We start from the raw sequence: 56398 nt of genomic DNA on the forward strand, positions 1-56398 counted from the left end.
GCCTGGCGATCGCCGCGGTGCTCGCCTGCATGCTCTTCGCCGCGCTGTCCGGCTCGTCTCCGGCAACGGTGGCGGCGGTGGGCTCGATCGCCATCGCCGGCATGGTCCGCTCGGGTTACCCACAGGCGTTCGGCGCCGGCATCGTCTGCAACGCCGGCACCCTCGGCATCCTCATTCCGCCATCGATCGTGATGGTGGTCTACGCCGCCGCCACCGAGACCTCTGTGGGCAAGCTGTTCATCGCCGGCGTGGTTCCGGGGCTGCTGCTGGGACTGATCCTGATGGTGGTGATCTACATCGTCGCCCGGGTCAAGAAGCTGCCCGCCATGCCAAGGGTCAGTCTGCGCGAATGGCTGGCCAGCGCGCGCAAGGCGCTGTGGGGGCTGCTGCTGATGGTGATCATCCTCGGCGGCATCTATTCCGGCGCCTTCACCCCTACCGAGGCTGCCGCCGTCGCCGCGGTGTACTCGGCCTTCGTCGCACTGTTCGTCTACCGCGACATGCGCCTGAGCGAATGCCCGAAGGTGCTGCTGGAGTCCGGCAAGCTGACCATCATGCTGATGTTCATCATCGCCAACGCCATGCTCTTCGCTCACGTACTGACCACCGAGCAGATACCGCAGAGCATCGCCAGCTGGGTCACGGAACTGGGACTTTCGCCATGGATGTTCCTGCTGGTGGTGAACATCGTGCTGCTGATCGCCGGCAACTTCATGGAGCCTTCGGCGATCATCCTGATCCTGGCGCCAATCTTCTTCCCCATCGCCATGGAGCTGGGCATCGATCCGATCCACCTCGGCATCATCATGGTGGTGAACATGGAGATCGGCCTCATCACGCCGCCGGTCGGGCTCAACCTGTTCGTCACCTCGGCGGTCACCGGCATGCCGCTGGGCGCGACCATCCGCGCAGCGCTGCCGTGGCTGATGATCCTGCTGGTGTTCCTGATCATCGTGACCTACATCCCGGCGGTATCCATGGCATTGCCGAACTGGCTGGGGATGAGCTGACGGAACGGTAACGACGGCGGAAAACCCCGCCCTGCGCTCGGGCCTTCGGCAAAAATCCGCTCATGCCGAGGGCCCATGCCCCGCCGCTGAAGGGCTGGGCCACCTGTCGATGGCTGGCACGCCGCTTGCTCAATCGCTCGTAGTGCCCCTGGCACCGGCTTTCGGTTCGCCCCGGCGAACCGCGCCCTTCGGCCACGAACCGGATGGCGGCCCCTTCCCCCTGTGCCGACGTGCGCCAGCACGCGCGGCGGGTGGGCGGCGATCCCGTCCCCCCAGCGGTCTTCATACCCTGAAGTCCAAATGAAGAAGCCCGGCGTTCGCCGGGCTTCTTCATTTCTTCCCTTGTGCTTTTTCGTTCTTTGATAAGAGCGGAAAATTATTTTTACTTATAAATAAAAAAATACTTCTCTCGAAATACTGCAACACTTCCCCGGCAAGTCGCGGCGGTTTTTCGGCGGACCGTCAACAAGCCGGCGACCACCCACCTGAAAGTCAGAATACCGTCTCGCGAAATTCATTGATCGGCATCAACGATCCGGCTTGATCCGCGGCTTATAGCCCGATTTCGAGCAATTTCAAGCTTTCCCCGTAGCGGATGGCAACACCTCCCCTATTACATGAAAAAACCGCCCTATTCCGGGCAGCTCCTAGATTCCTCTTCTATCTTTGGCACTCGCGACTTACAGGAATGCGTCATCTAATTACTTTGAGTAGGAAGCTATTGACGTGGATCAGCATTCAACAATAGCCGCTGCCGCCTAATGGCTTCACTCTCAATTCCTATAGGGAGATTCCGAAAATGTCCCAAGAATCCAGCCAAAAACTCCGACTAGGAGCGCTAACGGCTCTGGTTGTCGGCTCGATGATCGGAGGGGGCATCTTCTCCCTCCCGCAAAACATGGCAGCCAGCGCCGACGTCGGCGCCGTCCTGATCGGATGGGCGATCACCGCCGTCGGCATGCTCACCCTCGCTTTCGTCTTCCAGACCCTAGCCAACCGCAAGCCCGAACTCGACGGCGGCGTGTACGCCTACGCCAAGGCCGGCTTCGGCGACTACATGGGTTTCTCCTCGGCCTGGGGCTACTGGATCAGCGCCTGGCTGGGCAACGTCGGCTACTTCGTCCTGTTGTTCAGCACCCTCGGCTACTTCTTCCCGATCTTCGGCAAGGGCGACACCGTCGCGGCGATCGTCTGCGCCTCGGTCCTGCTCTGGGCCCTGCACTTCCTGGTGCTGCGCGGGATCAAGGAGGCGGCGTTCATCAACACCGTCACCACCGTGGCCAAGGTCGTGCCGCTGTTCCTGTTCATTCTGATCTGCCTGTTCGCCTTCAAGCTGGACATCTTCACCGCCGACATCTGGGGCAAGAGCAACCCGGACCTGGGCAGCGTGATGAACCAGGTGCGCAACATGATGCTGGTCACCGTCTGGGTGTTCATCGGCATCGAGGGCGCGAGCATCTTCTCCTCCCGCGCGGAAAAACGTTCCGACGTCGGCAAGGCCACCGTGATCGGCTTCATCACCGTCCTGCTCCTGCTGGTGCTGGTCAACGTGCTGTCCATGGGCGTGATGACCCAGCCGGAACTGGCCAAGCTGCAGAACCCGTCGATGGCGCTGGTACTCGAGCATGTGGTCGGCCACTGGGGCGCCGTGCTGATCAGCGTCGGCCTGCTGATCTCGCTGCTGGGCGCGCTGCTCTCCTGGGTGCTGCTGTGCGCCGAGATCATGTTCGCCGCCGCCAAGGACCACACCATGCCGGAGTTCCTGCGCCGCGAGAACGCCAACCAGGTGCCGGCCAACGCCCTGTGGCTGACCAACATCTGCGTACAGGTGTTCCTGGTGGTGGTGTTCTTCACCTCGGGCGACCCGGACGGCATGGACCCGTACACCAAGATGCTGCTCCTGGCCACCTCGATGATCCTGATCCCGTACTTCTGGTCCGCCGCCTATGGCCTGCTGCTGACCCTGAAGGGCGAGACCTACGAGAACGATGCCCGCGAACGCAGCAAGGACCTGGTCATCGCCGGCATCGCCGTGGCCTACGCGGTCTGGCTGCTCTACGCCGGGGGCCTGAAGTACCTGCTGCTGTCCGCCCTGCTGTATGCGCCCGGCGCGATCCTCTTCGCCAAGGCCAAGCACGAGGTCGGCCAGCCGATCTTCACCGGAATCGAAAAACTGATCTTCGCCGCAGTCGTCATTGGCGCCCTGGTGGCTGCCTACGGCCTCTACGACGGTTTCCTCACCCTCTGATTACTCCACTGGAGACGTGAAATGAGCACGGAAAAAACCAAACTTGGCGTCCACTCCGAAGCCGGCAAACTGCGCAAAGTGATGGTCTGCTCGCCCGGACTCGCCCACCAGCGCCTGACCCCGAGCAACTGCGACGAGTTGCTGTTCGACGACGTGATCTGGGTGAACCAGGCCAAGCGCGACCACTTCGACTTCGTCACCAAGATGCGCGAGCGCGGCATCGACGTCCTCGAGATGCACAACCTGCTGACCGAGACAATCCAGAACCCGGAAGCGCTGAAGTGGATCCTCGATCGCAAGATCACCGCCGACAGCGTCGGCCTGGGCCTGACCAGCGAGCTGCGCTCCTGGCTGGAAAGCCTGGAGCCGCGCAAGCTGGCCGAGTACCTGATCGGCGGCGTCGCCGCTGACGACCTGCCCGCCAGCGAAGGCGCCGACATCCTCAAGATGTACCGCGAGTACCTGGGCCATTCCAGCTTCCTGCTGCCGCCGTTGCCGAATACCCAGTTCACCCGCGACACCACTTGCTGGATCTACGGCGGCGTGACCCTGAACCCGATGTACTGGCCGGCGCGACGACAGGAAACCCTGCTGACCACCGCCATCTACAAGTTCCATCCCGAGTTCGCCAACGCCGAATTCGAGATCTGGTACGGCGACCCGGACAAGGACCACGGCTCCTCGACCCTGGAAGGCGGCGACGTGATGCCGATCGGCAACGGCGTGGTCCTGATCGGCATGGGCGAGCGCTCCTCGCGCCAGGCCATCGGTCAGGTCGCCCAGTCGCTGTTCGCCAAGGGCGCCGCCGAGCGGGTGATCGTCGCCGGCCTGCCGAAGTCCCGCGCCGCGATGCACCTGGACACCGTGTTCAGCTTCTGCGACCGCGACCTGGTCACGGTCTTCCCGGAAGTGGTCAAGGAAATCGTGCCCTTCAGCCTGCGCCCCGATCCGAGCAGCCCCTACGGCATGAGCATCCGTCGCGAGGAGAAAACCTTCCTCGAAGTGGTCGCCGAATCCCTCGGCCTGAAGAAACTGCGCGTGGTCGAGACCGGCGGCAACAGCTTCGCCGCCGAGCGCGAGCAATGGGACGACGGTAACAACGTGGTCTGCCTGGAACCGGGCGTGGTGGTCGGCTACGACCGCAACACCTACACCAACACCCTGCTGCGCAAGGCCGGCGTCGAGGTCATCACCATCAGCGCCAGCGAACTGGGTCGCGGTCGCGGCGGCGGCCACTGCATGACCTGCCCGATCATCCGCGACCCGATCGACTACTGACAGACAACCCTCTCTCGAGCTGAACGGCGGCGTCCCCAGGAGGGGCGCCGCCCACCGACTTCCCACAAGGAGATCAATCATGGCTTTCAACATGCACAACCGTAACCTGCTCAGCCTGATGCACCACAGCACCCGCGAGCTGCGTTACCTGCTCGACCTGTCCCGCGACCTCAAGCGCGCCAAGTACACCGGCACCGAGCAGCAGCACCTGAAGCGTAAGAACATCGCCCTGATCTTCGAGAAAACCTCCACTCGCACCCGCTGCGCCTTCGAAGTCGCCGCCTACGACCAGGGTGCCAACGTCACCTACATCGACCCGAACTCCTCGCAGATCGGCCACAAGGAGAGCATGAAGGACACCGCGCGGGTCCTCGGCCGGATGTACGACGCCATCGAGTACCGCGGCTTCAAGCAGGAAATCGTCGAGGAACTCGCGAAGTTCGCCGGCGTTCCGGTGTTCAACGGCCTGACCGACGAATACCACCCGACCCAGATGCTCGCCGACGTGCTGACCATGCGCGAGCACAGCGACAAGCCGCTGCACGACATCAGCTACGCCTACCTGGGCGACGCGCGCAACAACATGGGCAACTCCCTGCTGCTGATCGGCGCCAAGCTCGGCATGGACGTACGCATCGCCGCGCCGAAGGCGCTCTGGCCGCACGACGAGTTCGTCGCCCAGTGCAAGAAGTTCGCCGAGGAAAGCGGCGCCAAGCTGACCCTCACCGAGGATCCGAAGGAAGCCGTGAAGGGCGTGGACTTCGTCCACACCGACGTCTGGGTGTCGATGGGCGAGCCGGTGGAAGCCTGGGGCGAGCGGATCAAGGAACTGCTGCCCTACCAGGTCAACATGGAGATCATGAAGGCCACCGGTAACCCGAGGGCCAAGTTCATGCACTGCCTGCCGGCGTTCCACAACAGCGAGACCAAGGTCGGCAAGCAGATCGCCGAGCAGTATCCGAACCTGGCCAACGGCATCGAGGTGACCGAGGACGTCTTCGAGTCGCCCTACAACATCGCCTTCGAGCAGGCCGAGAACCGCATGCACACCATCAAGGCGATCCTCGTCTCGACCCTCGCCGACATCTGACCGCGCTCCTGCGCCCCGGCCCACGCGGCCGGGCGCAGCCGCCTTCCGGAGGTAACCGATATGCGTATCGTCGTCGCATTGGGCGGTAATGCCCTGCTACGCCGTGGCGAACCCATGACCGCGGACAACCAGCGGGAAAACGTGCGGATCGCCGCCGAACAGATCGCCAAGGTGGCGCCCGGCAACGAGCTGGTGATTGCCCACGGCAACGGCCCCCAGGTCGGCCTGCTGGCCCTCCAGGGTGCCGCCTACGACCAGGTCTCGCCCTACCCGCTGGACGTCCTCGGCGCGGAAACCGAGGGCATGATCGGCTACATGATCGAACAGGAAATGGGCAACCTGCTGCCGTTCGAAGTGCCGTTCGCCACCATCCTCACCCAGGTCGAGGTGGACGGTAAGGACCCGGCGTTCCAGAACCCGACCAAGCCGATCGGCCCGGTCTACTCCAGGGAAGAAGCCGAGCGCCTGGCCGCCGAGAAGGGCTGGAGCATCGCCCCGGACGGCGACAAGTTCCGCCGCGTGGTGCCCAGCCCGCGGCCGAAGCGGATCTTCGAGATCCGCCCGGTGAAGTGGCTGCTGGAGAAAGGCACCATCGTCATCTGCGCTGGCGGCGGCGGTATCCCGACCATGTACGACGAGGCCGGGAAGAAGCTCAGCGGCGTCGAGGCGGTGATCGACAAGGACCTCTGCTCCTCGCTGCTGGCCCAGGAGCTGGTGGCCGACATCCTGATCATCGCCACCGACGTCGACGCAGCCTACGTCGACTGGGGCAAGCCGACCCAGAAGGCCATCGCCCAGGCCCACCCGGACGAACTGGAGCGCCTCGGCTTCGCCGCCGGCTCCATGGGACCGAAGGTCCAGGCCGCCATCGAGTTCGCCCGCGCCACCGGCAAGGACGCGGTGATCGGTTCGCTCGCGGACATCGTCGCGATCACCGAGGGCAAGGCGGGAACACGAGTCAGCACGCGCAAGGCGGGCATCGACTACCGCTGATATACCACCCCCAGGGCCGCTTCGCGGCCCTTCTTCATTCTCCCCTGCCGGCATCGGGCGAACCACACGTCATCCGCAGCCTCCGCGGACGCCCCGGCGCCGCGCCTCTGCGCGCGGACTTTCAAGCAAGTCCCGCAACACTCGCCCACGCCCCACCTCTGCCAACAGCCCGGCCATGGGCGCCAATCCCCCCACGGCAGACCGCCAGCACTTGTGGAAAGCCCACGCAACGCGGTATTCAGTAGGAAAATACGTGACTCGATAGTCATGATTCACGTCAGCATAGTCACCCTGATCATTTCAACGGCCACTGGCTCGTGCCCGGGTCAGTGAAGCTCGCCTCGCCGACGGGAAAGGCCGCCATCGCCGCCACGCGCTTCCCGCTCCGGACCAGGCAGCAGCCCGGCACGCGAACGACTATTCGAAGGAGTTTCTGAGTGATGTCTCGACTACCGGTCATTGTTGGTTTCGGTGGCTACAACGCAGCAGGCCGTAGTTCCTTCCACCACGGCTTCCGCCGCATGGTCATCGAATCGATGGACCCGCAGGCGCGCCAGGAAACCCTAGCCGGCCTGGCGGTCATGATGAAACTGGTCAAGGCCGAAGGCGGCCGCTACCTGGCCGAAGACGGCACGCCGCTGTCCCCGGAGGACATCGAGCGGCGCTACGCCGAACGCATCTTCGCCTCTACCCTGGTGCGGCGCATCGAACCGCAGTACCTCGACCCGGATGCCGTCCACTGGCACAAGGTCCTCGAGCTGTCCCCTGCCGAAGGCCAGACGCTGACCTTCAAGGCCTCGCCCAAGCAATTGCCCGAGCCGCTGCCGGCCAACTGGTCGATCGCTCCCGCGGAGGACGGCGAGGTGCTGGTGAGCATCCACGAGCGCTGCGAGTTCAAGGTCGACAGCTACCGTGCGCTGACAGTGAAGTCCGCTGGCCAGTTGCCCACCGGTTTCGAACCGGGCGAGCTGTACAACTCGCGCTTCCACCCGCGCGGCCTGCAGATGTCGGTGGTCGCCGCGACCGACGCGATCCGCTCCACCGGCATCGACTGGAAGACCATCGTCGACAACGTCCAGCCCGACGAGATCGCGGTATTCTCCGGCAGCATCATGAGCCAGCTCGACGACAACGGTTTCGGCGGCCTGATGCAATCCCGCCTGAAGGGCCACCGGGTCTCGGCCAAGCAACTGCCGCTGGGCTTCAACAGCATGCCCACCGATTTCATCAATGCCTACGTGCTCGGCAGCGTCGGCATGACCGGCAGCATCACAGGCGCCTGCGCCACCTTCCTCTACAACCTGCAGAAGGGTATCGACGTCATCACCAGCGGCCAGGCCCGGGTGGTCATCGTCGGCAACAGCGAGGCGCCGATCCTGCCGGAGTGCATCGAGGGCTACAGTGCCATGGGCGCACTGGCCACCGAAGAAGGCCTGCGCCTGATCGAAGGCCGCGACGACGTGGACTTCCGCCGCGCCAGCCGGCCGTTCGGCGAGAACTGCGGCTTCACCCTGGCCGAGTCCAGCCAATACGTAGTGCTGATGGACGACGAACTGGCCCTGCGCCTGGGCGCGGATATCCACGGCGCGGTGACCGACGTGTTCATCAACGCCGACGGTTTCAAGAAGTCCATCTCCGCCCCCGGCCCGGGCAACTACCTGACGGTAGCCAAGGCGGTGGCCAGCGCGGTGCAGATCGTCGGCCTGGACACCGTGCGCCACGCCAGCTTCGTCCATGCCCACGGCTCCAGCACGCCGGCCAACCGGGTCACCGAATCGGAAATCCTCGACCGCGTGGCCAGCGCCTTCGGCATCGACGGCTGGCCGGTCACCGCGGTGAAGGCCTACGTCGGCCACTCCCTGGCCACCGCCAGCGCCGATCAACTGATCTCCGCCCTGGGCACTTTCAAGTACGGCATCCTCCCGGGGATCAAGACCATCGACAAGGTCGCCGACGACGTCCACCAGCAGCGCCTGAGCATCTCCAATCGCGACATGCGCCAGGACAAGCCGCTGGAGGTATGCTTCATCAACTCCAAGGGCTTCGGCGGCAACAACGCCAGCGGCGTGGTGCTGTCGCCGCGAATCGCCGAGAAGATGCTGCGCAAGCGCCATGGCGAAGCGGCCTTCGCCACCTACGTCGAGAAGCGCGAGCAGACCCGCGCCGCCGCCCGCGCCTACGACCAGCGCGCGCTGCAGGGCGACCTGGAGATCATCTACAACTTCGGCCAGGACCTGATCGACGAGCACGCCATCGAGGTCAGCGCCGAACAGGTGACGGTGCCCGGCTTCAGCCAACCGCTGGTATACAAGAAGGACGCGCGTTTCAGCGACATGCTCGACTGAGCGCCACCACAACGGAAAAGGCCCGGCTAGACCGGGCCTTTTCGTTTCAGTGCAGCGCGCGCGCCAGTTGGATCAGCTCGCTGCGCCACTCGGCGGCGCGCGGCAGGGCCAGGAAGGAGCCGTTGAGGTAGTCCTCGCGCGGCTCGTAGGTGAATGGCGCGCCATGCAGGTCGAGCACCTCGCCGCCGGCGCCCTCCAGCACACCCTGGGCGGCGGCCGTGTCCCATTGCGAGGTTGGCGTCAGGCGCGGATAGCAGTCGGCAGCGCCCTCGGCCAGCAGGCAGAACTTCAGCGAACTGCCGATGCTGGCTCGCCGCAGGTCGCCGAAGCGCTCGCTCAAGCCATCCAGCAGGCGCTCCTGGGCCGGGCTGCCGTGGCGCTTGCTGGCCACCACGGTGAAGGCCTCCTCGGGCTCCAGGCGCACACTGATCGGTTGCGCGCGGCCATCGGCCTCCTCGCGCCAGGCGCCGAGACCGGCGCCACCGTAGTAGCAGCGGCCGCTCACCGGCACGCCGACCAGGCCGAACAGCACCCGACCATCCTCGACCAGGGCCACGTTGACGGTGAACTCCTCGCTACCGGAGATGAACTCCTTGGTGCCGTCCAGCGGGTCCACCAGCCACCAGCGCCGCCAGTGGCCGCGCTCGCTCAGCGGTATCTCGCAATCCTCTTCGGAAAGCACCGGAATGTCCGGCGCCAGCGCCCGCAATCCCGCCTCCAATATATGGTGCGCGGCAAGGTCGGCGGCGGTCACCGGCGATTCGTCGGCCTTCGAGCGCACCGCCACGTCGGCGCGCCAGTGCGGCAGGATCGCCTCGCCGGCGCGCCGCACCAGCGCCACCAATTCGCCCCAGGGCACCGGCCTCATGCCTGGTACTCGCCGCGCTGGGTGAGCAGGTCGCGCACCAGGTACAGCGCGGCCAGGGCGCGGCCTTCGCTGAACTGGGCGTGCTGGGCCAGGCTCGACAGTTCGCGCAGGCTGATGCGATCGACGCCCATCGGCTCCGGCTCGTCGCCCGGCAGGCGCTCCTCGTAGAGGTCGCGCGCCAGCACCACCTGGATGCGCTGGCTCATGTAGCCCGGCGACAGCGACAGTTCGGTGATGTGCTCCAGTTGCCGGGCACCGTAGCCCGCTTCCTCCTTGAGCTCGCGGTTGGCCGCCGCGAGGATGTCCTCGCCCGGCTCGACCAGGCCCTTGGGCAGTGACAACTGGTATTCGTCGACCCCGGCGCAATATTCCTCCACCAGCACCGCGTGCTCGGCATCGAGCATGGCCACCACCATCACCGCACCGTAGCCCTGGCCCTTGCCGACCAGACGCTCGTAGGTGCGCTCGACGCCATTGCTGAAGCGCAGTTGCAACTCCTCGACAGCGAACAGTCGGCTCTTCGCGACGATTTCGCTGGCGAGTACGGTGGGTTTCTGACGCATTGGATAACTCCTTGGCGAAGCCGGCGGGTTATCATACCCCGGCTTTTCCGATTATCCCTGTCGGAGATTGATGGGAAGCGACAGATTTCCGCATCGATCGCGACGAACCGCGACAAGAGCCGCCATGCCCACCCTGCCCTGGTCCGCCATCGACACCGTGCTGCTCGACATGGACGGTACCCTGCTCGACCTGCACTTCGACAACCACTTCTGGCTGGAACATCTGCCCCAGCGCTATGCCGAACGCAACGGCCTGAGTCGCGCCGAAGCCGAAGCCGACGCCGTGCTCGAGCCGCTGTTCCGCGAACACGCCGGCCAGCTCAACTGGTACTGCCTGGATTTCTGGAGCCGGGAACTGGACCTGTCGATCCGCGAACTCAAGCACGAGGTGGCGCACCTGATCTCGCTGCGTCCGCACGCCGATACCTTCCTCGCCGCCCTGCGCCAGGCCGGCAAGCGCGTGGCGCTGATCACCAACGCGCACCGCGACTCGCTGTCGCTGAAGCTGGAACGGATCGAACTGGCGCCCTATTTCGACCGACTGATCAGCTCCCACGACTATGGCTACCCGAAGGAGGACGCGCGCTTCTGGAGCGCCCTGCAAGCCGATTTCGGCTTCGACCCGCAGCGCAGCCTGTTCATCGACGACAGCCTGCCGATCCTGCGCAGCGCCCGCGCCTACGGTGTCGCCCACCTGTTGGCGGTACGCCACCCGGACAGCCGTGGCCAGGTCCGGGACACCGAGGAGTTCGCCGCCCAGGAGGACTACCGGCGGCTGCTCGAAGGACTGCCGTAGCCGCGGTTGTCCGCCTGCTCGCCATAACGATGGCGGCTACTGCCCGAAACGCGGTTCGCCGTGGGGAGCGAAGCCGGACAGCAATGCCCAACGGACCCTCGCGCAACGGAAACGAAAACCCCGCCACGCGGGCGGGGTTGGAGAAACGCCGGGGTCACTCGGGAATGCGCAGGACCTGGCCGGGGTAGATCTTGTCCGGATGGCTGAGCATCGGCTTGTTGGCCTCGAAGATCTTCATGTAGGCGTTGGCATTGCCGTATTCGGCCTTGGCGATGGCGCTCAGGGTGTCGCCTTTCTTCACGGTGACGAAGCGCGCCTCCGGAGCGGCCTGGGCCACGGTGATCTTGTCTTCCACCGAGGAGACGCCGGCGACGTTGCCCAGCGCCAGCAGGATCTTCTCTTTCTCCTCCTGGCTGGCCACCTCGCCCGAGGCGATGACCTTGTCGCCTTCCACCGAAACCTGGATGTTCGGGTTGCCCAGGCCGACCTTGGCGACGTGCTCCTTCAGCGACTCGGCCGCCTGTGCCTCATGCCCCGTCAGCGTATCCCACAGCTTTTCACCGGCTTCCTTCACGAACGCGAAAATACCCATCTTTGGTTCTCCCTTTACGGTTACGGTTGCAAGCGGCCGGCGCAATCCCGATCCGCGACTAGCCAAGTCTAGACTGCAAAAACCGGCGAAATATCCCCAGGCTCGTTCGCCACCCCATAACACTGCGCCCATTCGCGTTAAGATTCGGCGACACCCCCGCCACGGAAGCGCCGATGGACATCAAGCAGCTGAAATTCCTCTGCGCCCTCGACGAGACCCGCCACTTCGGCCAGGCCGCCGCGCGTTGCCACGTCACCCAACCGACCCTGTCCATGCGTCTGCGCAGCCTGGAGGAAGAACTCGGCCTGGAACTGGTGCGACGCAGCCAGCGTTTCGAAGGCTTCACCGAGGCAGGCGAGCGCGTACTGGCCTGGGCGCGCAGCCTGCTGGCGGCCCAGGAAGGGCTGTACGCGGAAGCCGCCGCCTGTCGCGGGCAACTGGTCGGGACCCTGCGCCTGGGCGTGGTGCCGTTGGCCAGCTTCGACCCGATGCGCCTGGTCCAGCACATGGCCGGACGCCACCCGGAGTTGCGTTTCCAGCTCTATTCCCTGAGTTCGGAACAGGTACTCGAAGGCCTGGCGCGCAACCAGTTCGATCTCGGCGTCTCTTATCTGGACCGTCTGGACCGCAGCCATTTCGAGGGCATCGAACTGGCGGAGACCCGCATGGGCCTGCTCCATCACCCCAGCCATTTCCCGCTCGACGCCGCGCTGCTGAACTGGGATGCGCTGGCTGGCCTGCCGCTGGGTCTGCTCTCGGCGGGCATGCACTTCCGCCAATCCATCGACCACAACTTCCGCAGCCGCGGGCTGAGCCCCATCGCGCGCCTGGAAACCGACTCGGTGCAGCAGCTGCTGCAGGCGGTGCAGCGCGGCTTGTGCTGCGCGATCATGCCGCTGGGCAGCGAAGTCGACGGCGAGCTGCGCCTGATCCCCATCGAGGACGCCCATACCCTGGCACCGCTCGGCCTGATCATCCGCAGCGGACAGCCGCGCTCAGCGTTGGCCGAAGCCTGTTTCGAGGAAGCCCGGAACTGGTTGGCGCCGCAGTCGTGATAGATCACGTCGATCACTGCATCGGCACAACCGATTAGACGCTGCCCCGCGTCAGGCCTAGGCTGGTGCCACACCTAGAACGATAGGGCCCAGCCCATGCCTTGCCAGCCTGCATGCCCGGTATCCGCGGATACCTGGGCGCCTTCCGCCGTTCCCGACGATTACCGCTACGCCGACCTGCACCTGCCGCATCAGGTCGGCCAGGCCTCCCTTGCCGCCGAGTGTGCCGTGGCGATCAGCTACAACGGACTGAACCAGGCGGTGATGATGGCCTCGCCCGAGGACATCGAGGATTTCGTCCGCGGTTTCAGCCTCAGCAGCGGCTTCGTGGAGTCCATCGACGACATCTATGAAATCCGCGTCCGCGGCCAGGGCGAATCCCTCCACGCCGAGGTCGAAATCAGCAGTCGCGCGTTCTGGAACCTCAAGCGCCAACGCCGGCAACTGGCCGGCGCATCCGGCTGCGGCCTGTGCGGCGTCGAAGCCCTGGAGCAGGCCCTGCCGCAACTGCCGGAACGGTCGCCGCAGGCCCTGCCTCCCGCCGCCCATCTCGTCGCCCTGCGCCAGCGCATCGGGCAAGCCCAGAGGCTCGCGCGCCATAGCGGCGCCCTGCATGCCGCGCTGTATTTCGACGAGCATGGCGAATTGCGCCTGTGTCGCGAGGACATCGGTCGCCACAACGCCCTCGACAAGCTGATCGGCGCCCTGCACCGCCAGGGCCTTGACGCCGCGCGCGGTTTCGCCGTGGTCACCAGCCGCTGCAGCCTGGAGCTTATCCACAAGGCCGTACGTGCCGGGATCGGCACCCTGGTCAGCCTCTCCGCACCCACCGCCCTGACCGTGCAATGGGCGCGCCGCCACCAACTGAACCTGATCCACCAGCCCCATCACAACGCCCCGCGGGTCTACAGCCCGGCGCCGGCCGCAACCGAGTGAGTCCCTCATGAGCCTGCAACCTCTCCAACCCCGCTACAAGCCCTATGCCGGCGCCGCCGCCGGCTGGGGCGCGCTGCGCAGCGTGGCGCATTTCTGGCTGGACAGCAAACAGCCGTTCAAGAACCTCCGCGCCCTGCTCAAGACCAACCAGAACGGCGGTTTCGACTGCCCCGGCTGTGCCTGGGGCGACTCGCCGGAAGACGGCCGGGTGAAGTTCTGCGAGAACGGTGCCAAGGCAGTCAACTGGGAAGCCACCAAGCGCCGCGTCGACGCGGCGTTCTTCGCCCGCTACAGCGTCAGCGCCCTGCGCGAACAGAGCGACTACTGGCTGGAATACCAGGGCCGCCTCACCGGACCGATGCGCTACGACCCGCTCAGCGACCACTACCAGCCGATCACCTGGGACGCCGCCTTCGCCCTGGTCGCCGAGCACCTGCGACGCCTGGATAGCCCCGACCAGGCGGAGTTCTATACCTCCGGGCGGGCCAGCAACGAGGCGGCCTACCTCTACCAGTTGTTCGTCCGCGCGTTCGGCACCAACAACTTCCCCGACTGCTCGAACATGTGCCACGAAGCCAGCGGCGTGGCACTGGGCCACAGCGTCGGGGTCGGCAAGGGCAGCGTGACCTTCGAAGACTTCGAACACGCCGACGCGATCTTCATCCTTGGGCAGAACCCCGGCACCAACCACCCGCGCATGCTCGAGCCGCTGCGCGAGGCAGTGAAGCGCGGTGCCCAGGTGGTCTGCTTCAACCCTCTCAAGGAGCGCGGCCTGGAGCGCTTCCAGCATCCACAGAATGCGCTGGAAATGCTGACCAACGGGTCCTCGCCGCTGAACACCGCGTTCTTCCGTCCGGCACTGGGCGGCGACATGGCGGCGATCCGCGGGATCGCCAAGTTCCTCCTCGCCTGGGAACGCGAAGCCCAGACCGAGGGTAGCGAGCCGGTATTCGACCACGCCTTCATCGCCGAGCACACCGACGGCCTCGAGGCCTACCTGGCCGAACTGGATGCCACTCCCTGGGAACACCTGGAGCGCCAGTCCGGGCTGAGCCTGGCGGAAATCGAGCAGGCTGCGCGGATGTACCGGCGGGCGAACAGGGTCATCGTCTGCTGGGCGATGGGCATCACCCAGCACCACCATTCGGTGGCGATCATCCAGGAAATCGTCAACCTGCAACTCCTGCGCGGCAACCTGGGCCGCCCGGGTGCCGGTCTCTGCCCGGTCCGCGGCCATAGCAACGTGCAGGGCGACCGCACCATGGGCATCGACGAGCGGCCGCCGGCGGCGCTGCTCGACGCACTGGAACGGCGCTTCGGTTTCGAAGTGCCACGCCACAACGGGCACAACGCCGTCGAGGCGATCGCCGCGATGCTCGCCGGCAAGTCGAAGGTCTTCATCGGCCTGGGCGGCAATTTCGCCCAGGCCACCCCGGACAGTCCGCGCACCCACGCCGCCCTGGCGTCATGCGAACTGACCGTGCACATCAGCACCAAACTCAACCGCAGCCACCTGACCACCGGCCGCGACGCATTGATCCTGCCCTGCCTGGGGCGCACCGACATCGACCGCCAGGCCGAAGGCCCGCAGGCGGTCACGGTGGAAGACTCGTTCAGCATGATCCACGCATCCTACGGGCAACTGGAGCCGCTCTCGCAGCAGATGCGTTCGGAGCCGGCGATCATCGCCGGCATCGCCAAGGCAACCCTGGGCAACCATCCGGTGGACTGGGACGCGCTGATCGCCAACTACGAGCGCATCCGCGAGCTGATCGCCGACACCATCCCCGGTTTCGCCGACTTCAACCGCCGCGTCCGGAATCCCGGTGGCTTCTACCTCGGCAACTCCGCCGGCGAACGGCGCTGGAACACCGCCAGCGGCAAGGCCAACTTCGTTGCCAACCCGCTGCCCCGCGACCTGTTGCCGGCACAGGTGCGCGACAGCGGCCTCGAACCCGACCTGATCCTGCAGACCCTGCGTTCCCATGACCAGTACAACACCACCATCTACGGCCTGGACGATCGCTATCGCGGAGTGAAGGGCCAGCGCGAAGTGGTATTCGCCAACGAGGCGGATATCCGCCGCCTGGGCTACCAGCCGGGCGACAAGGTCGACCTGGTCTCGCTGTGGAGCGATGGCATCGAACGCCGGGTACGCCGCTTCACCCTGCTCGCCTTCGATATCCCCGCCGGCCAGGCAGCCGCCTACTACCCGGAAACCAATCCCCTGGTGCCGCTGGAGAGCGTCGGCGTCGGCAGCCATACGCCGACTTCGAAGTTCATCGCGGTGCGCCTGGAAAGGGCTGCGAGCGACAGTCGCATTATCTGAATGCCCACGAAAAACGCCGCCTCCTGCAACAGGAGGCGGCGTCTTAAGGAGAAAGTCGATGAAAGGCCTTGAAGACAGGCCGCTCGTCGGCGTTAGAATGGCCAGCATCCCGCCAGCAAAAATACCGATTTCGACCCTGAAATCGCGTTTCGCATTCGGTTTAAGACCGCCTCCGCCGAAGAAAGTTCCCCATACAAAACAAGTACTTGGAATATTTCGAGTTTGTTCTACCAATCGTCGGCTGGCGCTTGTCAGCGGTTTGGGCCAACCCCAGCATCGCAGCCGTCATCCCCACAGAGAGAAACTCTCTATGAAGTATTCCTCGATACTCCTGTTGTCCCTGAGTCTGGTCGGTGGCACCGCCTTCGCAGGCGACGACACCCGCGCGGCCATCGGCGGCGCCTTGGGCGGGGTGTTGGGTTCGGTCGTCGGCGATGCGGTCGGCGGCAGCACTGGGGCCGCGATCGGTAGCGGCATCGGTGGCGCAGCGGGCGGTGCCGTCGGCGCCGGACGCGGCAACAAGACCGAAGCGGCGATCGGCGGCGGCCTCGGTGCCGCAGGCGGCAACGTCATCGGCCGGCAGATCGGTGGCAGCACGGGTGGCCTGATCGGCGCGGCCCTCGGCGGCGCCGGCGGCGGCGCGCTGGGCAACCATTATGGCGACGGCAACCGCCGCTACGACGACGATGACGACTACCGCGACCGTCGCTACTACCGCCGCGCCGGCTATCGCGATGGCTATTACCGGCATGACAACGGCCATCACTATGGCCAGTACAAGAAGTGGAAGCGCCACAAGCATCATCGTCGCTACTACGACGACTGAACCCGCCGCTCCCTACGAGGCAAAGGCCGGGCCCGATGGTCCGGCCTTTGTGCGAACGACCGTATTTCCCTCCTGATTGAAACGATGAGGCACGCACGATGCGTAAATCTCTCCTGGTAATCGCGTTCGGCCTGCTGAGCGCACAAGTCGCGCTCGCCGGCGATTCCACCAAGACCGCGGTGGGCGGCGGCGTAGGCGGTGCCCTGGGCAACGTCGTGGGCGGCGCCATCGGCGGTAGCACCGGTGCGGCCATAGGCGCCGGCCTGGGTGGCGCGGCCGGCGGCGCGATGACCGCCAAGGACGGGCGCAAGACCGAAGCCGCCCTGGGTGGCGGGCTCGGCGCGGCCGGCGGTTCAGTGATCGGCAACAAGCTGGGCGGCAGCACCGGCGCGACCATAGGTGCAGGCCTCGGCGGCGCGGCGGGTGGCGCGGTCGGTAACAACCTGGGCAAGGACAACGACAGCGGTCACCGCGGCAAGAAACACCGCAAGCACAAGCATCGTTGATCGGCATACTTGCCGAAGCCGATGTGTAAAAGCCCCGCGACCGCGGGGCTTTTACTTTCTACCGTTCGTCAGCCTTCGGTGCCGTCTTCAACTCGTCGCGAACGATCAGGACGCCACGCGGTGCCTCGATCCCGACTCGGGCCTGGTTGCCGATGATATCGGTGACCAGGATCCGGATGCCGCCTTCGCGCAATTGCCGAATCAGTTCCTCCGCCGGGTAGTCGGCCTTGAGGGACAGGGTGATGCCTTCGCCTTCTCGGCGGGAGAGTATCAGGAAACCCATGTTCCGCGTCCTTGCCAGTCATAGCAGGGGCAAACCGGCCCCTTTGGTGAATGAAATGGTGTGGAGGGATGGTCACAGAACATTGCTCCAGCGTCGAGACTGCAAACGTTCAATCAGAAATGTCCCATCCAGCGCTTCCTGTTCGCCTCACGCCATGTCATGGATTGTCGCACCGGGCTCGCTTTGCTAGCGTGCCGGACATCAATTCCATCCGAGATTTCCAGATGCGCCCGTCGTTCGCCAGTTGGGGTCTGCTTGCCCTCCTGCTCCTGCAAGGCCCGCTGCTCCAGGCCCAGCCGCTGTCGCCGGCTCTCCAGCAACTGTTGAGCCTGAGCAGCCAGCGTTTGCAACTAGCCGATCAGGTAGCCCAGAGCAAGGCCCAGACGGACAAGGCGGTACAGGACAGCCCGCGGGAAGAACAACAGTTGCAGATGCTCGCCGGACAAGCCGGGAGCCACGGGGTCGGCGCCGAGCAGGTGCGCCTGCTGTTCGCCGCGCAGATCGAGGCGAACAAGCTGGTCCAATACCGCCTGCTCAGCCGGCCGCTACCGGACGCTGGCCGGGCGGTCGACCTGGAGCGCATCCGCAACCGCCTCAATCAGCTCAACCTGGAGCTGCTGCGCGGCTACGCCCCGGCGCTCGCCGAACTGCGCGTCGACGACTGCCGGCCGAGACTCAACCAGGCGCTGCAATGGCAGGTACGCAACGATCGCCTGGACGAGCTGCACGCCATCGCCCTGTCACGGGCGGCGGGCGATCTCTGTCACTGGGCCGCGCTCTGAAGCGCGGCCAGCGCATCGCGTAGTTCCTGCGGAATGGCCACCGGGCGGTTGCTTCGGCGCTCCACGAAGACATGCACGAAACGCCCGGCCGCGCTGGCCTCCCGCTCCCCTTCGAGGAACAAGGCCAGTTCGTACTGCACCGAGCTGTTGCCCAGGCGCGCCACCCGCAGGCCCATCTCGATCCGCTGGGGGAAGGCCACCGGCGCGAAATAGTCGCAACTGGAACTGACCACCAGGCCGATCACTTCGCCACCTTGGATATCCAGGCCGCCGCGCTCGATCAGGTAGGTATTCACCGCCGTGTCGAAGAACGCATAGTAGGTCACGTTGTTCACGTGTCCGTAGATGTCGTTGTCGTGCCAGCGCGTGGTGATCGGCTGGAAATGAAGGTACTGCTCGCGCAGCGGTCGCGGGGCGGTCGCCATGCCCGGTCCTCGTAGAAGGGATTCAGTATGCCGCGCGATAGATCGCCAGGGCATCCGCCTCGCCGACCTCGCGCGGGTTGTTGACCAGCAGACGCTGCTGGAGCATCGCGTCGGCGGCCAGGCGCGGCAGCATCGCCTCGTCCACCCCGGCGTCGCGCAAGCGGCTCGGCAGGCCGTTGCGCGGACTGAGCTGGGCCAGCTCGTCGATCAGCTGGGCGGTCAGCGCGTCGCGATTGCCCGGACGCAAGCGGTCGCCCAGCAGCAGCGGCGCCAGCTCGGCATAGAGTCCAGTGGCAGCGGGAGCGTTGAAACGGATCACCTCCGGTAGCACCAGCGCATTGCTCAGGCCGTGGGGAATGTGGAAATGCCCTCCCAGCGGATAGGCCAGGGCATGCACCGCCGCCACCGGCGCATTGGCGAAGGCCTGCCCGGCCAGGCAGGCACCCAGCAGCATGGCCTGGCGCGCCTCGCGGTCGCCGCCGTCGCTTACCGCGCGTTCCAGGTTGGCCGCCAGCAGGCGCAACGCCTCCCGCGCCAGCAGGTCGGACAGCGGGTTCTTCTTCAGCTTGCTGGTATAGCTCTCGATCGCATGCACCATCGCGTCGATACCGGTCGCCGCGGTGACCGCCGGCGGCAGGCCGAGGGTCAGGTCGGCATCGAGCAGCGCCAGGTCGGGCAGCAGGTAGGGCGAGACCACGCCCATCTTGGTGGTCTCGCCGGTGGTGACGATGGCGATCGGCGTCACCTCGGAGCCGGTCCCGGCGGTGGTCGGCACCTGGATCAGCGGCAGGCGCGGCCCGCGTGCGTTGCCGACCCCGAAGACCTCGCCGAGCCCCTGCCCTGCCTCTGGATGGGCGAGCAGCGCGACCAGCTTGGCTACGTCCATGGAGCTGCCGCCGCCGAAACCGACCACCAGCTCGGCAGCCATGCCCCGCGCCCGCCCGAGCGCGGCCTCGACCACCGACTCGGGCGGATCGGCGAGCACCTGGTCGTACACCTCGACGGCCAGGCCCAGGCGCGGGAAGCCGGGCAGGATCGCATCCAGCAAGCCGAGCCGGGTGATCCCCGGGTCGGTCACGATCAACACGCGGCGCGCCCTTCGCTCGCGGCAGAGTTCCGCCAGGCGGATGGCGGAGCCGGCCTCGCAGAGGATCTGCGCGGTAGTGGCGAAACTGAAAGCTTGCATATCGGTCTCCCTGGGCGAGACGCCCGTCAGAACGAGAAATGCTCCTCGGGCAGGGCCATCAGGCAGTCGGCGCCGCCGAGCAAGGCTTCGCGGTGCATGCTCGCCCGCGGCAGGATGCGCCGCAGGTAGAAATCGGCGCTGCGCAGCTTGGCCCGATAGAAATCGCCCTCGCCGGAGCCGCCATCCAGCGCTTCCTGGGCCCGCGCCGCGGCCTGCAACCAGAGGGCCGCGAGCAATACGTAGGCGCTGTACTGGAGGAAGTCCACCGAAGTGGCGCCGATCTCCTGGGGATCGCGGGCGCAGGCCTCGAGTACCTGACCGGTAAGCTGCCGCCACTCCTCCAGGCGTTGCAGCACCGGCTCGGCCAGCGGCGCCAGCGCAGCACGCCCTTGCAGCGCCTCGCTGGCCGCCGCCAGTTCGCCTTGCAGCGCCAACAGTTCGCCGCCCTGGTCGCCGAGCAGCTTGCGGCGGACCAGATCGAGCGCCTGGATGCCATTGGTGCCTTCGTAGATCTGGGTGATGCGACTGTCGCGCATCAATTGCTCCATGCCCCATTCGCGGATGAAGCCGTGACCGCCATAGACCTGTACGCCAAGGCTGGCGACTTCCTGGCCGACATCGGTAAGGAAGGCCTTGACGATGGGGATCAGCAGCGCTGCACGGCGCGTCGCCGCGCGCCGGCCGTCAGCATCCGGATGGCCGTGCTCCAGGTCGAGCTGGCGTGCGCAGCAGGCCGCCAGCATGCGGCAGCCTTCGACCAGGGTCTTCTGGGTCAGCAGCATGCGCCGTACGTCGGGGTGCACGATGATCGGGTCGGCGGCCTTGTCCGGTGCCTGCGGGCCGACCAGGGCGCGCGACTGCAGGCGCTCGCGGGCGTAGCCGAGGGCGCCCTGGAAGGCCCGTTCGGCGATACCCAGGCCCTGCAGCCCGACCTGGAAGCGCGCGTCGTTCATCATCGTGAACATGCAGGCCAGGCCCTGGTTCGCCTGGCCCAGCAGCCAGCCCCTGGCGCCGTCGAAGTTCATCACGCAGGTGGAGGCGCCCTTGATCCCCATCTTGTGCTCGATGGCGCCGCACCCCAGGCTGTTGCGCTCGCCCAGGGAGCCATCGGGCTTGGCGACGAACTTCGGCACCAGGAACAGACTGATGCCCTTCACCCCGGCCGGCGCGTCCGCCAGGCGCGCCAGCACCAGGTGGACGATGTTCTCGGTGAGGTCCTGCTCGCCACCGCTGATGAAGATCTTGCTGCCGCTGATCGCGTAGCTGCCGTCGGCCTGCGCCTCGGCGCGGGTGCGCAGGAGAGCCAGGTCGGTGCCGGCCTGGGGTTCGGTCAGGCACATGGTGCCGGCCCACTCGCCGCTCACCAGCTTGCCCAGGTAGTCGCGCCGCAACGCCTCGTCGCCATGCTTGTACAGCGCCAGCACGGCGCCCTCGGTCAGCCCCGAGTAGACGCGGAAGGACAGGCTGGCGGCCATCAGCATCTCGTGGAAGCACGCGGAGACCATCTGCGGGAAGCCCTGGCCGCCGTACTCGGTGGGGCCGGTCATACTCGCCCAGCCGTTCTCGCTGTACTGCCGGTAGGCTTCGCGAAAGCCGGTGGGAGTGGTCACCACGCCGTCCTTCAGCTTCGCGCCCTCCTCGTCGCTGTTGCGGTTGAGCGGCGCCACCACCTGGCTGGTGTAGCGCGCACCCTCCTCGAGCACGCCATCGATCAGTTCGCGATCGATGCCGTTGCCCAGCAGTTCGCAATGCGCGCCGACATCGAACAGTTCGTGGAGAACGAAGCGCATGTCGCGCAAGGGAGCCTGGTAATCCATCTCAGCGCTCCTCCTGCAGGTCGGCGAAGGCTCCGCCCTCGGCGGCCAGGCGCTCGACCAGGGACGCCGGCTTCCAGCGCGCGCCGTGGCGCTGTTCGAGGAAACGCAGGCGTTGCAGCAGCTCGGCCGCGCCGAGGCGGTCGGCCCAGGCCATGGGACCGCCCTCCGCGGCGGGGAAGCCGTAGCCGTTCAGGTAGACAGTATCGATGTCGGCGCTACGGGCGGCGATACCCTCGTCGAGGATCTTCGCCCCCTCGTTGACCAGCGCCAGCAGGCAACGCTCGAGGATTTCCTCGTCGGCGAAATCGCGCCGCGAGTAACCCAGCGTCTCGGCAACCCGGAGCACCAGGGCATCCACCTCGGTATCGTGCTCCGCCTGGCGGCTGCCCGGCGCGTAGCGGTAGTAACCGGCACCGCTCTTCTGGCCGAAGCGGCCCAGCTCGCAAAGGCGGTTGTCCACCTGCACGGCCGGCTGGTCCTGGCCGACCCCGGCCAACTCGCGGGCGCGCCACTCCAGGTCGATACCGACCACGTCGTACATGCGGAACGGCCCCATCGCGAAACCGAACGCCTGGAGAGCCCGGTCCACCTGGTACGGCAGGGCGCCTTCCAGCAGCATCAGGCGGGCCTCGGTGGCGTAGGGTTCGAGCATGCGGTTGCCGATGAAGCCGTGGCAGTTGCCGGCCACCACGCTGACCTTGCCCATCCGCTCGCCCAGCGCCAGGGCCGCCTCCAGCACCGCCGGCGCGGTCTGCGCGCCGCGCACGATCTCCAGCAGCCGCATGATGTGCGCCGGGCTGAAGAAGTGCAGGCCGAGCACCTGACCCGGACGCGCGGTGACCGCGGCAATGGCGTCGATGTCCAGGTAGGAGGTGTTGCTGGCCAGCACCGCGGAGGGCTTCAGCGCCGCGTCCAGCTCGCGGAAGATCGATTGCTTGAGTTCCAGGTTCTCGTAGACCGCCTCGATCACCAGGTCCGCCTCGCGCATCGCGGCGAGGTGCTGGACCGGCGTGATGCAGGCGCGGCGCGCGGCCGCTTCCTCTTCGCCGATGCGCCCCTGGCGCACGTTGTGCGCGTAGGTGTCGGCCACGGCGCCGAGCGCCTGGTTGAGCATCTGCGGGTTGCTGTCCAGCCACTGCACGTCGAGACCGGCGTTGGCCAGGCACATGACGATACCGCGGCCCATGGTGCCGGCGCCGATCACCGCGGCCTGGCGGAAGGAAAAGTTCTGGCTCATGGTCTTGTCCTCGTTGTAGCGAGCGCAGAAGGAACGGCGGACGAAACCTGCGGCAGTCCGACCGCACAAAAAGCGACCACTACCTTAGGGGAAGGTCGTACTATTTTTGAAATTTAGTCTTGTGATAGCTGGAATTCAGACAGTGAATATCCAAACCTTCGACCTCAACCTGCTACGCGTCCTTGACGCCCTGCTGCGCGAACGCAACGTCTCGCGCGCGGCGGAGCGCCTGGCGCTGAGCCAGCCGGCAGTGAGCAATGCGCTGAACCGCCTGCGCGAGCTGCTCGACGACCCGCTGCTGGTCCGCGCCGGTCGTACAATGCAGCCGACGCCCCGGGCGCTGGCGCTGGAAGCGCCGATTCGCGCGGCGCTGCGGCAGATCGAACAGAGCCTGGGCGACGGCGAGGGCTTCGATCCGGGGCGCAGCCGGCAGCGCTTCACCGTAGCGGTGACCGACTACGTCGAACTGATCTGCATGCCCGCCCTGATGCGCCGCCTGAGTGAGCGGGCGCCGGGAGTTTCCATCGCCATCCAGCACCTGACCCCGACCTTGCCGGCCGAGGCGCTGGACAAAGGCGAACTGGACCTGGTGCTAGGCCGCTTCGAAAACATCCCGGCGCGCTTCCAGCGCCGCCATTGGGCCAGCGAAACACTGCAACTGGTCGCCCGGCGGCACCACCCGCTGCTGGCGCAGGCTCCCGACCTGGCCACCTTTCTGGAGCTACAGCACCTGTGGGTGCACGGCGGGCAGACCAAGGGGATGGTCGACCAATGGCTGGGCAGCCAGGGGCTCAAGCGGCAAGTTGCCTACACCACGCCGAACTACCTGCAGGCAGCGCACATCGCCGCGTACAGCGACCTGGTGGGCGTCCTGCCGCGACAACTGGCGCACTACTTCGAACGATTGCTGCCCCTGCAATCGTTCGACCTGCCGTTCGACCTCGGCCCCTTCCACCTGGAACTGGTGTTCCTGGCCCAGCGCGAACGCGACATCGCCCTGCAATGGCTGGTCGAACAGATCCGCCAGGTCGGGGCCGCCGGACCGGACTAGGGGATTCCGGGCAGTCAGAAGCGGTCGCGAATGACCAGTTCTTCCCGCGGCAGCTTGCCGCTGCGCGGCCAGGGTTCCACGGCCTTTTTCCCGACCGCGACCATCAGGCCGATCACATGGTTGTCCGGCAGGTTGATCAGCCGGGCCACGGCATCGAAGTCGAAACCATCCATCGGACACGAATCCAGGCCCTGGCCGCGGGCGACCAGCATCAGGGTCTGCGCCAGCAGGCCGCAGCTGCGCATGGCTTCGTCGCGCTGTACCTGGGGCTTGCCGCGGTAGTAGGTGTCGATGGCGCCTGTCATGAACGCCTGTACCGCCTCGGGAGCACCGTTCCAGACCCGCTGCGCGTTGCGCTCCCAACTGTCGAGCTGGGCGCATACCACCACCAGCATCGCCGCGTCGGTGACCTGCGCCTGGTCCCAGGCCACTTCACGCAACTGCGCGCGCAATTGCGGATCGCTGACCTCGACCAGCCGCACGTGTTGCAGGTTGAAGGCGGAAGGCGCATGCAGCGCCAGGTCCAGGAGATGGTCCTTCTCTTCGCGAGTCAGGCTGAAGGATGAGTCGTAGCCCTTGATGGCCCGGCGGCTACGCACGGCTTCTTCGATCTGCATGGGAAACATCCACTGCGGGGAAATAAAGGATCGCCACTCTAGGACATTTACGATTCAATCGGCTATCCCACCAATAATCCGACACAACCCCACAGCGAGTGCTTACAGATTTAATCCTAAGATAATTCCTAGGAAGGAATTTTCTTTAGGAATTGTCCTATATTCCACTCCGATGCGAGCACTTGGGAGAGGGCCCCTCCCGGGATGCGCAGACGTAGAAAAATAAAGGATGTAGCTACCCAGGAGTACGGTCATGAACACATTGGGCCGACTGGCTTTGTTCAGTCTTCTTGTAGGAATTTCCAGTCATCTTTCCGCTGGCACCATCAGCGGTGTCATTCGCTTCACCGGTGCCATCGTCGAACCACCCTGCTCGATGAACGCATCGCAGCAAGATGAGTCGAGGAGAGGTTTCCGCCTGAGCGGCTGCCCGATGCATGCGCGCACCGCCGAGGTCAGCATCCGCTCCATGCGGACCGGTGAAGTCCGCAAACTGCAACCCAACGATCTGAGCCTGGGTACCCGGGACTTCTCGGCACGCTATGACCTCGCCAAGAACTTTCGCCGCCCCGGCAGCTACCTGGTGACCGTCAGCTACCCCTGAGCAGCGGCCATGAAAAAACCGCCCGAAGGCGGTTTCTTCATGACGCCGAAACGCGGCTTTACAGCTGCGGGCCGGCGGCCTTGATCGCGTCGGAAACTTCGAATTTCTTGAAGTTCTCGATGAACTGCTTGGCCAGGCCCTTCGCCGCCTCGTCGTAGGCAGCCTTGTCGACCCAGGTATTACGCGGGTTGAGCAGATTGGTCTCGACGCCCGGAACGGCCTTCGGCACGTCCAGGTTGATGATGTCCAGGTGCTCGGTTTCCGCGCCGATCAGCGCGCCGCTCTGGATCGCCGCGATCACGCCGCGGGTGGTCGGGATGTTGAAGCGCTTGCCGACGCCGTAGCCACCGCCGGTCCAGCCGGTGTTGACCAGGTAGACCTTGGAGCCGAAGGCCTTGATGCGCTTGATCAGCAGCTCGGCATAGACGCCGGCCGGACGCGGGAAGAAAGGAGCCCCGAAGCAGGTGGAGAAGGTCGACTTGATACCGCCGCCGGAGCCCATCTCGGTGGAGCCGACCAGCGCGGTGTAGCCGGACAGGAAGTGGTAGGCCGCCTGCTCGTTGTTCAGGATCGATACCGGCGGCAGTACGCCGGTCAGGTCGCAGGTCAGGAAGATCACCGCGTTGGGCTCGCCGCCGAGGTTCTTCTCCGAACGCTTCTCGACGTGTTCCAGCGGGTAGGCGGCGCGGCTGTTCTGGGTCAGGCTGTCGTCGGCGTAGTCGGGTACGCGCTCCTCGTCGAGAACCACGTTTTCCAGAACGGCGCCGAACTTGATGGCTTTCCAGATGACCGGCTCGTTCTTCTCGGACAGGTCGATGCACTTGGCGTAGCAACCGCCTTCGACGTTGAACACCACGCCCTCGCCCCAGCCGTGCTCGTCGTCACCGATCAGGTAACGGCTTTCATCGGCGGACAGGGTGGTCTTGCCGGTGCCGGACAGGCCGAAGAACAGGGTCACATCGCCCGCTTCGCCGATGTTGGCAGCGCAGTGCATCGGCAGCACGTCGCGCTCGGGCAGCAGGAAGTTCTGCACGGAGAACATGGCTTTCTTCATCTCGCCGGCATAGCGCATGCCTGCGATCAGCACTTTCTTCTGGGCGAAATTGAGGATCACGCAACCGTCGGAGTTGGTGCCGTCGCGCTCGGGCACGCATTCGAAGTTGGCGACATTGAGGACCTGCCACTCGTCCTTGCCGGCCGGGTTGTACTGCTCCGGCTCGATGAACAGGCAACGGCCGAACAGATTCTGCCAGGCGGTAGCGGTGGTCATCTTCACCGGCAGGTAGTAAGCCTCGGCGGAACCTACATGAACATGGGAAACGAAATGGTCCTGGGCGTTGTTGAACGCTTCCACGCGGGCCCACAGCGCATCGAACTTGTCGGCCGGGAACGGACGGTTGATGTTGCCCCAGGCGATCGCGTCCTTGGTGCTAGGCTCTTCGACGATGAAACGGTCGACCGGCGAACGGCCGGTGCGATGGCCGGTACGTACGACCAGCGAGCCGTTGGCGGCCAGTTCGCCCTCACCGCGGCGAATGGCTTCTTCTACCAGTTGGGCGGCGCTGATATCGGTGTACACGGCGTTGTTGGCTTGCGTCATGTGGTTCCCCGTCGGCCAGAGGCCGAGTCCTCCAAACTTCGTAGCGCTTCAAAAAACTCACTACAGGAAAAAAGTGGCGGGATTATGCCAGAAAAGCCCGCTGGATGAAAAATCGTCAGTGGCGGGTTTCGGAAGGCCCCTGGCTGCCAGCGCCGGCGAACAACTGGGCGACGTCGGAGGCGTCGAACAGGTAGCGCTGGTTGCAGAACTGGCAGTCGATGGTGATCGAGCCTTCTTCCTCCTCGAGCAGCCGCTCGCAGTCGGCCTGCCCGAGACTGACCAGGGCGTTGGCCGAACGTTCCCGCGAGCAACTGCAATGGAAGACCAGCGGTTGCGGTTCGAACAAGCGCACGGTTTCCTCGTGGTAGAGGCGGTGCAGGACGGTCTCGTTGTCCAGCGCCAGCAGCTCTTCGGCGGTCAGCGTGTCGGCCAGGGTGGTCAGGTGCTGCCAACTGGCCTCGCGGGCCTCGGGGTCCTTCAGGCGATCGGCGGGAAGCTGTTGCAACAGCAGGCCGCGGGCGCGGCGACCGTTGGCGTTGAGCCAGAAACGGGTCGGCAGCTGTTCCGAGCTGGCGAAGTAGTTGGACAGGCATTCCGCCAGGTTCACCCCTTCCAGGGCGACGATCCCTTGGTAGCGCTGGCCCTTGACCGGGTCCACGGTGAGGGTCAGCACGCCTTCGGGCATCAGCTCCTGCATGCCGGCATCGGCGCCGATGGATTCCGCCGAATAGCGGGCCAGGCCACGCACCTGGCGGTCGCTGGAACACTCCACCATCAGCAGCGGAACCGCGCCGCTGGAGCGCGCCTGCAATACCAGCAGGCCGTCGAACTTGAGCGTGCCGCAGAGCAGCGAGGCCGCCGCGAGCATCTCTCCGAGCAGTTGCGCGACCGGTTCCGGATAGGGATGTTTGGCCAGCACTTCGCTGTAGCTGCGCTCGAGATCGACCATCTCGCCGCGCACGTCGGTATCGTCGAAAAGGAAACGCTGGCTCTGATCTGAATGGGACATGCGGGACACAACGCTACGAATGAGGGAATGACAAGTGAGTGACAAAGGCCTATAAAAGCGCGCTTCGTGACAGTCGTACGCCGACCCGGCGCCGATAGGGGGAAACGATTTTATGGATAATGCCTCTCCGTTCCAAGCGGCCTGGCAATGGCGCAAGTTCGCCACCTGTCATCTTCTGGCACTGCTACTGCTGGTCCTGTGGCTCTGGGGGCCCACCCGCGAGCTGATGAACGGCTTCGACTTCTGGCTCTTCGACAAGCTCAACGGCTCCCTCGCCCTCAACGAAACCTGGCTGAAACTCTGGGGCCTGCTCAGTACCCGACCGTTCGACGCGGTGGTCGGGGTGATCCTGCTCTGCCTGCTGATTCGCGGCGACTGGCTGCTGCCGGCAAGCCAGGTACGGCGGCTGACCTTCGGCTTCATCGTGACCCTGCTGATCCTGGTGGTGATCCGCGTGCTCTACGCCAAGATCGCCCATCACCTGCACTGGCAGCATGCCAGCCTGTCGATGCTGATGGACAAGGCCATCCATCTCAGCGATCACTTCCCGGACTGGGAACGCGTGTGGGAAATCAAGGACCGCTCCAAGCGTAGCTTCCCCGGCGACCACGCCTCGGTGCTGCTGGTCTGGGCGCTGTTCATGTCGCTGTTCGCTCGCCGCGCCGGACAGTTCCTGCTGATCTGGACCCTGGCCGTGCTGTTCATGCTGCCGCGCCTGGTAGCCGGCGCACACTGGGGCCAGGACGACTACATCGGCGGCCTGCAGATGGCCCTGCTGGCCCTCGCCTGGGGCTGCTACACACCGCTGGCGGCGAAGGCCAGCGGCTGGCTGGTGCAGATGACCGAACCGCTGTTCCGCCTGCTGGCGAAATTGCCGCTGATCGGCCGCCTCGGCGTGGTCCGCGACTCGGCCTGACGCTCCCCGGTCTCCCCTGCGGGAGACCGGCGCTTCTCACTCCTGGCCACCGCGCAGCTGGTGGATCTGCCGCCGCTGCTTCTTGCTCGGCCGCCCCTCGGTCTGTACGCCCAGCGCCCCGGCCTTGCGCATGGCCGCCGCGCGCTCGCGGCTTTCCACGCTTTCCGCGGTTTCCTCGTAGAGTGCCTGGGCCTCTGGCGCACCACGCCGGACTACGGAAAGCGCGCGAACGGTCACGGTTCGTTCGTCGAAGCCCGTACGAATAGTCAATTCCTCCCCCACCCTGGGTTCCTTGCTCGGCTTGCACCGCTCGCCCCGGCAATGCACCTTGCCGCCCTCTATCGCGGCCTTGGCCAGCGCCCGGGTCTTGAAGAAGCGCGCCGCCCAGAGCCATTTGTCCAGGCGTACCTTGTCGTCGTCTTTCTCGCTCACTGCCATTTCCCGTATCCGTTCCGCCGTTGTCTCGCGACTGTCATCGACAGCCGCTAGGTTCGTCTTCGGCATCCCCGGGCAGCCGTCTGGCGGCCGCCCATAGCCCTGCTAGAATGCCGGCAAAACGCCTGGAATGCCTACCCGTGAAGACATTCGACCAGCTTTCCGTCATCGGCCTGCGCGAGTGGATCGCCTTTCCCGAACTGGGCATGGTCGGGCTGCGTGCGAAGATCGATACCGGCGCCAGCACCTCCAGCCTGCACGCTTCGGACATCGTTCCCTTCGAGCGCGACGGCGAGAAGTGGGTACGCTTCACCGCCCACCTCGGCACGCTGGTGCAGCGCCGGCACCGTTGCGAAGCGCCGATGGTCGCGCGCAAGACCATTCGCAGCTCCAACGGCCAGGCCCAGACCCGCTACGTGATCCGCACCACCCTGGTGCTGGGCGATCGCATGTGGCCGGTAGAGTTCACCCTGGCCTGCCGCAAGTCCATGCGCTATCGGGTGCTGCTCGGCTCCAAGGCGCTGATCGCCGGACAACTGGTGGTCAACCCGGCCCTGGCCTATGTCCAGGATCGTCCCGAGTCGCCGGCCGCCCTGCCCGCGGCGACGGGCATCAACCTGCTCGACGGGAGCCCGGTTTGAGCCATTCGCCGGCAGCACCTGTCCAACCTCCATCCATTCCCGAAACGGCCGGTCCGATGCCTGCCGCGACGACAACCCACAGCCTCGCCGCCGCTGCCCGCCAGCCGGTCCAACCCATCCACAGGTGCTGAATGAAAATCGCCGTGCTGTCGCGCAATCCCCGGCTCTACTCGACCCGTCGCCTGGTGGAGGCCGGGCGGGAGCGCGGCCATGAAATGGTGGTCATCGATACGCTGCGCGCCTACATGAACATCGCCAGCCACAAGCCACAGATCCACTATCGGGGACAACCGCTGGAGGGCTTCGACGCGGTGATCCCGCGCATCGGCGCATCGGTGACCTTCTACGGCTGCGCGGTATTGCGCCAGTTCGAGATGATGGGCGTGTTCCCGCTCAACGAGTCGGTCGCCATCGCTCGCTCGCGGGACAAGCTGCGCTCGCTGCAACTGCTGTCGCGCAAGGGCATCGGCCTGCCGGTGACCGGCTTCGCCCATTCCCCGGACGACGTCCCGGACCTGATCGAGATGGTCGGTGGCGCACCGCTGGTGATCAAGCTGCTGGAGGGCACCCAGGGCATCGGCGTGGTCCTCTGCGAAACCGAGAAGGCCGCCGAATCGGTGCTCGAGGCATTCATGGGTCTCAAGCACAACATCATGGTCCAGGAGTACATAAAGGAAGCCGGCGGCGCCGACATCCGCTGCTTCGTGGTCGGCGACAAGGTGATCGCCTCGATGAAGCGCCAGGCAGCGCCCGGCGAGTTCCGCTCCAACCTGCACCGAGGCGGCAGCGCCAGCCTGATCAAGATCACCCCGGAAGAACGCATGACCGCCATCCGCGCCGCCCGCGTGATGGGCCTGAACGTCGCCGGGGTGGACATCCTGCGCTCCAACCATGGTCCGCTGGTAATGGAGGTGAACTCCTCGCCGGGCCTGGAAGGTATCGAATCCACTACCGGCAAGGACATCGCCGGGATCATCATCCAGTACCTGGAAAAGAACGGCGGCCCCCACCTGGCCAGGACGAAGGGAAAGGGGTGAGCCGGGCTTTCGCAACGCACCGCGTTGCGCCGGCGAACGACCGGCCACGGATGGCCGGGCCGGGGGTTCCGACTGGCACGTAGCTTCGACAGGACGTCAGCGCCAAGCCAACACAACGCAACGCGTTGCGCTGGCGAACGAGCGGCAGCCAGCCTCGACAGAACGCCCATGCCACGCTTGAATGAAGCACCGCCGCAACCGATGCCGGAAACCCCGCCGAACCCTGGGCTCTTCCGGCACTCGAATCCTTTTCTGACGCTTCACGGAATCGCCGCATGACCTCTCGTCCCTCCTCCGACCAGACCTGGCAGCCCATCGACGGCCGGGTGGCGCTGATCGCGCCAGCCTCGGCCATCGCCACCGACGTGCTGGAGGCGACCCTGCGGCAACTGGAAGTGCACGGCGTGGACTACCATCTCGGCCGCCACGTCGAAGCCCGCTACCGCTACCTCGCCGGGACCGTCGAGCAGCGCCTGGAAGACCTGCACAACGCCTTCGACATGCCGGACATCACCGCGGTCTGGTGCCTGCGCGGCGGCTACGGCTGCGGCCAGTTGCTGCCGGGCCTGGACTGGGGTAGCCTGCAGGCGGCATCGCCGCGGCCACTGATCGGCTTCTCCGACATCTCGGTGTTGCTCAGCGCTTTCCACCGCCACGGCCTGCCTGCGATCCACGGCCCGGTGGCCACCGGACTCGGTCTGTCGCCGCTGAGCGCCCCCCGCGAGCAGCAGGAGCGACTGGCCTCGCTGGCCTCGGTCAGCCGCTTGCTGGCCGGAATCGACCATGAACTCCCGGTGCAGCACCTCGGCGGACACAAGCAACGCGTCGAGGGCGCGCTGATCGGCGGCAACCTCACCGCCCTGGCCTGCATGGCCGGCACCCTCGGCGGCCTGCACGCCCCCGCGGGGTCGATCCTGGTCCTAGAGGACGTCGGCGAACCCTACTACCGCCTGGAGCGCAGCCTCTGGCAATTGCTCGAAAGCATCGACGCGCGCCAGCTCGGCGCGATCTGCCTGGGCTCGTTCACCGATTGCCCGCGCAAGGAAGTCGCCCACAGCCTGGAGCGGATCTTCGGTGAATACGCCGCCGCCATCGAGGTGCCGCTCTACCACCACCTGCCCAGCGGGCATGGTGCGCAGAACCGAGCCTGGCCTTATGGGAAGACCGCAGTGCTCGAGGGAAACCGGTTGCGCTGGTAGGGACGGGGCGCACCACTCTCCGTAAGCGCGAGAGGGGGCGGGGAGTGCCGCTGGAATGGCGCAAACCCGTCGGGTATCAGGCCGCGCCGCGCGGCAGCAGCAACCCCAGCGGCAGGCAGACCCGCGCTTCCAGGCCGCCGCCATCGCGGTTGCGCAGTTCGACGCTGCCGCCGTGCTGGGCGGCGATGCGCTTGACGATCGCCAGGCCGAGGCCGGTGCCCTTGCCGCCGCGCGCCTTGTCGCCGCGGATGAAGGGATTGAAGATGCTGTCCACTTCCGCGGGATCGATGCCCTGGCCGCGATCGAGCACACTCAGCACCACGTAGGGCGCCGCGCTTTCGCCGGCCACGTAGCTGGCCACCTCCACCGAACCGCCGCCGTGGTTCAGGGCATTGTCGATCAGGTTGCCCAGCAGACGCTTCATCGACACCCGCCGCAACGGCATCGCCGGTACCGGCTGCAAGGCCATGCGCACCTGCTCGCGAGTCTGGTTGAACGGCGCCACGACCTCGCGCACCAGATCGGTCAGGTCGCCCTCCTCCACCGGCTCGTCGCGGCCGTCGCGGATGAAGGCGAGGAACTGGTCGAGGATCGCGTCCATGTCCTCGATGTCGCGGACCATGTCCTCGACCATTTCCCGTTCGCTCTCCGGCAGCAACTCCAGCGACAGGCGCAGGCGCGTCAGCGGGGTGCGCAGGTCGTGGGAGACACCGGCCAACATCAATTCGCGTTCGCGCCCACCCTGCTCGATGTCCTCGGCCATCTGGTTGAAGGCGCGATACACCTCGGCCATTTCGCTCGGCGTCTCCGGCCCCAGCGGCAGGCGCACGCTGCGCCCCTGGCCGAACTGGCGGGCGGCGACCACCAGGCGCTTGAGCGGCTGGCTGAGCTGGCGGACGAAGATCCAGGCGGCTGCGGTGGAGAGCAGGCCGATGCCGAGGAACCAGCCGAGTACGCTCCAGATCCGTTGACCACGCAAGGGATGAGGATACAGCGGCACCGCCAGCCAGCCTTCGCCGAGGCTCGGCGCGCGCACCCAGAGTTGCGACGGCTGGTGGATACGCAGGCGGGTCTCGGTGTCCGGCCCCAGCTCCATCTGCATCTGCCGCTGGAAGATCTCGGTGTACGGCCAGTGCTGCTCGCCGGGCTGGTCGGCGCTGCTCGGCACCCAGCGCAGGCCGGAAGCCTTGGCGATGGCCGCGCGCGACTCCTCGTCGGCGGCCCAGAACGCGCGGATGGTCAGCGCCGCGCCGTGGCTGTACTGGCGGTCGACGATCACGTCCTCGTTCATCAGCAGGTAGACCAGGGTCAGCGCCTTGGAGAACAGCACGACGATCAGCACCAGCCAGAGGGTGCGGGCGAAGAAGCTTTGCGGGAACCAGAGCGGCGTTTTCATCGATCGGACCGGTTGCGCGCCGGCGGACGGGGCCGACGCCTGTTACGGGTAAGACGACGCGGCCGGTGCATCGCTGCACCGGCCGCGCGGAGACTCAGGCCTTGCGCGCGTTGCCGTCCGGCACGAATACGTAGCCGACGCCCCAGACCGTCTGGATATAGCGCGGCTTGGACGGGTCCGGCTCGATCAGCCGGCGCAGGCGAGAGATCTGCACGTCGATGGAACGCTCCAGGGCATCCCACTCGCGGCCACGGGCGAGGTTCATCAGCTTGTCCCGGGTCAGCGGTTCGCGGGCGTGCTGCACCAGGGCCTTGAGCACGGCGAACTCGCCGGTGGTCAGCATGTGTACCTCCTCGCCCTTCTTCAGCTCGCGGGTGGCGAGGAACAGCTGGTAGTCGCCGAAGGTCACCACCTCGTCGGCACCGGCAGGCGCGCCGGGCACCAGCGGCGCCTGGCGGCGCAGCACGGCCTTGATCCGCGCCAGCAGTTCGCGCGGGTTGAACGGCTTGGCCAGGTAGTCGTCGGCGCCCAGTTCCAGGCCCTGGATGCGGCTGCCCTCGTCGCCCTTGGCGGTGAGCATGATGATCGGCACCTGGTTGTTCTGTTCGCGCAGGCGGCGGCAGGCGGTGAGGCCGTCCTCGCCGGGAAGCATCAGGTCGAGCACAACCAGCTGGAACAGTTCGCGGGATAGAAGGCGATCCATCTGCTCGGTGTTCTCCACCGCGCGGACGCGGTAGCCCTGCTCGTCGAGGAAACGTTCGAGCAGGCGGCGCAGGCGGGCGTCGTCGTCGACGACGAGGATCTTTTCACCTTCGGCCAGGGCGGCAGGGTTCGACATAGAAACTCCCAGAATGAGTCAGGCGGGCATTATCGCCCAGGTAACGGCTGGGCCGGACTGTCCATTGTTAGCAGATTTTTCCCCGACCAGCCGCCCTCCAAGGCGAAACTTGGCAGGTATAATGCGGCGCTTTTGCGGCGGGGCGTTGTCTACACGGCCCGTTTTCGTTCGTTTTACCAGGTGGATCAATGGACAGCATCAACACCCGTATCGCCGAAGAGCTCTCCGCACTGCCCTCCGGCCGCGTTCAACCGCAGCAAGTCGCCGCTGCCGTCGCCCTGCTCGACGAAGGCTCCACCGTTCCCTTCATCGCCCGTTACCGCAAAGAGGTCACCGGCAGCCTCGACGATACCCAGTTGCGCATGCTGGAAGAGCGCCTGCGCTACCTGCGCGAACTGGAAGAACGCCGCGGCGCGATCCTCGCCAGCATCGAGGAACAGGGCAAGCTGACCCCCGAACTGGCCCGCGACATCAAGCTCGCCGATACCAAGACCCGTCTCGAAGACCTCTACCTGCCTTATAAGCAGAAGCGCCGCACCAAGGGCCAGATCGCCCTGGAAGCCGGCCTCGGCGAGCTGGCCGACGCACTGTTCGACGATCCGACCCTGGTCCCGGAAAGCGAGGCCGCGCGTTTCGTCGACGCCGAGAAAGGCTTCGCCGACGTCAAGGCGGTGCTGGAAGGCGCCAAGTACATCCTCATGGAGCGCTTCGCCGAAGACGCCACGCTGCTCGACAAGCTGCGCGTGTTCATGAAGAACGAAGCGACCCTGACCGCCCGCGTGGTCCCCGGCAAGGAACAGGAAGGCGCCAAGTTCAGCGACTACTTCGAACACGACGAGCCGCTGAAAAGCGCCCCGTCGCACCGCGCCCTGGCGATCTTCCGCGGACGCAACGAAGGCGTCCTCAGCGCCTCGCTGAAGGTCGGCGAGGAAGCGCCGGGGACCCTGCATCCATGCGAAGTCATGATCGCCGAGCGCTTCGGCCTGTCCAACCAGGGCCGCGCCGCCGACAAGTGGCTGGCCGAGGTGGTGCGCTGGACCTGGAAGGTCAAGCTCTATACCCACCTGGAAACCGACCTGTTCGGCGAGCTCCGCGACGGCGCCGAGGACGAGGCGATCAGCGTGTTCGCGCGCAACCTGCACGACCTGCTGCTGGCCGCCCCGGCCGGCCCGCGCGCCACCCTCGGCCTCGACCCGGGCCTGCGCACCGGGGTCAAGGTCGCGGTGGTCGACGCTACCGGCAAGCTGCTGGACACCGCCACCGTCTACCCGCATGCGCCGAAGAACCAGTGGGACCAGACCCTCGCCGTGCTCGCCGCGCTGTGCGCCAAGCATCAGGTCGAGCTGATCGCCATCGGCAACGGCACCGCCAGCCGCGAGACCGACAAGCTGGCCGGCGAACTGATCAAGAAGTATCCGGGCATGAAGCTGACCAAGATCATGGTCAGCGAGGCCGGCGCATCGGTGTATTCCGCCTCCGAGCTGGCGGCGAAGGAGTTCCCCGAGCTGGACGTGTCCCTGCGCGGCGCGGTGTCCATCGCCCGCCGTCTGCAGGACCCGCTGGCGGAACTGGTGAAGATCGAGCCCAAGTCGATCGGCGTCGGCCAGTACCAGCACGACGTGTCCCAACTGAAGCTGGCGCGTAGCCTGGACGCGGTGGTCGAGGATTGCGTGAACGCCGTCGGCGTCGACGTCAACACCGCCTCCGCCGCCCTGCTGGCGCGCATCTCCGGCCTCAACTCGACGCTGGCGCAGAACATCGTCGCGCACCGCGACGCCAACGGAGCGTTCCGCACCCGCGACGAGCTGAAGAAAGTCAGCCGCCTGGGCGAGAAGACCTTCGAGCAAGCCGCCGGCTTCCTCCGCGTGATGAACGGCGACAATCCGTTGGACGCCTCGGCGGTGCACCCGGAAACCTATCCGCTGGTGCAGCGCATCGCCGCCGACACCGAGCGCGACATCCGCTCGCTGATCGGCGACTCGGCGTTCCTCAAGCGCCTCGACCCGAAGAAGTTCACCGACGAGACCTTCGGCCTGCCGACCGTCACCGACATCCTCAAGGAACTCGACAAGCCCGGCCGCGACCCGCGTCCGGAGTTCAAGACCGCAGAGTTCCAGGAAGGCGTCGAGAGCCTCAAGGACCTCAAGCCGGGCATGGTCCTGGAGGGTGTGGTGACCAACGTCACCAACTTCGGCGCGTTCGTCGACATCGGCGTCCACCAGGACGGCCTGGTGCACATCTCGGCGCTGTCCGAGAAGTTCGTCAAGGACCCGTACGAAGTGGTCAAGGCCGGCGACATCGTCAAGGTCAAGGTCATGGAAGTGGACATTCCGCGCAACCGTGTCGGCCTGTCCATGCGCATGAGCGACACCCCCGGCGAGAAGGTCGAAGGCCAGCGCGGCGGGCGTCCCGCCGGCGGCGGCCAGCCACGCCAGGAGCGTGGCGCCCCGCGCGGACAGAGCGCGCCGCCGGCGAACAACGCCATGGCCGCGCTGTTCGCCAACGCCAAGCAACTGAAGAAGAAGTGACGGAGCCGTCCATGAGCGAGATGCCCGCCCGCGAGCAGATGATCAGCGCCTACAGCGAACTGGTCGGCCTGGACCCGGTCAGCCTCGGCGACGGAGTCGCCGAGGTACGCCTGCCGATGGCCGCGCACCTGCGCAACCGCGGCGGGGTCATGCACGGCGGCGCGCTGTTCTCGCTGATGGACGTGACCATGGGGCTGGCCTGCTCCAGTTCCCATGGTTTCGACCGCCAGAGCGTCACCCTGGAATGCAAGATCAACTACATCCGCGCCGTCGCCGACGGCGAGGTGCGCTGCGTCGCCCGCGTACTCCATGCCGGGCGCCGCAGCCTGGTGGTGGAAGCCGAGGTGCTGCAAGGCGACAAGCTGGTCGCGAAAGGACAAGGTACCTTCGCCCAGCTGTAAACCGGCGCGGCCGCCATGCGGCAGAATGGCGCGCAACGGCGATCCCGATCCGTGCCGGGCGCCCGCCTCGACGGCTCCCGCCGAAGGCGCGGCGACCGGCCCCCGGACGAAGCGAAAACGCATTTACGTCCTCCCTCTTGTAGACCGCTCGGTCCACCCTCATATTGGGGCGACCGATCTGGGACGCGATCACAAGGAATCCCGACTTGAGCGATCTTCTCTCCCGCCGCCTGGCTCTGCTCGGCGCCGCAGCCAACCTGCCCCTGCTGACCGAGTGCCTGCATGGCATCGAGCGCGAATGCCTGCGAGTCGATAGCGACGGCAAGCTGGCGCTCACCCCCCACCCTCGGGCCCTGGGTTCGACCCTGACCCATCCACAGATCACTACCGACTACTCCGAGGCCTTGCTGGAGTTCATCACGCCCACGGAAACCGACGTCGCCGACACCCTGGGCGATCTCGAGCGCATCCACCGCTTCGCCAGTTCGAAACTGGACGGCGAGTACCTGTGGAGTCCATCGATGCCCTGCGAGCTGCCGGACGAGGAGAGCATCCCGATCGCCCGCTACGGCAGCTCGATGATCGGCCGCCTGAAGTACGTCTACCGCAAGGGCCTGGCGCTGCGCTACGGCAAGACCATGCAGTGCATCGCCGGCATCCACTACAACTTCTCCCTGCCGGAGAGGCTCTGGCCGCTGCTGCGCCAGGCCGAAGGCAGCGAGCTATCGGAACGTGACTACCAGTCCGCCGCCTACATCGCCCTGATTCGCAATTTCCGCCGCTACAGCTGGCTGCTGATGTACCTGTTCGGCGCCTCGCCGGCCCTCGACGCCGGCTTCCTGCGTGGCCGCCCGAGCCAGTTGGAGCGCCTCGACGAACACACGCTCTACCTGCCCTACGCCACCAGCCTGCGGATGAGCGACCTGGGCTACCAGAACAACGCCCAGGCCGGCCTGACCCCCTGCTACAACGACCTGCAGAGCTACATCGACAGCCTGCGCCAGGCGGTCAGCACGCCCTACCCGCCCTACGAGAAGGTCGGCACCAAGCAGGATGGCGAATGGGTACAGTTGAACACCAACATCCTGCAGATCGAGAACGAGTATTACTCGAGCATCCGGCCAAAACGCGTCACCTATACCGGCGAGCGTCCGGTGCAGGCCCTGGCCGCTCGCGGCGTGCAGTACGTGGAAGTGCGCTGCCTGGACATCAACCCGTTCCTGCCGCTGGGCATCGACCTGGACGAGGCGCGCTTCCTCGACGCCTTCCTGCTGTTCTGCGCGTTCAGCGACAGCCCGCTGCTGAACGGCGAGTGCAGCGACGCCACCGACAACTTCCTCGCCGTGGTCAAGGAAGGCAGGCGGCCGGGCCTGCAATTGCAACGTCGCGGCCAGCCGGTGGAATTGAAGGTCTGGGCGAACGAGCTGCTCGAACGAATCGCCGATACCGCGGCACTGCTCGACCGCGCGCGCGGCGGCGAAGCCCACGCGGCGGCGCTGGCGGCGCAGCGGGCGAAGGTGGCCGATGCGGAACTGACGCCTTCGGCGCAGGTGCTGAAAGTCATGCGCGAGCGCGGCGAGAGCTTCGAAGCGTTCTCCCTGCGCCAGAGCCGCGAACACGCGGAGTATTTCCGCCAGCATCCGCTGGCCGCCGAAGAGCAGGCGCGCTTCGAGAAGATGGCCAGCGACTCCCTGGCCGAACAGACGGAGCTGGAACGCGACCAGGATGGCGACTTCGATACCTTCGTCGCCGCCTACCAGGCGAGCATCCTCGGCCTGATCAGCAACTGAGCGAAGCCGGCGCGCCCCTGCGGCCAGGGACGCGCCGGCGGATCAGAGGCTCTTCTCGAATACCTGCGAATTGCGCTGGAAGTTGTACAGCGAGGCCCGCGCCGCCGGTAGCCGCTCTACGCTGCTGGGCTGGAAGCCGCGCTCGCGGAACCAGTGCGCGGTCCGCGTGGTGAGCACGAACAGGGTCTTCAGGCCGAGTCCGCGCGCGCGCTCCTCGATCCGCTCCAGCAGTTCGTCGCCGCGCCCGCCGTGGCGGTACTCCGGGTTGACCGCCAGACAGGCCAGCTCGCCCGCCTCGGAATCGGCGATCGGATAGAGCGCGGCGCAGGCGATGATCAGCCCTTCGCGCTCGACGATGCTGAACTGTTCGATCTCGCGTTCCAGCACCTCGCGGGAACGGCGTACCAGGATGCCCTGCTCTTCCAGCGGGCGGATCAGCTCGATCAGCCCACCAACGTCCTCGATGCCCGCCTCGCGCAACTGCTCGAACTGCTCCTGGGCGACCAGGGTGCCGTTGCCGGTACGGGTGAACAGTTCGCTGAGCAGCGCGCCGTCCTCGGTGTAGCTGACGATATGGCTGCGCTTGACCCCGGCCCGGCAGGCCTGCGCCGCGGCGTCCAGCAGCTCGGCCTGGTAGCTGTTGCCCAGCCGTTGCAGGTGCGCGGACACCTGCTGCGGGCGCAGTTCGCGGACCAGCTTGCCGGAGGCGTCCAGCAGGCCCTGTTCGGCGCCGTAGAGAATCAGCTTTTCCGCTTCCAGGTCGATGGCGGCGCGCATGGCCACGTCTTCGCAGGCCAGGTTGAAGATTTCCCCGGTCGGCGAGTAGCCCAGCGGCGAGAGCAGGACGATGCTGCGCTCGTCGAGAAGGCGGCCAATGCCCTTGCGGTCGATGCGACGGACCTCGCCGGTATGGTGGTAGTCGACACCCTCGACCACGCCGATCGGCCGCGCGGTGACCAGGTTGCCACCAGCGACCCGCAGGCGCGCGCCCTGCATCGGCGAGGCGGCCATGTCCATCGACAGCCGCGCCTCGATGGCGATGCGCAGGCTACCCACGGCGTCGATGACGCATTCCAGGGTCGGCGCATCGGTCACTCGCAGGTCGCGGTGATAGCGCGGAGCCAGGCCGCGCGCGGCCAGGCGCGCCTCGATCTGCGGACGCGAACCGTGCACCAGCACCAGGCGCGCGCCGAGGCTGTGGAGAAGGACCAGGTCGTGGACGATATTGCCGAAATTGGGATGCTCCACCCCTTCGCCGGGAAGCATGACCACGAAGGTCCGGTCCCGGTGCGAGTTGATGTAGGGCGAAGCGTGACGTAACCAGTTGACGTAGTCGGGCATGGTGGGGAAAGCCTGTCGTTTCGTGAGCGAGAGCAAAGCGTGAGCGGCCGGGACGGCCCGAAGGGCGCCGTTATCGTCGTCGCAGCAACATCGACAGGCTTCTCCTCACTTTCTGGTTAACGAGACGGATGGATCACGCGCGAGTTTAAACCCTCGGCGGCCCCCCGGCCGCGGGATTCGACCATGGTACGGGGCCTGGGGCCGGAACGAACCGTTTTACCACTATTTCTGAAAAAAACTATCCGAAAACCCCGGTTAACTCGCACAGCGCTTTTTCGCTAGGCTGCCTCGTTCGCCGTGCCGTCCGGCGCGCAACCACGCGAACGAGGAAAATCCATGAGCGAATACTTCCATCACGTCCTGGTCGGCCTGCTCGCCGTGCTCCCGGTAGCCAACCCGCTGACCAGCGTCTCGCTGCTGCTCGGCCTCGGCGGCAGCCTGCCGCCGGCGGAGCGCAACCGGCAGATATTCAAGGCCAGCCTCTACGTGGCACTGATCATGCTGGTCAGCTTCTACGGCGGCAGCCTGGTGATGCAGGTGTTCGGCATCTCCATTCCCGGCCTGCGCATCGCCGGCGGGCTGATCGTCGCCTATATCGGCTTCACCATGCTGTTCCCCGCCACCACGCCGGACGAGACCGAAGTCCAGCACGACCTGCTGTCGGACGAGGAAAAGATCACCCCGCACTTCCGCGACCTGTCCTTCGTTCCGCTGGCCCTGCCGGGTACCGCGGGGCCGGGGACCATCGCCCTGGTGGTCAGCTCGGCGTCGACGCTGCAATCCACCTACGGAAGCATTCCGCTATTCATCCACCTCGCGGCGATCACCGTCACCCTGTTCACCGCGCTGATCTTCTGGATCGCCCTGCAAAGCTCCGGGCGCATCATGAAGTTCCTCGGCGAATCCGGGATCGACGCCATCTCGCGAGTGGTCGGCTTCCTGCTGGTGGCGATGGGCGTGCAGTTCGTCATCAACGGTGGCTTCGAGCTGGTCGCCGGCCACGCCGCGCTTCAGTCGGCGGCGGGCGTCAGGCAGTAATGCTGGATCAGCCGGCGCAGCACGCCGACCATCGGTTCGATACGCGCCAGCTCCAGGTGCTCGTCGGGCTGGTGGGCACAGGCGATGTCGCCGGCGCCGAGGACCAGGGTTTCGCTGCCCAGGCGCTGGAAATACGGCGCCTCGGTACCGAACGCCACGGCCTCGGCGCGATGCCCGGTCAGGCGTTCGGCGACGCGTACCAGTTCGCTGTCCTGCGCCTGTTCGAACGGCGGCACGGCAGGGAACAGCGGCTGGTAGTCGATGCTCACCTGGTGCCGTTCGGCCAGCGGCCGCAGGCGCTGGCGGATCGCCTCGCGCAACTGCTCGGGCTGCATGCCGGGTAGCGGGCGCAGGTCGAATTCCAGCGAACACTGGCCGCAGATGCGGTTGGGATTGTCGCCGCCGTGGATGCAACCGAAGTTCAGGGTCGGCTGGGGCACGCTGAATTGCGGGTTGCTCCAGGCCCGCTGCCATTCTGCGCGCAGCGCCATCAACTCGCCGATGGTCGCGTGCATGGCCTCCAGGGCGCTACGGCCGAGGTTCGGGTCGGACGAATGGCCGCTCTGCCCGAGAATCTCGATGCGCTCCATCATCACCCCCTTGTGCAGGCGGATCGGCCGCAGGTTGGTCGGCTCGCCGATCACCGTGGCGCGCCCCAGCGGCCGCCCGCTTTCGGCGAGGGCACGGGCGCCGGCCATCGAGCTTTCCTCGTCGCAGGTGGCGAGGATCATCAGCGGCTGGCGGAACGGCTGGTCGAGCAGCGGCAGCAAGGCCTCGATGGCCAGCGGGAAGAAGCCCTTCATGTCGCAACTACCGAGGCCGTACCAGCGGCCGTCGCGCTCGTCCAGGCGCAGCGGATCGCTGCTCCACAGCGCTTCGTCGTAGGGCACGGTATCGGTATGGCCGGCCAGCACCAGCCCGCCGGGACCGCTGCCGTGGCTGGCCAGCAGGTTGAACTTGCCCGGCGAGACTTCCCGGATCTCGCAGCGGAAGCCTAGATCACCCAGCCAGGAGGCCAGCAGGTCGACCACCGGGCGGTTGGTCTGGTCCAGCTCGGGCTGGGTGCAACTGACGGAAGACGCGGCGATCAGCGCACCGAACTGGTCTTTCAGAGACGGCAACGGCATGGGACTCTCCACACGGATCGAGCCCCATCATGGCCTATCGCGGCAGTGGATAAAACCGTCCGTTCCGGTTCCGCCTGCGCCAGCCGACGAAGACCGCGCTCAGGCGCCGAACAGCGCGCGCAGGACCAGGAAGAACAGGATCGCCAGCACCGCGCCGGCCGGCAGGGTCACTACCCAGGACAGGAAGATCGAGCCGATCACCCGCAGGTTGAGCGCGCCGATGCCACGCGCCATGCCGATGCCGAGCACCGCGCCGACCAGGGTATGGGTGGTGGACACCGGCAGGCCGATGGCCGAGGCGCCAACCACCGTGGAGGCGGTCGCCAGCTCGGCGGCGAAGCCGCGGCTGGGGGTCAGCTCGGTGATCTCCCGGCCGATGGTGGCGATCACCCGGTAGCCATAGGTAGCCAGGCCGATGACGATGCCCACCGCGCCCAGCAGCAGTACCCAGGACGGCACCGGCGAACGGCTCACCAGATCCAGGTCGCCGCCGGCCTGGACCACCGCGACGACCGCCGCCACCGGGCCGATGGCGTTGGCCACGTCGTTGGCACCATGGGCGAACGCCATGGAGCAGGCGGTGAAGATCATCAGCACCGCGAAGACGCGCTCGACGCTGGCGAAGCCGCCACGCGGATCGGCTCCGCCAGTGGGTCGGATGCGCAACAGCAGGACGATACCCAGGCCCATCACCAGGCCGCCGGCGAGCAACGCCAGGCCCAGCGTCTGGATGCCGGAAAGCTCCAGGCCGACATGCTTCAGCCCCTTGCCGACGGTCATCAGCGCAACCATGAAGCCCGCCAGGAACATGTACAGCGGCACGTAGCGGCGCGCGCTACGGAACGGATCCTCGGCATGCAGCACCAGCCACTGCACGCTCCTGAACAGGGCGAAGGCGAGCAGCCCGGACAGCACCGGCGTCACCACCCAGCTGGCGACGATCGGGCCGATCGCGCCCCAGTGCACCGCGTGCACCGAGACACCGACCGAGGCGAAGCCGATGATCGCGCCGACGATGGAGTGGGTGGTCGACACCGGCCAACCCTTGACCGTCGCCAGCAACAGCCAGACCCCGGCGGCCAGCAAGGCCGAGAGCATGCCGAAGATGAGCAGGTCGGGAGTCATGTACTGCGGGTCGACGATGCCGCTCCTGATCGTTTCGGTGACTTCGCCACCAGCGAAATAGGCACCGCAGAACTCGAAGACCATGGCCACCAGGATCGCCTGGCGGATGGTCAGCGCGCGCGAGCCCACCGAAGTGCCCATGGCGTTGGCGACGTCGTTGGCGCCGACGCCCCAGGCCATGAAGAAACCGAACAGGCAGGCGAGTACGAGGAAGGCGAAGCCGTGGTCGGCGATCAGGGACATGGGCGGAATCCGTGTGCAGGCAGGGTCGGAAAGAAGACTGGCGCTCACCGCGCCAGCAATTGCTCCAGGCGGTTGCCGACCCGCTGGGCGCGGTCGGCGACATCGCCGATCCATTCGATGATCTGGTAGAGGAACATCACGTCCACCGGCGGCAGCTCGCTTTCCAGGCGGAACAGCTCGCGGCGCACCTCGACCTGGATGCGGTCGGTGTCGTTCTCGATCGCCTCGAGTTCCTCCACCATGCTCTCCACCAGGCTGGTCTCGCGCCCGCCGAAGCCGGTCTCGAGCAGTTCGTTGAGTTCGTTGACCACCCGCAACGCCTGGGCGCTGGCGTCCACCGAGCGCTGCACATAGGCGAGCATCTGGCCCTGTAGCGGCAACGGGATGCGCATGCGCCGGCCCAGCATCAGCCCGACGATGTCCTTGGCGCGATTGGCGACTTTGTCCTGTACACTGAGCAGTTCCAACAGATCGGAGCGCGGCACCGGAAGGAACAGGCTCTTGGGCAGGTGCATCCGGACGTTCTTCTTCAGCCGATCGGCTTCCTGCTCCAGTCGCACCATGTCCTGCTGAACCTGTTCGACCTGCGCCCAGTCCTCGGCGATCACCGCGCGGAAGAACGGCAACAGGCCGGCCGCGCATTCGTGGGCCTTGGCGATGTGCTGCTGCATCGGTCCGATCGGCGAACGGCCGAACAGGCTGATGAACGGATTGGTCGGCATGGAACGCCTCCCTGGTGGAAATGCCGAAAAGTATAGGCCACCCACCCCGCGCGCCTTTGATCTGGAACACCTTCACCCGCGGACGCCTGGCGTCCCGAGCCGGACATCGCCCCATGCAGAAAGAAACCGAAATCAAACTCCGCGTCAGCCGCGCCACCCTGGAAGCCTTGCAGGAGCATCCGTTGCTGAAGAAGCGCAACAAATCGGGCTGGGAGCGCCGCGAACTGTACAACCAGTACTACGACACCCCCGGCCGCGAGCTGGCCCGGGCCAAGGTCGCGCTGCGCATGCGCCGTGACGGCGAGCAGTACATCCAGACGCTGAAAAGCCGCGGGCAGAGCGTGGCCGGGTTGTCCGAACGCAACGAGTGGGACTGGTACCTGGAAAAGAACAAGCTCGACCTGAAGAAACTCGACGACAAGTGCTGGCCCGCAGCCCTCAAGGATCTCGACAAGAAGCAGCTCAAGCCGATCTTCAGCACCGATTTCGTCCGCCAGCGCGCCGAGATCGCCTGGGGCCGCGGCAAGGCCAAGGTGGTGGTGGAGGCGGCGCTCGACCTGGGCAAGGTGGTCGCCGGCGACAACGAAGAGGAAATCTGCGAACTGGAGCTGGAACTGCGCCAGGGCGATGCCGCCGCGCTGCTGGAGCTGGCCGCGGAACTGGCCGCCGACCTGCCGCTGATGCCCTGCGACATCAGCAAGGCCGAGCGCGGCTACCGCCTGTTCGACCCGAACAGCTACGAGGTCGATCCCCCGGCCCAGAAACTGCTGGCGGAAACCCCGCTGGACGGTGCCTTCGCCGCCATCGCCTGGTACCTGCTCGGCAGCAGCCAGCGACTGGCCGAGCAATATCGCTTCAACGGCCACTGGCGTCTGCTGGAGGACTGGCTGCAACACCTGCAGGACCTGCGCACCCTGCTCGGCAGCCTCGGCCAGGCGGTGCCACGCGCCAGCAGTCGCGAGCTGCGCGAAGCGCTGGACGCTCTCCTCGCCGACTGGGCGCCGCGCATCGAGCGCGGCCGTGACGACGAGACGCTACGCCAGCAGGCGCCGCAACTGTTCCGCGGCGAACTCGACGGGACCCGCTGGGGCCTGTTCTCCCTGAACGCCTCGCGCTGGCTGCTGGCCAAGGCCTGGACCGAGTCGCGCAACGAGCGCGGCAACCGCCAGGGCACCGCCGCGCTGGGCAAATGGCTGCTGCGCAGCCTTGCCGAAGAAGCCCAGGCCACGCCGCTGGCGCGCGCCCACCAGTATCCCGAGCTGCTCCCCGACCAGGTGCCGCGCCTGCAGCGCATGCTTACCTGGTTGCGCCTGGCGCGCGGCGTGCTCGACCTGCCGGAGGCCGACCGCCTCTACGGCGAACTGGCCAAGCTGCTGGAGCTGCTGCGGCAACCTGTCGATGCCGAGCGCCTGGCTGCCCGCGCCACGCAGGCCCATACTGTGCTGACGCTCAAACCCTGGAAGGCGCTGATGAAATAAGCTTCGCCGCTACCGCCATCATCCGAAGGGAGTCTGCATGTCCGTGTTCGCCACTGCCGCCCAGGACCGCCTGCTGGACCTCGGCGACCTGCTCCGCGAGCTGGTCGCCCAGGGCCGGGTCGGGCAGGACCAGGCCGAACAGTGCCTGGCGATCCGCCGCAGCGCGGTGCGCAACCAGCAGCATCCGCTGGAGTTCCTCGCCGCGCAGCAGGTCGAGGATCTCAAGCGCCCCGGACGCAAGCTCGACCTGGAGACTCTCACCCAATGGCTGGCCGAGTACGCCGGCCAGCCCTACCTGCGCATCGACCCGCTGAAGATCGACGTCGCCGCGGTGACTCCGCTGATGTCCTACGCCTTCGCCCAGCGCCATGGCATCCTCGCCGTCGCGCTGAGTCCGGAGGAAGTCACCATCGCCAGCGCCCAGCCCTTCGTGCAGGGCTGGGAAAGCAACCTGGTGCATGTGCTCAAGCGACCGATCAAACGGGTGGTGGCGAACCCGGCGGACATCCAGCGCTACACCGTCGAGTTCTTCCGCCTGGCCCGCTCGGTCAGCGGCGCCACCTCGCCGGACCAGAAGATCAGCGGCGTCGGCAACTTCGAGCAGTTGCTCAACCTCGGCGCCGCCGACCAGGAGCCGGACGCCAACGACGCGCACATCGTCACCATCGTCGACTGGCTGTTCCAGTACGCCTTCCAGCAGCGCGCCAGCGACATCCACATCGAGCCGCGCCGCGAGCAGGGCACCGTGCGCTTCCGTATCGACGGCGTGCTGCACAACGTCTACCAGTTTCCGCCGCAGGTGACCATGGCGGTGGTCAGCCGCCTGAAGTCGCTGGGACGGATGAACGTGGCGGAGAAACGCAAGCCGCAGGACGGCCGGGTCAAGACCAAGACCCCGGAGGGCGCCGAGGTGGAGCTGCGCCTGTCGACCCTGCCCACCGCCTTCGGCGAGAAGATGGTGATGCGCATCTTCGACCCCGAGGTGCTGCTCAAGAGCTTCGACCAGCTCGGCTTCTCCGTCGACGACCTGCGCCGCTGGCAGAGCATGACCAGCCAGCCGAACGGCATCATCCTGGTCACCGGTCCCACCGGCTCGGGCAAGACCACCACGCTCTACACCACGCTCAAGCAACTGGCCACCGACGAGGTGAACGTCTGCACCATCGAGGACCCGATCGAGATGATCGAGCCCTCGTTCAACCAGATGCAGGTCCAGCACAACATCGACCTGACCTTCGCCAGCGGCGTACGCGCCCTGCTGCGGCAGGACCCGGACATCATCATGGTCGGCGAGATCCGCGACCTGGAGACCGCCGAGATGGCGATCCAGGCGGCGCTCACCGGGCACCTGGTGCTATCCACCCTGCACACCAACGACTCGCCCACGGCGATCACCCGCCTGCTCGAACTGGGCGTGCCCTACTACCTGATCCGTGCCACGGTGCTCGGGGTCATGGCCCAGCGCCTGGTGCGCACGCTCTGCCCGCACTGCAAGGCGCCGATGCAACTGGCGGACAGCGACTGGCACGAACTGACCCGTCCCTGGAGCGCCCCGCCGCCCAGCGGCGCGCACCAGGCCGTGGGTTGCCTGGAGTGCCGCGACACCGGCTATCGCGGGCGCGCCGGCGTCTATGAAATCATGCTGCTCAGCGATAGCCTGAAAGAACTGATCACCGCCGACACCGACCTGGTCGCCCTGCGCCGCCAGGCCTACAAGGAAGGCACCCGCAGCCTGCGCCTGTCCGGCGCGCAGAAGGTCGCCGCGGGTATCAGTACGCTGGAGGAAGTACTGCGGGTGACCCCGCAGAGCGAACAGAAGTAGCGGCACATCCCGTCGGCGGAGTTCCGACGGTTGCACGGCACAACGCCGGACGGGCCTGCCAGGCCCACAGACAAGGATGTAGACGATGACGAGCGTTCCCCCCGCCGTCCCCGCGCCGACGCTCCCCAGCCCCGGCGCACGGCACCTGCGGCGAGCCGCGAGCGGCGTCCCTGGCTCGATGTGGCTCGGCCGGCCGCCGAGCCGGCGCTGAGGGCCGGCCGATGGAAATCCTGCTGCTACGCCTGGACTTCTGGGACTGGCTGGCCTTCGGTACCGTCCTCCTGCTCCTGGAAACCCTCGGTGCCGGCGGCTATCTGCTGCGGGTCGGCCTCACCGCAGCCTGCGTCGGTGCGCTCGGCGCGCTCCTGCCGGGATTGGCCTGGCCTTGGCAGGTAGGACTGTTCGTCCTGCTCTCCGGTCTGGTAGCCGCCGAGCATCGACGCCGTCGCCGCAAGGCCGGTAGCGTCGAGGAAACGCCGGGGCTGCAGCGACGCGGCGACGACCTGTTCGGCCGCACCTTTCCCTTGCACCGCGCGATCGTCGGCGGGCTCGGCGAGTTGCGCGTCGGACACGCGCTGTGGCTGGTCAGCGGTCCCGACCTGCCGCGCGGCGCCCTGGTCCGGGTCACCGGCCAGAACGGCGCCCTGCTGCACGTCGAACCTGCCGCGCCCTGAAACGCTGAAGCTCCCGGCTGGCGGGGGCTGCGCGGCAACGGAAAAAGCGACCGAACGGTCATCTGCGCCGGAACTCCGGGACGGCAAACGCGATCTGATGTAGCACGCAGCCCCCTATCAGGAGTTTCCCCATGCGTTCCGTCAAACTCACCGCCGCCACCCTGGTCATCGCCGCCCTGCCGCTGGGCTCGGCCATGGCCGATACCTTCTGGCGCAACATCATTTCCTCGGGTGCCACCACGGCCTCCACCTACCTGACCTTCCGCCACGACCACAAGCTGATCGTCGCCGCGCAAGACGACGCCGGCAGCTACATCGCCAGCGACGGCGCGATCCGCGGGCCATACCTGGAAGCCGCACTGCAGAAGCTGCGCAGCGACAACCCGGACCTGCAGGCCAGCGACATGGAACTGGCCAGCGCGATCCTCGCCGGTGGCGAGCAGTCCGCCGTCCAGCAATAGGTCCCGGCGGCCTCGTCTCCCCCGGGGGGGCGAGGTCACTCGCGGTAATCGTCCAGCGGCACGCAGGCGCAGAACAGGTTGCGGTCGCCGTAGACGTTGTCCACCCGGTTCACCGCCGGCCAATACTTGAACACCCGCGCGTGTTCGCTCGGGGTCACCGCCTCGGCGATCTCGTAGGGCCTCTGCCAGAGTCCCGTGACGTCGGCCAGGGTATGCGGCGCCCGTTTCAGCGGGTTGTCCTCCGCCGGCCAGTCGCCGCTCTCCACCTTGCCGATCTCGGCCCTGATGCTCAGCATCGCTTCGACGAAGCGATCCAGCTCCGCCTTCGACTCGCTCTCGGTCGGCTCCACCATCAGCGTGCCCGGCACCGGGAAGGACATGGTCGGGGCGTGGAAGCCGTAGTCCATCAGGCGCTTGGCCACGTCCTCCTCGGTGATCCCGGTCTTCGCCTTGAGCGGTCGCAGGTCGAGGATGCATTCGTGGGCGACGCGCTCGTTGCGCCCGCGATAGAGCACCGGGAACGCCCCGTCCAGACGGTTCGCCAGGTAGTTGGCGGAGAGGATCGCCACCTCGCTGGCGTCGGCCAGCTGCGGGCCCATCATGGCGATGTACATCCAACTGATCGGCAGGATGCTGGCGCTGCCCCAGGGCGCCGCGCTGACCGCGTCGTTCAGCGGGTTCGGCCCTTCGACACGGATCACCGGGTGGTTGGCGACGAACGGCACCAGGTGCCGCTTGACCCCGATCGGCCCCATGCCCGGCCCGCCACCACCATGGGGGATGCAGAAGGTCTTGTGCAGGTTCATGTGCGAGACGTCCGCGCCGATGTCCGCCGGTCGCGCCAGGCCGACCTGGGCGTTGAGGTTGGCGCCGTCCATGTAGACCTGGCCACCGTGGCGGTGGACCACTTCGCAGATCTCGCCTATCCCCTCCTCGTAGACGCCGTGGGTCGAGGGGTAGGTGATCATCAGGCAGGACAGCCGGTCGCCCGCCTCGGCCGCCTTCAGGCGCAGGTCATCGAGGTCGACATTGCCGCGGGGATCGCACTCGACGATCACCACCCGCATGCTGGCCATGATCGCCGAGGCCGGGTTGGTGCCATGCGCCGATGCGGGGATCAGGCAGATGTCGCGCTGGCTATCGCCGCGGCTCTGGTGGTAGCGGCGGATCGCCAGCAACCCGGCATACTCACCCTGTGCTCCCGAGTTCGGCTGCATGCAGATGGCGTCGAAGCCGGTGATCGCCCGCAGCCAGGCTTCCAGTTCGTCGATCATCCGGCGATAGCCCTCGGCCTGCTCGCGCGGCACGAACGGATGCAGTTCGGCGAATTCCGGCCAGGTGATGGGGATCATCTCGCTGCTGGCGTTGAGCTTCATGGTGCAGGAGCCGAGCGGGATCATCGCCTGGTTCAGCGCCAGGTCCTTGCCTTCCAGCTGGCGCAGGTAGCGAAGCATCTCGGTCTCGCTGTGGTGGGCGTTGAACACCGGATGCTGCAGGTAGGCCGAAGTGCGTTGCAGGACCGCCGGGATGCCGTCGGCCACCGCCCCGCCATCCAGGTGCGCGACATCCAGCCCGTGGCCGGCGCCGAGGAAGATCTCGAACAGGGTCGCCAGGGTCGCCGCGTCACAGGTTTCGTCGAGGCTCAGGGCCAGCCGCCGGTCGTCGACCACGCGCAGGTTGACCCGCGCCGCCCGCGCCCGTTCGAGGATCGCCGCCTGACGCTCGCCGACCTCGTAGGTCAGGGTGTCGAAGAAGTGCCGGTTGAGCCGCCGCAGTCCCTTGCTTTCCAGGCCCGCCGCCAGCAGCGCGGTCAGGCGCTGGACGCGTTGGGCGATGCGTTTCAGCTCCTGGGGCCCGTGGTAGACGGCATACAACGAAGCAATGTTGGCCAGCAGCACCTGGGCGGTGCAGATGTTCGAGTTGGCTTTTTCCCGACGGATGTGCTGCTCGCGGGTTTGCAGGGCCATGCGCAACGCCGGGTTGCCGCGGGCGTCGCGGGAAACGCCGATGATCCGCCCCGGCATCGCCCGCTTGTACCCTTCGCGGGTGGCGAAGAACGCCGCGTGCGGCCCGCCGTAGCCCATCGGTACGCCAAAGCGCTGGGCGCTGCCGAGCACCACGTCGGCACCGAGTTCCCCCGGCGGGGTCAGCAGCAACAGGGCGAGCAGGTCGCTGGCGACGCAGGCCAGCGCCTGTTGGCCATGCAATGCCTCGATAAGCGGACGCAGGTCGCGGATCTCGCCGCGACTGTCCGGGTATTGCAGCAAGGCGCCGAACACCGCGTGGGCGGCAAGATTGTCCGGCTCGTCGACGACCAGCTCGAAACCGAACGCCTCGGCGCGGGTGCGCAACACCGAAACGGTCTGCGGATGGCAATGCGCATCGACGAAGAACCGGTTGCTCCTGGCCTTCGCCACCCGCCTGGCCAGGGCCATGGCCTCGGCGGCGGCGGTGGCTTCGTCGAGCAGCGAGGCGCTGGCCAGGTCGAGTCCGGTGAGGTCGATGGTCAGTTGCTGGAAGTTCAGCAGCGCTTCCAGGCGGCCCTGGGCGATTTCCGGCTGGTAGGGCGTATAGGCGGTGTACCAGCCGGGATTCTCCAGCACGTTGCGGAGGATCACCGGCGGCGTCACGGTGCCGTAGTAGCCCATGCCGATCAGGCTCGTCCAGCGCTGGTTGAGCCCGGCGTAGCCGCGCAGGCGCGCCAGGGCGGCCTGTTCGTCGAGCGCGGCGGGCAGTTCCAGCGGCCGGTTGAGGCGGATCGCCGGCGGCACCGTCTGTACGATCAGTTCGGCGCGAGTGGAAACCCCGAGGAAATCCAGCATGGCCTGCTGTTCCGCCGGATCGGGGCCGAGGTGGCGGCGCAGGAAGGCATCGGCGGGCTGGAGCTGGGCGAGGGACGGCGTCTGCGACATGGCTTCGGTCTCGTTGGGGGCGGCATCGCCCTGCCAGCGATCGTCGCCGAACGGATATCGAATGAGAAAGCAACGACGGCGAAAACGCATTTCGCCGCTGCAAAAAGAACAAAGCCTCGAATGATCGAGGCCTTGTCCAAGGATAGCGGGTTTTGTCGCGACTACGCGGCGGCTCAGCCTTCCGCGTCGACGGCGGCCTGGTAGCCAGCGGCGTCGAGCAGCTTGTCCAGCTCGGACGGATTGCTCGGCTTGAGCTTGAAGAACCAGGACGCGTACGGATCGTTGTTGACGTCTTCCGGGGTGTCGGCCAGGGCTTCGTTGATGGCGATGACTTCGCCGCCGATCGGCGAATAGATGTCGGAGGCGGCCTTCACCGACTCGACCACGCCCGCTTCCTGGCCGGCGGCGAGGGTCTTGCCCAGCTCCGGCAGCTCGATGAAGACCACATCGCCAAGGGCTTCCTGGGCATGGTCGGAAATGCCCACGGTAACGCTGCCGTCGGCTTCCAGGCGAGCCCATTCGTGGCTCTGGGCGTAACGCAGTTCGGCGGGAATATTGCTCATCTTGTTTTCCTCGAAGTCGGGGGCGACGGCGGTCGCCATTGCCAGGTTAGATCAGGGGCTTGCCGTGACGCACGAAACTGGGCTGGACCACCCGCACCGGGTACCACTTGCCGCGGATTTCCACCTCGGCGCGGTCGCCGGTGGCGGCCGGCACGCGGGCCAGCGCGATGGACTTGTTCAGGGTAGGCGAAAAGCTGCCGCTGGTGATCTCCCCCTCACCAATGCCAGCTACCCGCACCACCTGGTGGGCGCGCAGCACGCCACGCTCCTCCAGAACCAGGCCGACCAGCTTCGGCTGGTCGCCGGCGGCCTTCTGCGCTTCCAGCGCGCGGCGGCCGACGAAGTCCCGCGCAACCGGCTCCCAGGCTACGGTCCAGCCCATGTTGGCGGCAAGCGGGGAAACGCTTTCGTCCATGTCCTGGCCGTAGAGATTGAGCCCGGCCTCCAGGCGCAGCGTATCGCGCGCCCCCAGGCCCGCCGGGGAGATCCCGGCACCAACCAGCTCGTTGAGGAAGCCCGGTGCCTCGGCGGCCGGCAGCATGATTTCCAGGCCGTCCTCGCCGGTGTAGCCGGTGCGAGCGATGAACCAGTCGCCCTCGGCACGGCCCTGGAACGGCTTGAGTTCGCGTATCAGCGCGGCGCGTGCCGGGGATACCAGTTCGGAGCTGTGCACGCGGGCGTTGGGGCCCTGGATGGCGAGCATCGCCAGGTCGCCGCGTTCCTGCAGGTCGACCTTGAAGCCGGCGGCCTGCGCCTGCATCCAGGCGATGTCCTTGTCGCGGGTGGAAGCATTGACCACCACCCGGTAGCCGTTCTCGGTCAGGTAGACGATCAGGTCGTCGACCACCCCGCCGTCTTCGTTGAGCATCGCGCTGTAGAGCGCCTTGCCGGTCTCGCCGAGACGCGCCACGTCGTTCGCCAGGAGATGCTGGAGATAGGCCGTGGCCTGCTCGCCGGCGACGTCGACCACGGTCATGTGGGACACGTCGAAGACACCGCAGTCACGCCGGACCTGATGGTGCTCCTCGACCTGCGAACCGTAGTGCAGCGGCATGTCCCAACCGCCGAAATCGACCATCTTGGCGCCGAGCGCGACGTGCAGCTCGTAAAGCGGGGTGCGCAATCCCATGGGTATTCTCCTTCCGGGCGTAGCGGGTGCCGTCGGCAGGGACCGCCGGCACGAAATCGCGCGCATTGTAGCCGCAAGCCCCGGAGCAGGACACCATGGAAGCGTGCCGCAATCCGTGCATAGACCCTACGACCTGCATGGATACTGGGCTCAGCGATCGGAATGATGGGCAGAACGACGAATCAACCCGACCACCGGTAGCAGGCCGACCAGCACCAGGGTCAGGGCCGGCAGCGAGGCGCGCGCCCATTCGCCCTCGCTGGTCATCTCGAAGATCCGTACGGCCAGGGTGTCCCAACCGAAGGGACGCATCAGCAGGGTCGCCGGCATCTCCTTGAGCACGTCGACGAAGACCAACAGCGCGGCGCTCAGCGAGGCCGGCAGCAACAGCGGCAGGTAGACCCGCAGGAACAGCAGCGGGCCGCCCACGCCGAGGCTGCGCGAGGCTTCCGGCAGCGACGGGCGGATCCGCGCCAGCCCGCTTTCCAGCGGCCCGTAGGCCACCGCCATGAAACGGATCAGGTAGGCCAGCAGCAGGGCGAACAGACTGCCCAGCAGCAGCGGCTTGCCGGCGCCGCCGAGGGCGCTGGAAAGCGGGATCACCCAGTGATTGTCCAGCCAACTGAAGGCCAGCATGATCGAAACCGCCAGGACCGAGCCCGGCAGCGCATAACCGAGGTTGCCCAGGCCCACCGCGCCGCGGATAGCACGGGTCGGCGCCAGGCGCACGGCGAAGGCCAGCAGCAGGGCCACGGCGACCGTCGCCAGCGCGGCGATGCCGCCCAGCGTCAGGGTATGGCCGATCAGGTCCCAGTAGCGCTCGTCGAGGTCGAAACGGCCCTGATGCCAGAACCAGACAACCAGTTGCGCCACGGGAATCACGAAGGCGCAGAGGAACACCAGCCCGCACCAGGCGCTCGCCGCCAGCGCCCTGGCGCCGCGCAGGCGGTACAGCGGCGCGCCGCGCGGACGCTCGCTGGCGGCCCTGGCCCTGCCCCGCGTGTGGCGCTCGCCGAGCAGCACCAGGCATACCCCGAGCAACAGCAGGCTGGCCAGCTGGGCGGCGCTGGAGAGGCTGTAGAAGCCGTACCAGGTCTTGTAGATGGCGGTGGTGAAGGTGTCGAAGTTGAACACCGATACCGCGCCGAAGTCGGCCAGGGTTTCCATCACCGCCAGCGCCAGGCCGGCACCGATCGCCGGGCGCGCCATCGGCAGGGCGACCCGCAGGAACGCCTGCCAGGGCGACAGGCCGAGGCCCCGCGCGGCTTCCATCAGGCCCTTGCCCTGGGCGACGAAGGCGCTGCGCGCGAGCAGGTAGACATAGGGATAGAACACCAGCACCAGAACCAGGATCACCCCGCCGGTGGAGCGTACGCGCGGCAACCGCAGGCCGCTGCCGAACCACTCGCGCAGCAGGCTCTGCACCGGTCCGGCGAAATCCAGCAGGCCGACGAAGACGAACGCCAGGACGTAGGCCGGGATCGCGAACGGCAACATCAGCGCCCAGTCCAGCCAGCGCCGCCCGGGGAATTCGCAGAGGCTGGTGAGCCAGGCCAGGCTGACCCCGAGCAGGGTCACGCCGATGCCGACGCCGAGCACCAGGGTCAGGGTGTTGCCGAGCAGGCGCGGCAACTGGGTATCCCACAGGTGGCTCCAGATTTCCCGGTCGATCTCCAGCCAGCTCAGCAGCAGCACGCTGAGCGGCAGCAGGACCAGCGCGGCAACGGTGAAGGTAATGGGGTACCAGCGGCGGGGAGCGGGATGGGCCACGAAATCCTCGGTGCGGAACGAACGACGCCCCGCTCGGACGAGCCGGGGCGCCGAGTATAACCGGCGGTCAGTTCCAGCCGGCGCGGTCCATCATGCGAATCGCCTCGGCCTGGCGCTTGCCGGCGACTTCCACCGGGATGCTGTCGGCCTTGAAGTTGCCCCAGCTGGCGACTTCGGCTGACGGCGCGACCTGCGGGTTGGCCGGGAATTCCTGGTTGATCCCGGCGAACAGCGCCTGGGCATCGGGCCCGGTCATCCATTCCACCAGCGCCTTGGCTGCCTCGGGATGCGGCGCGTGGCGAGTCAGGCCGATACCCGACAGGTTGACGTGGACGCCGCGGTCGGCCTGGTTCGGCCAGAACAGCTTGACCCGCAGGTTCGGGTTCTGCTTGTGCAGGCGTCCGTAGTAGTAGGTATTGACGATGCCGACGTCGCACTGGCCGGCGTCCACCGCCTGGATCACCGCATTGTCGTCGGCGAATACGTCGGTGGCCAGGTTGTTCACCCAGCCCTGGAGGATTTCCTCGGTCTTCTGCGCCCCGTGGGTCTCGATCAGGGTGCCGGTCAGCGACTGGTTGTAGACCTTCTTCGCCGTGCGCAGGCACAGGCGGCCTTCCCATTGCTTGTCGGCCAGGGCTTCGTAGGTGCTCAGCTCTTCCGGCTTGACCCGCTCGGTGGAGTAGACGATGGTCCGCGCGCGCAGCGACAGTCCGGTCCAGCTATCGGTGCTGGAACGATACTGCGAGGGAATGTTCCGTTCGATGGT

Annotated in this window: 50 protein-coding genes (1 of these 50 running past the window's edge); 27 read left to right on the plus strand and 23 right to left on the minus strand. The window is 66.6% G+C overall.

Features of this window, described 5'->3' with window-relative positions; translation table 11 throughout:
- The 6 genes from dctM to fabY form a co-directional block, all read left to right on the plus strand.
- On the plus strand, window positions 1-1010 hold a 1010-nt coding region (gene dctM / locus HMPREF2886_RS21255; RefSeq protein WP_070748306.1), incomplete at its 5' end, for a C4-dicarboxylate TRAP transporter large permease protein DctM.
- A gap of 799 nt (window positions 1011-1809) precedes the next feature.
- Complete coding sequence (gene arcD / locus HMPREF2886_RS21260; RefSeq protein ID WP_003123669.1) at window positions 1810-3258, plus strand: arginine-ornithine antiporter; 1449 nt, start codon at window positions 1810-1812, stop codon at window positions 3256-3258.
- A gap of 21 nt (window positions 3259-3279) precedes the next feature.
- Window positions 3280-4536 (plus strand): arginine deiminase, encoded by a 1257-nt coding sequence (gene arcA / locus HMPREF2886_RS21265; RefSeq protein ID WP_033973409.1) that lies wholly within the window; start codon window positions 3280-3282, stop codon window positions 4534-4536.
- A gap of 79 nt (window positions 4537-4615) precedes the next feature.
- Window positions 4616-5626 carry an ornithine carbamoyltransferase gene (locus tag HMPREF2886_RS21270; RefSeq protein WP_003100031.1) on the plus strand — a complete coding sequence of 337 codons (1011 nt, stop codon included), beginning with the start codon at window positions 4616-4618 and terminating at the stop codon, window positions 5624-5626.
- Between the two features lie 60 nt (window positions 5627-5686).
- On the plus strand, window positions 5687-6619 hold the full coding sequence (gene arcC / locus HMPREF2886_RS21275) for a carbamate kinase (RefSeq protein WP_033976941.1): 933 nt from the start codon (window positions 5687-5689) through the stop codon (window positions 6617-6619).
- A gap of 440 nt (window positions 6620-7059) precedes the next feature.
- On the plus strand, window positions 7060-8964 hold the full coding sequence (gene fabY / locus HMPREF2886_RS21280) for a beta-ketoacyl-ACP synthase FabY (RefSeq protein WP_033973408.1): 1905 nt from the start codon (window positions 7060-7062) through the stop codon (window positions 8962-8964).
- 46 nt (window positions 8965-9010) lie between these two features.
- Here the strand turns inward: fabY and cysQ are convergent, their stop codons facing one another.
- Window positions 9011-9832, minus strand: a complete 822-nt coding sequence (cysQ, locus tag HMPREF2886_RS21285; RefSeq protein WP_003100038.1) for a 3'(2'),5'-bisphosphate nucleotidase CysQ — start codon at window positions 9830-9832, stop codon at window positions 9011-9013.
- The gene (gene nudE / locus HMPREF2886_RS21290) at window positions 9829-10395 is read right to left on the minus strand and encodes an ADP compounds hydrolase NudE (protein ID WP_003096206.1); all 567 of its coding nucleotides are present in this window, start codon (window positions 10393-10395) and stop codon (window positions 9829-9831) included. Before nudE ends, cysQ begins: the two co-directional genes overlap by 4 nt.
- A 124-nt stretch (window positions 10396-10519) precedes the next feature.
- On the opposite strand from nudE, the gene yrfG reads away from it, so the two are divergent.
- Entirely contained in the window at window positions 10520-11191 is a 672-nt protein-coding gene (gene yrfG, locus HMPREF2886_RS21295; RefSeq protein ID WP_070748308.1) for a GMP/IMP nucleotidase, read from the plus strand.
- A gap of 154 nt (window positions 11192-11345) precedes the next feature.
- Here the strand turns inward: yrfG and lysM are convergent, their stop codons facing one another.
- Entirely contained in the window at window positions 11346-11783 is a 438-nt protein-coding gene (gene lysM, locus HMPREF2886_RS21300; RefSeq protein WP_003096210.1) for a peptidoglycan-binding protein LysM, read from the minus strand.
- Between the two features lie 173 nt (window positions 11784-11956).
- Here lysM and HMPREF2886_RS21305 point away from each other — a divergent pair, with 173 nt between their 5' ends.
- The 5 genes from HMPREF2886_RS21305 to HMPREF2886_RS21325 all read left to right on the plus strand — a co-directional run bounded on the left by HMPREF2886_RS21305 (window position 11957) and on the right by HMPREF2886_RS21325 (window position 17435).
- Complete coding sequence (locus HMPREF2886_RS21305; protein WP_033973407.1) at window positions 11957-12838, plus strand: LysR family transcriptional regulator; 882 nt, start codon at window positions 11957-11959, stop codon at window positions 12836-12838.
- A gap of 96 nt (window positions 12839-12934) precedes the next feature.
- A complete protein-coding gene (gene fdhD / locus HMPREF2886_RS21310; protein ID WP_033973405.1) occupies window positions 12935-13774 on the plus strand; it encodes a formate dehydrogenase accessory sulfurtransferase FdhD in 840 nt (279 codons plus the stop codon).
- A 7-nt stretch (window positions 13775-13781) separates the two neighbouring features.
- Window positions 13782-16103: an FdhF/YdeP family oxidoreductase gene (locus HMPREF2886_RS21315; protein ID WP_033976944.1), complete on the plus strand. Its 2322-nt coding sequence runs from the start codon at window positions 13782-13784 to the stop codon at window positions 16101-16103.
- Between the two features lie 310 nt (window positions 16104-16413).
- The gene (locus HMPREF2886_RS21320) at window positions 16414-16929 is read left to right on the plus strand and encodes a hypothetical protein (protein WP_012077814.1); all 516 of its coding nucleotides are present in this window, start codon (window positions 16414-16416) and stop codon (window positions 16927-16929) included.
- A 98-nt stretch (window positions 16930-17027) separates the two neighbouring features.
- A complete protein-coding gene (locus HMPREF2886_RS21325) occupies window positions 17028-17435 on the plus strand; it encodes a glycine zipper domain-containing protein (protein ID WP_033973402.1) in 408 nt (135 codons plus the stop codon).
- A gap of 58 nt (window positions 17436-17493) precedes the next feature.
- On the opposite strand, the gene HMPREF2886_RS21330 is transcribed toward HMPREF2886_RS21325, so the two are convergent.
- Window positions 17494-17718 carry a carbon storage regulator gene (locus HMPREF2886_RS21330; RefSeq protein WP_033973400.1) on the minus strand — a complete coding sequence of 75 codons (225 nt, stop codon included), beginning with the start codon at window positions 17716-17718 and terminating at the stop codon, window positions 17494-17496.
- Window positions 17719-17942: 224 nt separating this feature from the next.
- On the opposite strand from HMPREF2886_RS21330, the gene HMPREF2886_RS21335 reads away from it, so the two are divergent.
- A complete protein-coding gene (locus tag HMPREF2886_RS21335; RefSeq protein WP_042169763.1) occupies window positions 17943-18500 on the plus strand; it encodes a chorismate mutase in 558 nt (185 codons plus the stop codon).
- Here HMPREF2886_RS21335 and HMPREF2886_RS21340 read toward each other — a convergent pair.
- Genes HMPREF2886_RS21340 through HMPREF2886_RS21355 form a run of 4 tightly spaced genes read right to left on the minus strand, consistent with a single transcriptional unit; the run spans window position 18482 to window position 23165 of the window.
- Entirely contained in the window at window positions 18482-18925 is a 444-nt protein-coding gene (locus HMPREF2886_RS21340) for an acyl-CoA thioesterase (RefSeq protein WP_033973399.1), read from the minus strand. The two genes, HMPREF2886_RS21335 and HMPREF2886_RS21340, sit on opposite strands and share 19 nt — an antisense overlap.
- 22 nt (window positions 18926-18947) lie before the next feature.
- Window positions 18948-20111, minus strand: a complete 1164-nt coding sequence (locus tag HMPREF2886_RS21345; RefSeq protein ID WP_033976946.1) for an iron-containing alcohol dehydrogenase — start codon at window positions 20109-20111, stop codon at window positions 18948-18950.
- A 26-nt stretch (window positions 20112-20137) separates the two neighbouring features.
- Window positions 20138-21928 (minus strand): acyl-CoA dehydrogenase C-terminal domain-containing protein, encoded by a 1791-nt coding sequence (locus HMPREF2886_RS21350; protein ID WP_033973395.1) that lies wholly within the window; start codon window positions 21926-21928, stop codon window positions 20138-20140.
- Window position 21929: 1 nt separating this feature from the next.
- Window positions 21930-23165, minus strand: a complete 1236-nt coding sequence (locus HMPREF2886_RS21355; RefSeq protein ID WP_070748310.1) for a 3-hydroxyacyl-CoA dehydrogenase — start codon at window positions 23163-23165, stop codon at window positions 21930-21932.
- Window positions 23166-23307: 142 nt separating this feature from the next.
- On the opposite strand from HMPREF2886_RS21355, the gene HMPREF2886_RS21360 reads away from it, so the two are divergent.
- Window positions 23308-24216, plus strand: a complete 909-nt coding sequence (locus tag HMPREF2886_RS21360) for a LysR family transcriptional regulator (protein WP_070748312.1) — start codon at window positions 23308-23310, stop codon at window positions 24214-24216.
- A gap of 14 nt (window positions 24217-24230) precedes the next feature.
- On the opposite strand, the gene HMPREF2886_RS21365 is transcribed toward HMPREF2886_RS21360, so the two are convergent.
- The gene (locus HMPREF2886_RS21365; protein ID WP_039027751.1) at window positions 24231-24833 is read right to left on the minus strand and encodes a nitroreductase family protein; all 603 of its coding nucleotides are present in this window, start codon (window positions 24831-24833) and stop codon (window positions 24231-24233) included.
- Window positions 24834-25086: 253 nt separating this feature from the next.
- On the opposite strand from HMPREF2886_RS21365, the gene HMPREF2886_RS21370 reads away from it, so the two are divergent.
- Complete coding sequence (locus HMPREF2886_RS21370; protein WP_033973388.1) at window positions 25087-25437, plus strand: type 1 fimbrial protein; 351 nt, start codon at window positions 25087-25089, stop codon at window positions 25435-25437.
- Window positions 25438-25495: 58 nt separating this feature from the next.
- Here the strand turns inward: HMPREF2886_RS21370 and HMPREF2886_RS21375 are convergent, their stop codons facing one another.
- Together HMPREF2886_RS21375 and hslO are read right to left on the minus strand one after the other, a co-directional pair.
- Window positions 25496-27037: a phosphoenolpyruvate carboxykinase gene (locus tag HMPREF2886_RS21375; RefSeq protein WP_033973387.1), complete on the minus strand. Its 1542-nt coding sequence runs from the start codon at window positions 27035-27037 to the stop codon at window positions 25496-25498.
- A gap of 115 nt (window positions 27038-27152) precedes the next feature.
- The gene (gene hslO / locus HMPREF2886_RS21380; protein WP_003109983.1) at window positions 27153-28046 is read right to left on the minus strand and encodes an Hsp33 family molecular chaperone HslO; all 894 of its coding nucleotides are present in this window, start codon (window positions 28044-28046) and stop codon (window positions 27153-27155) included.
- Between the two features lie 112 nt (window positions 28047-28158).
- Here hslO and HMPREF2886_RS21385 point away from each other — a divergent pair, with 112 nt between their 5' ends.
- A complete protein-coding gene (locus HMPREF2886_RS21385; RefSeq protein WP_033973384.1) occupies window positions 28159-28962 on the plus strand; it encodes a phosphatase PAP2 family protein in 804 nt (267 codons plus the stop codon).
- A 36-nt stretch (window positions 28963-28998) separates the two neighbouring features.
- Here HMPREF2886_RS21385 and HMPREF2886_RS21390 read toward each other — a convergent pair whose 3' ends face one another.
- Window positions 28999-29394, minus strand: a complete 396-nt coding sequence (locus HMPREF2886_RS21390) for an RNA-binding S4 domain-containing protein (protein ID WP_071535628.1) — start codon at window positions 29392-29394, stop codon at window positions 28999-29001.
- Window positions 29395-29603: 209 nt separating this feature from the next.
- On the opposite strand from HMPREF2886_RS21390, the gene HMPREF2886_RS21395 reads away from it, so the two are divergent.
- From HMPREF2886_RS21395 to HMPREF2886_RS21405, 3 genes are all read left to right on the plus strand, one after another.
- Window positions 29604-30038: a retropepsin-like aspartic endopeptidase RimB gene (locus HMPREF2886_RS21395; protein ID WP_235584019.1), complete on the plus strand. Its 435-nt coding sequence runs from the start codon at window positions 29604-29606 to the stop codon at window positions 30036-30038.
- Window positions 30039-30169: 131 nt separating this feature from the next.
- Window positions 30170-31075: a 30S ribosomal protein S6--L-glutamate ligase gene (gene rimK, locus HMPREF2886_RS21400; RefSeq protein WP_003096254.1), complete on the plus strand. Its 906-nt coding sequence runs from the start codon at window positions 30170-30172 to the stop codon at window positions 31073-31075.
- Window positions 31076-31350: 275 nt separating this feature from the next.
- Window positions 31351-32274: an LD-carboxypeptidase gene (locus HMPREF2886_RS21405; RefSeq protein ID WP_070748314.1), complete on the plus strand. Its 924-nt coding sequence runs from the start codon at window positions 31351-31353 to the stop codon at window positions 32272-32274.
- 76 nt (window positions 32275-32350) lie between these two features.
- Here HMPREF2886_RS21405 and amgS read toward each other — a convergent pair whose 3' ends face one another.
- Together amgS and amgR are read right to left on the minus strand one after the other, a co-directional pair.
- On the minus strand, window positions 32351-33670 hold the full coding sequence (gene amgS, locus HMPREF2886_RS21410) for a two-component system sensor histidine kinase AmgS (RefSeq protein WP_003109988.1): 1320 nt from the start codon (window positions 33668-33670) through the stop codon (window positions 32351-32353).
- A 94-nt stretch (window positions 33671-33764) separates the two neighbouring features.
- Window positions 33765-34508 (minus strand): two-component system response regulator AmgR, encoded by a 744-nt coding sequence (gene amgR, locus HMPREF2886_RS21415; RefSeq protein ID WP_022580397.1) that lies wholly within the window; start codon window positions 34506-34508, stop codon window positions 33765-33767.
- Between the two features lie 188 nt (window positions 34509-34696).
- On the opposite strand from amgR, the gene HMPREF2886_RS21420 reads away from it, so the two are divergent.
- From HMPREF2886_RS21420 to gshA, 3 genes are all read left to right on the plus strand, one after another.
- Window positions 34697-37036 carry a Tex family protein gene (locus HMPREF2886_RS21420; RefSeq protein WP_033973380.1) on the plus strand — a complete coding sequence of 780 codons (2340 nt, stop codon included), beginning with the start codon at window positions 34697-34699 and terminating at the stop codon, window positions 37034-37036.
- 38 nt (window positions 37037-37074) lie between these two features.
- Window positions 37075-37437 carry a PaaI family thioesterase gene (locus HMPREF2886_RS21425; RefSeq protein WP_370689746.1) on the plus strand — a complete coding sequence of 121 codons (363 nt, stop codon included), beginning with the start codon at window positions 37075-37077 and terminating at the stop codon, window positions 37435-37437.
- Between the two features lie 206 nt (window positions 37438-37643).
- Window positions 37644-39227, plus strand: a complete 1584-nt coding sequence (gene gshA, locus HMPREF2886_RS21430; protein ID WP_003120398.1) for a glutamate--cysteine ligase — start codon at window positions 37644-37646, stop codon at window positions 39225-39227.
- Window positions 39228-39269: 42 nt separating this feature from the next.
- Here the strand turns inward: gshA and argA are convergent, their stop codons facing one another.
- Complete coding sequence (gene argA / locus HMPREF2886_RS21435) at window positions 39270-40568, minus strand: amino-acid N-acetyltransferase (RefSeq protein WP_033938953.1); 1299 nt, start codon at window positions 40566-40568, stop codon at window positions 39270-39272.
- A 336-nt stretch (window positions 40569-40904) separates the two neighbouring features.
- Here argA and HMPREF2886_RS21440 point away from each other — a divergent pair, with 336 nt between their 5' ends.
- The gene (locus tag HMPREF2886_RS21440) at window positions 40905-41606 is read left to right on the plus strand and encodes a MarC family NAAT transporter (protein WP_070748316.1); all 702 of its coding nucleotides are present in this window, start codon (window positions 40905-40907) and stop codon (window positions 41604-41606) included.
- On the opposite strand, the gene argE is transcribed toward HMPREF2886_RS21440, so the two are convergent.
- The 3 genes from argE to HMPREF2886_RS21455 all read right to left on the minus strand — a co-directional run bounded on the left by argE (window position 41579) and on the right by HMPREF2886_RS21455 (window position 44823).
- Window positions 41579-42733, minus strand: coding sequence for an acetylornithine deacetylase (argE, locus tag HMPREF2886_RS21445; RefSeq protein ID WP_033976956.1), 1155 nt, complete (start codon window positions 42731-42733; stop codon window positions 41579-41581). The genes HMPREF2886_RS21440 and argE overlap by 28 nt on opposite strands.
- Before the next feature lie 99 nt (window positions 42734-42832).
- On the minus strand, window positions 42833-44101 hold the full coding sequence (locus HMPREF2886_RS21450) for an inorganic phosphate transporter (RefSeq protein ID WP_033973377.1): 1269 nt from the start codon (window positions 44099-44101) through the stop codon (window positions 42833-42835).
- Window positions 44102-44145: 44 nt separating this feature from the next.
- Window positions 44146-44823 (minus strand): TIGR00153 family protein, encoded by a 678-nt coding sequence (locus HMPREF2886_RS21455; RefSeq protein WP_003100081.1) that lies wholly within the window; start codon window positions 44821-44823, stop codon window positions 44146-44148.
- A 113-nt stretch (window positions 44824-44936) separates the two neighbouring features.
- Here HMPREF2886_RS21455 and HMPREF2886_RS21460 point away from each other — a divergent pair, with 113 nt between their 5' ends.
- The 4 genes from HMPREF2886_RS21460 (at window position 44937) to HMPREF2886_RS21475 (ending at window position 49258) form a co-directional block, all read left to right on the plus strand.
- A complete protein-coding gene (locus tag HMPREF2886_RS21460; protein ID WP_070748318.1) occupies window positions 44937-46301 on the plus strand; it encodes a CYTH domain-containing protein in 1365 nt (454 codons plus the stop codon).
- Between the two features lie 37 nt (window positions 46302-46338).
- Window positions 46339-48123 (plus strand): type IV pilus assembly ATPase TfpB, encoded by a 1785-nt coding sequence (locus HMPREF2886_RS21465; RefSeq protein WP_070748320.1) that lies wholly within the window; start codon window positions 46339-46341, stop codon window positions 48121-48123.
- A 221-nt stretch (window positions 48124-48344) separates the two neighbouring features.
- Entirely contained in the window at window positions 48345-48797 is a 453-nt protein-coding gene (locus tag HMPREF2886_RS21470) for an NfeD family protein (RefSeq protein ID WP_042169700.1), read from the plus strand.
- 131 nt (window positions 48798-48928) lie between these two features.
- Window positions 48929-49258: a DUF2388 domain-containing protein gene (locus HMPREF2886_RS21475; RefSeq protein WP_070748322.1), complete on the plus strand. Its 330-nt coding sequence runs from the start codon at window positions 48929-48931 to the stop codon at window positions 49256-49258.
- Between the two features lie 35 nt (window positions 49259-49293).
- On the opposite strand, the gene gcvP is transcribed toward HMPREF2886_RS21475, so the two are convergent.
- The 5 genes from gcvP to HMPREF2886_RS21500 all read right to left on the minus strand — a co-directional run.
- The gene (gene gcvP / locus HMPREF2886_RS21480; protein WP_033976990.1) at window positions 49294-52170 is read right to left on the minus strand and encodes an aminomethyl-transferring glycine dehydrogenase; all 2877 of its coding nucleotides are present in this window, start codon (window positions 52168-52170) and stop codon (window positions 49294-49296) included.
- A 173-nt stretch (window positions 52171-52343) separates the two neighbouring features.
- Window positions 52344-52733, minus strand: a complete 390-nt coding sequence (gcvH, locus tag HMPREF2886_RS21485) for a glycine cleavage system protein GcvH (RefSeq protein WP_033976991.1) — start codon at window positions 52731-52733, stop codon at window positions 52344-52346.
- A gap of 46 nt (window positions 52734-52779) precedes the next feature.
- Complete coding sequence (gene gcvT, locus HMPREF2886_RS21490; RefSeq protein WP_033973371.1) at window positions 52780-53862, minus strand: glycine cleavage system aminomethyltransferase GcvT; 1083 nt, start codon at window positions 53860-53862, stop codon at window positions 52780-52782.
- 150 nt (window positions 53863-54012) lie between these two features.
- Window positions 54013-55632, minus strand: coding sequence for an ABC transporter permease (locus tag HMPREF2886_RS21495; protein ID WP_070748324.1), 1620 nt, complete (start codon window positions 55630-55632; stop codon window positions 54013-54015).
- A gap of 67 nt (window positions 55633-55699) precedes the next feature.
- Window positions 55700-56398, minus strand: partial view of an extracellular solute-binding protein gene (locus HMPREF2886_RS21500; RefSeq protein WP_033976960.1) — the 3' portion only. Its footprint extends 300 nt past the window's final position; only the last 699 of its 999 coding nucleotides appear in the window; the start codon falls outside the window, past its right edge; it ends in the stop codon at window positions 55700-55702.

Origin of the sequence: Pseudomonas sp. HMSC066A08, assembly GCF_001813025.1 — a bacterium.
GTDB classification, from domain to species: Bacteria; Pseudomonadota; Gammaproteobacteria; order Pseudomonadales; family Pseudomonadaceae; genus Pseudomonas; species Pseudomonas aeruginosa.

What these genes read in the sequence shown, in the direction of transcription:
- arcD (WP_003123669.1), top strand. Translation starts at nt 1,810, where the DNA reads ATGTCCCAAGAATCCAGCCAAAAACTCCGACTAGGAGCGCTAACGGCT.
- arcA (WP_033973409.1), top strand. Translation starts at nt 3,280, where the DNA reads ATGAGCACGGAAAAAACCAAACTTGGCGTCCACTCCGAAGCCGGCAAA.
- HMPREF2886_RS21270 (WP_003100031.1), top strand. Translation starts at nt 4,616, where the DNA reads ATGGCTTTCAACATGCACAACCGTAACCTGCTCAGCCTGATGCACCAC.
- arcC (WP_033976941.1), top strand. Translation starts at nt 5,687, where the DNA reads ATGCGTATCGTCGTCGCATTGGGCGGTAATGCCCTGCTACGCCGTGGC.
- fabY (WP_033973408.1), top strand. Translation starts at nt 7,060, where the DNA reads ATGTCTCGACTACCGGTCATTGTTGGTTTCGGTGGCTACAACGCAGCA.
- cysQ (WP_003100038.1), bottom strand. Translation starts at nt 9,832, where the DNA reads ATGAGGCCGGTGCCCTGGGGCGAATTGGTGGCGCTGGTGCGGCGCGCC.
- nudE (WP_003096206.1), bottom strand. Translation starts at nt 10,395, where the DNA reads ATGCGTCAGAAACCCACCGTACTCGCCAGCGAAATCGTCGCGAAGAGC.
- yrfG (WP_070748308.1), top strand. Translation starts at nt 10,520, where the DNA reads ATGCCCACCCTGCCCTGGTCCGCCATCGACACCGTGCTGCTCGACATG.
- lysM (WP_003096210.1), bottom strand. Translation starts at nt 11,783, where the DNA reads ATGGGTATTTTCGCGTTCGTGAAGGAAGCCGGTGAAAAGCTGTGGGAT.
- HMPREF2886_RS21305 (WP_033973407.1), top strand. Translation starts at nt 11,957, where the DNA reads ATGGACATCAAGCAGCTGAAATTCCTCTGCGCCCTCGACGAGACCCGC.
- fdhD (WP_033973405.1), top strand. Translation starts at nt 12,935, where the DNA reads ATGCCTTGCCAGCCTGCATGCCCGGTATCCGCGGATACCTGGGCGCCT.
- HMPREF2886_RS21315 (WP_033976944.1), top strand. Translation starts at nt 13,782, where the DNA reads ATGAGCCTGCAACCTCTCCAACCCCGCTACAAGCCCTATGCCGGCGCC.
- HMPREF2886_RS21320 (WP_012077814.1), top strand. Translation starts at nt 16,414, where the DNA reads ATGAAGTATTCCTCGATACTCCTGTTGTCCCTGAGTCTGGTCGGTGGC.
- HMPREF2886_RS21325 (WP_033973402.1), top strand. Translation starts at nt 17,028, where the DNA reads ATGCGTAAATCTCTCCTGGTAATCGCGTTCGGCCTGCTGAGCGCACAA.
- HMPREF2886_RS21330 (WP_033973400.1), bottom strand. Translation starts at nt 17,718, where the DNA reads ATGGGTTTCCTGATACTCTCCCGCCGAGAAGGCGAAGGCATCACCCTG.
- HMPREF2886_RS21335 (WP_042169763.1), top strand. Translation starts at nt 17,943, where the DNA reads ATGCGCCCGTCGTTCGCCAGTTGGGGTCTGCTTGCCCTCCTGCTCCTG.
- HMPREF2886_RS21340 (WP_033973399.1), bottom strand. Translation starts at nt 18,925, where the DNA reads ATGGCGACCGCCCCGCGACCGCTGCGCGAGCAGTACCTTCATTTCCAG.
- HMPREF2886_RS21345 (WP_033976946.1), bottom strand. Translation starts at nt 20,111, where the DNA reads ATGCAAGCTTTCAGTTTCGCCACTACCGCGCAGATCCTCTGCGAGGCC.
- HMPREF2886_RS21350 (WP_033973395.1), bottom strand. Translation starts at nt 21,928, where the DNA reads ATGGATTACCAGGCTCCCTTGCGCGACATGCGCTTCGTTCTCCACGAA.
- HMPREF2886_RS21355 (WP_070748310.1), bottom strand. Translation starts at nt 23,165, where the DNA reads ATGAGCCAGAACTTTTCCTTCCGCCAGGCCGCGGTGATCGGCGCCGGC.
- HMPREF2886_RS21365 (WP_039027751.1), bottom strand. Translation starts at nt 24,833, where the DNA reads ATGCAGATCGAAGAAGCCGTGCGTAGCCGCCGGGCCATCAAGGGCTAC.
- HMPREF2886_RS21370 (WP_033973388.1), top strand. Translation starts at nt 25,087, where the DNA reads ATGAACACATTGGGCCGACTGGCTTTGTTCAGTCTTCTTGTAGGAATT.
- HMPREF2886_RS21375 (WP_033973387.1), bottom strand. Translation starts at nt 27,037, where the DNA reads ATGACGCAAGCCAACAACGCCGTGTACACCGATATCAGCGCCGCCCAA.
- hslO (WP_003109983.1), bottom strand. Translation starts at nt 28,046, where the DNA reads ATGTCCCATTCAGATCAGAGCCAGCGTTTCCTTTTCGACGATACCGAC.
- HMPREF2886_RS21385 (WP_033973384.1), top strand. Translation starts at nt 28,159, where the DNA reads ATGGATAATGCCTCTCCGTTCCAAGCGGCCTGGCAATGGCGCAAGTTC.
- HMPREF2886_RS21395 (WP_235584019.1), top strand. Translation starts at nt 29,604, where the DNA reads ATGGTCGGGCTGCGTGCGAAGATCGATACCGGCGCCAGCACCTCCAGC.
- rimK (WP_003096254.1), top strand. Translation starts at nt 30,170, where the DNA reads ATGAAAATCGCCGTGCTGTCGCGCAATCCCCGGCTCTACTCGACCCGT.
- HMPREF2886_RS21405 (WP_070748314.1), top strand. Translation starts at nt 31,351, where the DNA reads ATGACCTCTCGTCCCTCCTCCGACCAGACCTGGCAGCCCATCGACGGC.
- amgS (WP_003109988.1), bottom strand. Translation starts at nt 33,670, where the DNA reads ATGAAAACGCCGCTCTGGTTCCCGCAAAGCTTCTTCGCCCGCACCCTC.
- amgR (WP_022580397.1), bottom strand. Translation starts at nt 34,508, where the DNA reads ATGTCGAACCCTGCCGCCCTGGCCGAAGGTGAAAAGATCCTCGTCGTC.
- HMPREF2886_RS21420 (WP_033973380.1), top strand. Translation starts at nt 34,697, where the DNA reads ATGGACAGCATCAACACCCGTATCGCCGAAGAGCTCTCCGCACTGCCC.
- HMPREF2886_RS21425 (WP_370689746.1), top strand. Translation starts at nt 37,075, where the DNA reads ATGATCAGCGCCTACAGCGAACTGGTCGGCCTGGACCCGGTCAGCCTC.
- argA (WP_033938953.1), bottom strand. Translation starts at nt 40,568, where the DNA reads ATGCCCGACTACGTCAACTGGTTACGTCACGCTTCGCCCTACATCAAC.
- HMPREF2886_RS21440 (WP_070748316.1), top strand. Translation starts at nt 40,905, where the DNA reads ATGAGCGAATACTTCCATCACGTCCTGGTCGGCCTGCTCGCCGTGCTC.
- argE (WP_033976956.1), bottom strand. Translation starts at nt 42,733, where the DNA reads ATGCCGTTGCCGTCTCTGAAAGACCAGTTCGGTGCGCTGATCGCCGCG.
- HMPREF2886_RS21450 (WP_033973377.1), bottom strand. Translation starts at nt 44,101, where the DNA reads ATGTCCCTGATCGCCGACCACGGCTTCGCCTTCCTCGTACTCGCCTGC.
- HMPREF2886_RS21455 (WP_003100081.1), bottom strand. Translation starts at nt 44,823, where the DNA reads ATGCCGACCAATCCGTTCATCAGCCTGTTCGGCCGTTCGCCGATCGGA.
- HMPREF2886_RS21460 (WP_070748318.1), top strand. Translation starts at nt 44,937, where the DNA reads ATGCAGAAAGAAACCGAAATCAAACTCCGCGTCAGCCGCGCCACCCTG.
- HMPREF2886_RS21465 (WP_070748320.1), top strand. Translation starts at nt 46,339, where the DNA reads ATGTCCGTGTTCGCCACTGCCGCCCAGGACCGCCTGCTGGACCTCGGC.
- HMPREF2886_RS21470 (WP_042169700.1), top strand. Translation starts at nt 48,345, where the DNA reads ATGGAAATCCTGCTGCTACGCCTGGACTTCTGGGACTGGCTGGCCTTC.
- HMPREF2886_RS21475 (WP_070748322.1), top strand. Translation starts at nt 48,929, where the DNA reads ATGCGTTCCGTCAAACTCACCGCCGCCACCCTGGTCATCGCCGCCCTG.
- gcvP (WP_033976990.1), bottom strand. Translation starts at nt 52,170, where the DNA reads ATGTCGCAGACGCCGTCCCTCGCCCAGCTCCAGCCCGCCGATGCCTTC.
- gcvH (WP_033976991.1), bottom strand. Translation starts at nt 52,733, where the DNA reads ATGAGCAATATTCCCGCCGAACTGCGTTACGCCCAGAGCCACGAATGG.
- gcvT (WP_033973371.1), bottom strand. Translation starts at nt 53,862, where the DNA reads ATGGGATTGCGCACCCCGCTTTACGAGCTGCACGTCGCGCTCGGCGCC.